This window comes from Nocardia alni (assembly GCF_019038435.1).
GTDB classification, from domain to species: Bacteria; Actinomycetota; Actinomycetes; order Mycobacteriales; family Mycobacteriaceae; genus Nocardia; species Nocardia alni.
In genome coordinates this window covers 1-57,543 of the sequence record NZ_JAGPOX010000026.1, presented here as the reverse complement: position 1 = coordinate 57,543, position 57,543 = coordinate 1, and the positions used below count along the sequence as shown (strand labels likewise).

At 67.3% G+C, this 57,543-nt stretch carries 49 protein-coding genes and 1 pseudogene; 28 read left to right on the top strand and 22 right to left on the bottom strand.

Annotated features, from left to right (window positions below):
- Window positions 1-39 precede the first annotated feature (39 nt).
- On the top strand, window positions 40-2,196 hold the full coding sequence (locus tag JZ791_RS12960) for a S9 family peptidase (RefSeq protein WP_254205646.1): 2,157 nt from the start codon (window positions 40-42) through the stop codon (window positions 2,194-2,196).
- A 109-nt stretch (window positions 2,197-2,305) separates the two neighbouring features.
- Here the strand turns inward: JZ791_RS12960 and JZ791_RS12955 are convergent, their stop codons facing one another.
- Together JZ791_RS12955 and JZ791_RS12950 are read right to left on the bottom strand one after the other, a co-directional pair.
- Window positions 2,306-2,608, bottom strand: a complete 303-nt coding sequence (locus JZ791_RS12955) for a hypothetical protein (RefSeq protein ID WP_216894500.1) — start codon at window positions 2,606-2,608, stop codon at window positions 2,306-2,308.
- A gap of 193 nt (window positions 2,609-2,801) precedes the next feature.
- Window positions 2,802-3,104, bottom strand: a complete 303-nt coding sequence (locus JZ791_RS12950) for a hypothetical protein (protein ID WP_216894499.1) — start codon at window positions 3,102-3,104, stop codon at window positions 2,802-2,804.
- Window positions 3,105-3,260: 156 nt separating this feature from the next.
- Between JZ791_RS12950 and JZ791_RS12945 the strand changes: the two genes are divergently transcribed.
- Entirely contained in the window at window positions 3,261-3,974 is a 714-nt protein-coding gene (locus tag JZ791_RS12945) for a DUF2334 domain-containing protein (protein ID WP_216894498.1), read from the top strand.
- Window positions 3,975-4,046: 72 nt separating this feature from the next.
- Here the strand turns inward: JZ791_RS12945 and gad are convergent, their stop codons facing one another.
- Entirely contained in the window at window positions 4,047-5,489 is a 1,443-nt protein-coding gene (gene gad, locus JZ791_RS12940; RefSeq protein ID WP_216894497.1) for a glutamate decarboxylase, read from the bottom strand.
- 198 nt (window positions 5,490-5,687) lie between these two features.
- Between gad and JZ791_RS12935 the strand changes: the two genes are divergently transcribed.
- Window positions 5,688-7,052 carry a dipeptidase gene (locus tag JZ791_RS12935; protein ID WP_216894496.1) on the top strand — a complete coding sequence of 455 codons (1,365 nt, stop codon included), beginning with the start codon at window positions 5,688-5,690 and terminating at the stop codon, window positions 7,050-7,052.
- A gap of 226 nt (window positions 7,053-7,278) precedes the next feature.
- Here the strand turns inward: JZ791_RS12935 and JZ791_RS12930 are convergent, their stop codons facing one another.
- Entirely contained in the window at window positions 7,279-7,923 is a 645-nt protein-coding gene (locus tag JZ791_RS12930) for an MBL fold metallo-hydrolase (RefSeq protein WP_216894495.1), read from the bottom strand.
- Window positions 7,924-8,043: 120 nt separating this feature from the next.
- Here JZ791_RS12930 and purS point away from each other — a divergent pair, with 120 nt between their 5' ends.
- Entirely contained in the window at window positions 8,044-8,277 is a 234-nt protein-coding gene (gene purS, locus JZ791_RS12925; protein WP_216894494.1) for a phosphoribosylformylglycinamidine synthase subunit PurS, read from the top strand.
- On the top strand, window positions 8,274-8,951 hold the full coding sequence (purQ, locus tag JZ791_RS12920; protein ID WP_216894543.1) for a phosphoribosylformylglycinamidine synthase subunit PurQ: 678 nt from the start codon (window positions 8,274-8,276) through the stop codon (window positions 8,949-8,951). The genes purS and purQ overlap by 4 nt, the downstream gene beginning before the upstream one ends.
- A gap of 189 nt (window positions 8,952-9,140) precedes the next feature.
- On the opposite strand, the gene JZ791_RS12915 is transcribed toward purQ, so the two are convergent.
- A complete protein-coding gene (locus JZ791_RS12915; protein WP_254205637.1) occupies window positions 9,141-10,121 on the bottom strand; it encodes a substrate-binding domain-containing protein in 981 nt (326 codons plus the stop codon).
- Window positions 10,122-10,160: 39 nt separating this feature from the next.
- On the opposite strand from JZ791_RS12915, the gene JZ791_RS12910 reads away from it, so the two are divergent.
- Together JZ791_RS12910 and JZ791_RS12905 are read left to right on the top strand one after the other, a co-directional pair.
- Window positions 10,161-10,712 (top strand): MarR family winged helix-turn-helix transcriptional regulator, encoded by a 552-nt coding sequence (locus JZ791_RS12910; RefSeq protein WP_254205636.1) that lies wholly within the window; start codon window positions 10,161-10,163, stop codon window positions 10,710-10,712.
- Between the two features lie 49 nt (window positions 10,713-10,761).
- Window positions 10,762-12,114, top strand: a complete 1,353-nt coding sequence (locus tag JZ791_RS12905; protein ID WP_216894491.1) for a M18 family aminopeptidase — start codon at window positions 10,762-10,764, stop codon at window positions 12,112-12,114.
- Here JZ791_RS12905 and JZ791_RS12900 read toward each other — a convergent pair.
- Window positions 12,051-13,421 (bottom strand): glycosyltransferase 87 family protein, encoded by a 1,371-nt coding sequence (locus JZ791_RS12900; protein ID WP_308162902.1) that lies wholly within the window; start codon window positions 13,419-13,421, stop codon window positions 12,051-12,053. The two genes, JZ791_RS12905 and JZ791_RS12900, sit on opposite strands and share 64 nt — an antisense overlap.
- A gap of 179 nt (window positions 13,422-13,600) precedes the next feature.
- Between JZ791_RS12900 and purL the strand changes: the two genes are divergently transcribed.
- On the top strand, window positions 13,601-15,883 hold the full coding sequence (purL, locus tag JZ791_RS12895) for a phosphoribosylformylglycinamidine synthase subunit PurL (RefSeq protein WP_216894539.1): 2,283 nt from the start codon (window positions 13,601-13,603) through the stop codon (window positions 15,881-15,883).
- 172 nt (window positions 15,884-16,055) lie between these two features.
- Here the strand turns inward: purL and JZ791_RS12890 are convergent, their stop codons facing one another.
- A complete protein-coding gene (locus tag JZ791_RS12890) occupies window positions 16,056-16,340 on the bottom strand; it encodes a YiaA/YiaB family inner membrane protein (protein WP_216894490.1) in 285 nt (94 codons plus the stop codon).
- A gap of 148 nt (window positions 16,341-16,488) precedes the next feature.
- Here JZ791_RS12890 and JZ791_RS12885 point away from each other — a divergent pair, with 148 nt between their 5' ends.
- Both JZ791_RS12885 and JZ791_RS12880 read left to right on the top strand, forming a co-directional pair.
- Window positions 16,489-18,246, top strand: a complete 1,758-nt coding sequence (locus tag JZ791_RS12885) for an alpha/beta hydrolase (protein ID WP_308162901.1) — start codon at window positions 16,489-16,491, stop codon at window positions 18,244-18,246.
- A gap of 47 nt (window positions 18,247-18,293) precedes the next feature.
- Window positions 18,294-18,680: a sterol carrier family protein gene (locus tag JZ791_RS12880; RefSeq protein ID WP_438804515.1), complete on the top strand. Its 387-nt coding sequence runs from the start codon at window positions 18,294-18,296 to the stop codon at window positions 18,678-18,680.
- Between the two features lie 76 nt (window positions 18,681-18,756).
- Here the strand turns inward: JZ791_RS12880 and JZ791_RS12875 are convergent, their stop codons facing one another.
- Window positions 18,757-20,073: a DUF3533 domain-containing protein gene (locus tag JZ791_RS12875; RefSeq protein ID WP_308162900.1), complete on the bottom strand. Its 1,317-nt coding sequence runs from the start codon at window positions 20,071-20,073 to the stop codon at window positions 18,757-18,759.
- 76 nt (window positions 20,074-20,149) lie between these two features.
- Between JZ791_RS12875 and purF the strand changes: the two genes are divergently transcribed.
- The 6 genes from purF to JZ791_RS12845 all read left to right on the top strand — a co-directional run bounded on the left by purF (window position 20,150) and on the right by JZ791_RS12845 (window position 29,364).
- Window positions 20,150-21,805 carry an amidophosphoribosyltransferase gene (gene purF / locus JZ791_RS12870; RefSeq protein WP_438804514.1) on the top strand — a complete coding sequence of 552 codons (1,656 nt, stop codon included), beginning with the start codon at window positions 20,150-20,152 and terminating at the stop codon, window positions 21,803-21,805.
- 330 nt (window positions 21,806-22,135) lie between these two features.
- Complete coding sequence (locus JZ791_RS12865) at window positions 22,136-23,692, top strand: ABC transporter substrate-binding protein (protein ID WP_216894532.1); 1,557 nt, start codon at window positions 22,136-22,138, stop codon at window positions 23,690-23,692.
- A gap of 308 nt (window positions 23,693-24,000) precedes the next feature.
- Entirely contained in the window at window positions 24,001-25,557 is a 1,557-nt protein-coding gene (locus JZ791_RS12860) for an ABC transporter substrate-binding protein (RefSeq protein WP_216894531.1), read from the top strand.
- Entirely contained in the window at window positions 25,554-26,645 is a 1,092-nt protein-coding gene (locus JZ791_RS12855; RefSeq protein WP_216894488.1) for an ABC transporter permease, read from the top strand. Before JZ791_RS12860 ends, JZ791_RS12855 begins: the two co-directional genes overlap by 4 nt.
- The gene (locus tag JZ791_RS12850; protein ID WP_216894487.1) at window positions 26,645-27,649 is read left to right on the top strand and encodes an ABC transporter permease; all 1,005 of its coding nucleotides are present in this window, start codon (window positions 26,645-26,647) and stop codon (window positions 27,647-27,649) included. Before JZ791_RS12855 ends, JZ791_RS12850 begins: the two co-directional genes overlap by 1 nt.
- Complete coding sequence (locus JZ791_RS12845) at window positions 27,646-29,364, top strand: ABC transporter ATP-binding protein (protein WP_216894486.1); 1,719 nt, start codon at window positions 27,646-27,648, stop codon at window positions 29,362-29,364. The genes JZ791_RS12850 and JZ791_RS12845 overlap by 4 nt, the downstream gene beginning before the upstream one ends.
- A gap of 261 nt (window positions 29,365-29,625) precedes the next feature.
- Here the strand turns inward: JZ791_RS12845 and JZ791_RS12840 are convergent, their stop codons facing one another.
- Window positions 29,626-30,234 carry a TetR/AcrR family transcriptional regulator gene (locus JZ791_RS12840; protein ID WP_216894485.1) on the bottom strand — a complete coding sequence of 203 codons (609 nt, stop codon included), beginning with the start codon at window positions 30,232-30,234 and terminating at the stop codon, window positions 29,626-29,628.
- Complete coding sequence (locus tag JZ791_RS12835; protein ID WP_216894484.1) at window positions 30,221-31,087, bottom strand: alpha/beta fold hydrolase; 867 nt, start codon at window positions 31,085-31,087, stop codon at window positions 30,221-30,223. The genes JZ791_RS12840 and JZ791_RS12835 overlap by 14 nt, the downstream gene beginning before the upstream one ends.
- 276 nt (window positions 31,088-31,363) lie before the next feature.
- Between JZ791_RS12835 and purM the strand changes: the two genes are divergently transcribed.
- Window positions 31,364-32,461: a phosphoribosylformylglycinamidine cyclo-ligase gene (gene purM, locus JZ791_RS12830; protein ID WP_216894483.1), complete on the top strand. Its 1,098-nt coding sequence runs from the start codon at window positions 31,364-31,366 to the stop codon at window positions 32,459-32,461.
- Between the two features lie 315 nt (window positions 32,462-32,776).
- On the opposite strand, the gene JZ791_RS12825 is transcribed toward purM, so the two are convergent.
- From JZ791_RS12825 to ygfZ, 4 genes are all read right to left on the bottom strand, one after another.
- Complete coding sequence (locus JZ791_RS12825) at window positions 32,777-32,998, bottom strand: DUF3073 domain-containing protein (protein WP_216894482.1); 222 nt, start codon at window positions 32,996-32,998, stop codon at window positions 32,777-32,779.
- A gap of 174 nt (window positions 32,999-33,172) precedes the next feature.
- Window positions 33,173-34,168 carry an asparaginase gene (locus JZ791_RS12820; protein WP_216894481.1) on the bottom strand — a complete coding sequence of 332 codons (996 nt, stop codon included), beginning with the start codon at window positions 34,166-34,168 and terminating at the stop codon, window positions 33,173-33,175.
- A gap of 213 nt (window positions 34,169-34,381) precedes the next feature.
- A complete protein-coding gene (locus JZ791_RS12815; RefSeq protein ID WP_216894480.1) occupies window positions 34,382-35,074 on the bottom strand; it encodes an MOSC domain-containing protein in 693 nt (230 codons plus the stop codon).
- A complete protein-coding gene (gene ygfZ, locus JZ791_RS12810; RefSeq protein WP_216894530.1) occupies window positions 35,071-36,201 on the bottom strand; it encodes a CAF17-like 4Fe-4S cluster assembly/insertion protein YgfZ in 1,131 nt (376 codons plus the stop codon). The genes JZ791_RS12815 and ygfZ overlap by 4 nt, the downstream gene beginning before the upstream one ends.
- Before the next feature lie 229 nt (window positions 36,202-36,430).
- Here ygfZ and JZ791_RS12805 point away from each other — a divergent pair, with 229 nt between their 5' ends.
- The 5 genes and pseudogenes from JZ791_RS12805 to cydC all read left to right on the top strand — a co-directional run bounded on the left by JZ791_RS12805 (window position 36,431) and on the right by cydC (window position 44,294).
- Entirely contained in the window at window positions 36,431-37,342 is a 912-nt protein-coding gene (locus JZ791_RS12805; RefSeq protein ID WP_216894479.1) for an aminodeoxychorismate lyase, read from the top strand.
- A 180-nt stretch (window positions 37,343-37,522) separates the two neighbouring features.
- Window positions 37,523-38,971, top strand: coding sequence for a cytochrome ubiquinol oxidase subunit I (locus JZ791_RS12800; protein ID WP_216894478.1), 1,449 nt, complete (start codon window positions 37,523-37,525; stop codon window positions 38,969-38,971).
- A gap of 63 nt (window positions 38,972-39,034) precedes the next feature.
- Window positions 39,035-40,099 carry a cytochrome d ubiquinol oxidase subunit II gene (gene cydB / locus JZ791_RS12795; RefSeq protein WP_216894477.1) on the top strand — a complete coding sequence of 355 codons (1,065 nt, stop codon included), beginning with the start codon at window positions 39,035-39,037 and terminating at the stop codon, window positions 40,097-40,099.
- 3 nt (window positions 40,100-40,102) lie between these two features.
- A pseudogene (locus tag JZ791_RS12790) lies at window positions 40,103-42,052 on the top strand (ABC transporter ATP-binding protein/permease); the annotation flags it as partial.
- Window positions 42,053-42,407: 355 nt separating this feature from the next.
- On the top strand, window positions 42,408-44,294 hold the full coding sequence (cydC, locus tag JZ791_RS12785; protein WP_216894476.1) for a thiol reductant ABC exporter subunit CydC: 1,887 nt from the start codon (window positions 42,408-42,410) through the stop codon (window positions 44,292-44,294).
- A gap of 435 nt (window positions 44,295-44,729) precedes the next feature.
- Here cydC and JZ791_RS12780 read toward each other — a convergent pair whose 3' ends face one another.
- From JZ791_RS12780 to JZ791_RS12755, 6 genes are all read right to left on the bottom strand, one after another.
- A complete protein-coding gene (locus JZ791_RS12780) occupies window positions 44,730-45,398 on the bottom strand; it encodes a heme-binding beta-barrel domain-containing protein (RefSeq protein WP_308162905.1) in 669 nt (222 codons plus the stop codon).
- Window positions 45,399-45,623: 225 nt separating this feature from the next.
- Entirely contained in the window at window positions 45,624-45,929 is a 306-nt protein-coding gene (locus tag JZ791_RS12775; RefSeq protein ID WP_216894475.1) for a DUF1416 domain-containing protein, read from the bottom strand.
- Between the two features lie 6 nt (window positions 45,930-45,935).
- Window positions 45,936-46,769 (bottom strand): sulfurtransferase, encoded by an 834-nt coding sequence (locus JZ791_RS12770; protein ID WP_216894474.1) that lies wholly within the window; start codon window positions 46,767-46,769, stop codon window positions 45,936-45,938.
- 48 nt (window positions 46,770-46,817) lie between these two features.
- Window positions 46,818-47,285, bottom strand: coding sequence for a DUF4395 domain-containing protein (locus JZ791_RS12765; protein ID WP_216894473.1), 468 nt, complete (start codon window positions 47,283-47,285; stop codon window positions 46,818-46,820).
- A gap of 269 nt (window positions 47,286-47,554) precedes the next feature.
- Entirely contained in the window at window positions 47,555-48,013 is a 459-nt protein-coding gene (locus tag JZ791_RS12760; RefSeq protein WP_216894472.1) for a thioredoxin family protein, read from the bottom strand.
- A complete protein-coding gene (locus tag JZ791_RS12755; protein ID WP_216894471.1) occupies window positions 48,010-48,816 on the bottom strand; it encodes an LmeA family phospholipid-binding protein in 807 nt (268 codons plus the stop codon). Before JZ791_RS12755 ends, JZ791_RS12760 begins: the two co-directional genes overlap by 4 nt.
- A gap of 209 nt (window positions 48,817-49,025) precedes the next feature.
- On the opposite strand from JZ791_RS12755, the gene JZ791_RS12750 reads away from it, so the two are divergent.
- From JZ791_RS12750 to pstB, 6 genes are all read left to right on the top strand, one after another.
- Window positions 49,026-49,805, top strand: a complete 780-nt coding sequence (locus tag JZ791_RS12750; protein WP_216894470.1) for a winged helix-turn-helix transcriptional regulator — start codon at window positions 49,026-49,028, stop codon at window positions 49,803-49,805.
- 61 nt (window positions 49,806-49,866) lie between these two features.
- Window positions 49,867-50,781 carry a mycothiol synthase gene (mshD, locus tag JZ791_RS12745; protein ID WP_438804513.1) on the top strand — a complete coding sequence of 305 codons (915 nt, stop codon included), beginning with the start codon at window positions 49,867-49,869 and terminating at the stop codon, window positions 50,779-50,781.
- A 345-nt stretch (window positions 50,782-51,126) separates the two neighbouring features.
- A complete protein-coding gene (gene pstS / locus JZ791_RS12740) occupies window positions 51,127-52,248 on the top strand; it encodes a phosphate ABC transporter substrate-binding protein PstS (RefSeq protein WP_216894469.1) in 1,122 nt (373 codons plus the stop codon).
- Between the two features lie 88 nt (window positions 52,249-52,336).
- Window positions 52,337-53,320, top strand: a complete 984-nt coding sequence (gene pstC / locus JZ791_RS12735) for a phosphate ABC transporter permease subunit PstC (RefSeq protein ID WP_216894468.1) — start codon at window positions 52,337-52,339, stop codon at window positions 53,318-53,320.
- Window positions 53,320-54,222 (top strand): phosphate ABC transporter permease PstA, encoded by a 903-nt coding sequence (gene pstA / locus JZ791_RS12730; RefSeq protein ID WP_216894467.1) that lies wholly within the window; start codon window positions 53,320-53,322, stop codon window positions 54,220-54,222. Before pstC ends, pstA begins: the two co-directional genes overlap by 1 nt.
- A 19-nt stretch (window positions 54,223-54,241) precedes the next feature.
- A complete protein-coding gene (pstB, locus tag JZ791_RS12725; RefSeq protein ID WP_216894466.1) occupies window positions 54,242-55,018 on the top strand; it encodes a phosphate ABC transporter ATP-binding protein PstB in 777 nt (258 codons plus the stop codon).
- An 85-nt stretch (window positions 55,019-55,103) separates the two neighbouring features.
- Here pstB and phoU read toward each other — a convergent pair whose 3' ends face one another.
- Both phoU and JZ791_RS12715 read right to left on the bottom strand, forming a co-directional pair.
- Window positions 55,104-55,775: a phosphate signaling complex protein PhoU gene (phoU, locus tag JZ791_RS12720; RefSeq protein WP_216894465.1), complete on the bottom strand. Its 672-nt coding sequence runs from the start codon at window positions 55,773-55,775 to the stop codon at window positions 55,104-55,106.
- A gap of 135 nt (window positions 55,776-55,910) precedes the next feature.
- A partial coding sequence (locus JZ791_RS12715; protein WP_216894464.1) for an LCP family protein occupies window positions 55,911-57,543 on the bottom strand: 1,633 nt, incomplete at its 5' end.

Below are 57,543 nucleotides of genomic sequence, written 5' to 3'. Positions count from 1 at the left end.
ATCGGTTCGAACGCAGGTGACACGGCGGCATCCACCGCGATGTCCGCGGTGACGCCGCCCATCGCGAAGCGCGCGCCGGTTCGGCGTGCGCACCACGGCGACACCTTCGTCGACGATTACGAATGGCTGCGCGAGAAGGACGACCCCGAAGTGGTCGCCTACCTGGAGGCGGAGAACGCCTACACCGAGGCGCAGACCGCGCACCTGCAGCCGCTGCGGGACAAGATCTTCGACGAGATCAAGTCCCGCACCCAGGAGACAGATCTGTCGGTGCCCACCCGCATGGGCGAGTACTGGTACTACTCACGCAGCTACGAGGGTAAGCAGTACGGCGTGCACTGCCGCCGCCGGATCGACAACCCGGACGACTGGACGCCGCCGCAACTCGACGTCGTCCAGTCCGGGGCCCTCGACGCCATCCCGGGCGAGCAGATACTCCTGGACAGCAACCTGCTGGCGCAAGGCCACGACTTCTTCGCCCTGGGCGCGTTCTCCATCAGCCACGACGGCACGATGCTGGCGTATTCGGTGGACAACGCCGGCGACGAGCGGTACGTGCTGCGCTTCAAGGATCTGCGGACCGACGAGGATCTGGCCGACGAGATTCCGGGCACCGCGCCGGGCGCCACCTGGTCGCTGGACGGCACCCATATCTTCTATCAGACCGTCGACGAGTCCTGGCGTCCCGACACCGTGTGGCGGCACCGGCTGGGCACGCCGAACGACGAGGACGTGCAGGTCTTCCACGAACCCGATGAGCGCTACTGGGTGAGCATCGGCGCCACCCGCTCGGAGCGGTACCTGATGATCTGGGTGGGTTCGAAGATCACCTCCGAGGGCTGGGTCCTCGAGTCCGACGATCCCGAGGGCGAGTTCCGGGTGCTGCTGCCGCGCCGCGAGGGCGTGGAGTACTCGGCCGAACACGCGATCATCGGCGGGCAGGACCGATTCCTGATCCTGCACAACGACACCGTGCCCGGACCGCGCGGCACGACGGTCAAGGCCGAGAATTTCGTGCTCGCCGAGGCGCCCGTGGACGACCCGGCCGCGATGACGACGCTGATCGAGCATCGCGACGACGTGCGGCTCGAGGACATCGACTGCTTCGCCGACCATCTGGTGCTGTCGTATCGGCGCGCGGCGCTGCCGCGAGTCGCGGTGTGGCCGTTGACCGTCGACGGGTACGGCGAGCTGAAGGAACTGGAATTCGGGCTCGAGTTGTTCACCGCCGGTGTCGGCGGCAATCCGGAGTGGGCGCAGCCGACGCTGCGGCTCGGGCTCACCTCGTTCATCACGCCCATGCAGGTGTTCGACTACGTGCCCGCCACCGGTGAGCTGCTGCTGCGCAAGGAGCAGGCGGTGCTCGGCGGCTACAACCCGAACGACTATGAGCAGCACCGTGATTGGGCTGTTGCGGCGGACGGCACCCGGATCCCGATCTCGCTGGTGTGGCGTAGGGGCGCGATCATCGACGAGCCGAAATCGTTGCTGCTCTACGGATATGGGTCCTACGAGGCCAGCATCGACCCGAGCTTCTCGGTCGCCCGGCTGTCACTGCTGGATCGCGGCATGGTGTTCGCGGTCGCGCACGTGCGCGGCGGCGGCGAGATGGGGCGGCTGTGGTACGAGCACGGCAAGACGCTGACCAAGAAGAACACCTTCACCGACTTCGTCTCCTGCGCAAGGCATCTCATTGATACCGGAGTGACGGCGCCGGATCGGATGATCGCCGACGGCGGCAGCGCGGGCGGGCTGCTGGTGGGTGCGGTCGCCAACCTCGCGCCGGAGCTGTTCGCCGGGATCCTGGCCAATGTGCCGTTCGTGGATCCGCTGACCTCGATCCTGGACCCGTCGTTGCCGCTGACGGTGATCGAATGGGACGAGTGGGGCAATCCGCTGGAGGATCCCGCGGTGTACGAGTACATGAAGTCGTACTCGCCGTACGAGAACGTCCGCGCCGCAGACTATCCCGCGATCCTGGCGATCACCAGCATCAACGACACCCGCGTGCTGTACGTCGAACCGGCCAAATGGGTCGCCAAGCTGCGCGCCACCAAGACCGGTCACGCCCAGCTGCTGTTGAAGACCGAGATGAGCGCCGGCCACGGCGGCGTGAGCGGGCGCTACGAGAAATGGAAGGAAGTCGCGTTCGAATACGCCTGGGTGCTGGACACACTCGGGCTCGGGGGCCGCTGACGCGAGCATTCCGCTGATCTCGTCGTTCCTGCTTACCGGAACGACGAGATCAGCACATCTGAGATGGATACGCCGCCAGAGTGGAGAGCGGCGGGCCGCGGGCGTGGGATTACTTGATGCCGCAGGCGTGGATGAGCTCGAGCAGCTGCTGGTGCTGCTGGCCCTGGAAGGCGCCGTAGATGACCGGCAGGCGCTGGCCCATCATCTGGTCGTAGGTGGTGGCGATCTGATCCGGAGTCGCGTTCGGCTGCTTGGCGCGCACCGTGTTCACGATCTGCTGGGTGTTGTCACACATCTGATCGGGGGTGGGGTTGATATTCGGGATGGGCGACGAGGGCGCCTGGGCCTGCGCGAAGGCGGGGGCGAACAAAACGATACCTGCCGTCAGGACAGTGAGGGCTGCTGCTTTCACGCGCCGCAATGTATCGCGGTAACGGTGTGCGTGTGAAGCGAATGTAATGAATGAAACACGTACACCGTCACCCCCCGAGATAATTTACTCAGTTGTTTACTGGATGTGGCAGTTGTTCATGTGATCGATCAATATCTGCCGTTGTTGATCGTGGTACTCGGCTGGTAGGTCATCGTCGGCGTCCGTCGAGGCGCTATGCGATGTGACACCGGTGCACGCGTTCCAAGAACGCCGTACGGTCGTTGGCCGCCGTCCCCGGTCGGAGCCCGTTGTAGGCGCCCTCGTCGGTCAGCAGTTTCACCTGGGCGTCGACTATCTGTTCCGGCGTGGCGCCCGGCGGCAGCTGCTTGCGAATGGCGTTATATGCGCCACGTTCGGTGTCACACTCCTGCTTCGGGGTGAAGATAGCGGGCGGCCCGCCCGGATCGGCGTGGGCGACAACGGGTATGGCGGTTATCAGTGGGACGGCGAGCGCCGTCAGCAGTACTGTTTTCACCCGGTCGATCCTATGATGCGCGACCGTTTCGGAGTAGCGGAGCCGCTGCCGTTTCGGTAGCGCGAATTCGTCGGCACGTCACTCGCGCTGCACGGGGCAGACATCTGCGTCGGCCACCGTGGAGATCATCGGCAGTAGTGACAGGGGAGTCGGGTCATGCTAGGAAGCTCGCGGCAATTGATCGTCTCGATCTCGGGTATCCGGGATACCACACGGGAGCGTGCGGAGGTCTTCGCCGCCGAGATGGACAAGCGCTCTGTCCCGCTGTCGCTGCTGGTGGCCCCGCGGCTCAAGGGCCATTACCGGCTCGTCGACGACGCGCCCACCCAGAACTGGCTGCGCGCGCGCCGCGAGGCGGGCGACGCGATCGTGCTGCACGGCTACGACCAGGCCGCGACCAAGCGCCGCCGGGCCGAATTCGCCGCGCTGCCCCGGCATGAGGCACGCCTGCGGCTGATGGCCGCGGACCGGGTGATGGAGCAGGTGGGCCTGCGTACCCGGCTGTTCGCCGCGCCGCGCTGGAACGCCTCCGAGGGCGCGATCGCCGCGCTGCCGGAGGTCGGCTTCCGGCTGGCGCTGAGCCTGACCACGATCCACGATCTGGAGCGCGACACGGCGCAGCGGGCCTGGGTGCACGGCATCGGCGACGGCTTCCGCGCCGAGCCGTGGTGGTGTCACGCACTGGTGATGAGCGCCGCGCGCACGGCCCGGCGCGGCGGCGTTCTGCGCCTGGCGATCTCGGCCGTGCAACTCGACCGTCCCGGGCCGCGCCAGGCCATGCTGGACGCCGTCGACCTGGCGCTGTTCCACAGCGCGGCGCCCGAGGTCTACCGCTGGGAGCCCCTCGTCCCGGTCACCCGCGCGGCCTGATCTTCCCGGCGCGCTTTCGGCGGGGATCCACGGTGACCCTGCGCGCCCATGGATCCCGCCGAAAGCCTCTCGCTATCCGTCCTGGGTGCCCGGTTTTCCGGTGTGCATCCGTTCTGCCCGGCGGCGCTGTATCTCGGGGGTGGACACCCGGGGAGTCGCGCTGTGCGTGAATCCGCCCGATTCCTCGCGGGACAGTGAACTGCTGGGCGGGTGTTTGTCCAGCTGGGCCAGGGCTCGGCCCATATCCGCCAGCAGCAGATCGGCCATGTCGTAGCTGAATCCGTGCCGGACCAGCACCCGCATGATCGTCTCGTCCTGGCGGTCGGCCGGGAGCGGATAGGCGGCCACGAGCCAGCCGCGGGTGCGCAACCGGTCGGACAGGTCGTAGAGGTTGTAGGTCTGGTCGCCGCCGAGGCGCCACGACACGGCCGCGATGCCGCGCAGCGGTTCGCCGTCGTGGACGAGTTCGAACGGCCCGAGTTTCTCGATTCCGGCCGCCAGACGCTGGGCCACCGAGTACGTCGCGGACTGTGTCCGGGTATATCCGACCCGGCCCAGCCGGATGAATTCGTAGTAGGAGGTGACGACCTGCCCGCCCGGGCGGGAGAAATTCAGGTTGAACGTGGCCATATTGCCGCCGAGATAATCGACGTTGAATATCAGCTCGTCCGGCAGGTCCGCCGCCTCGCGCCAGATCGCCCAGCCAACGCCCAGCGGCGCCAGGCCCGTCTTGTGTCCCGAGGCGTTGATCGACTTGACCCGCGCCAGCCGGAAATCCCAGACCAGATCCGGCGCGGTGAACGGCGCGAGGAATCCGCCGCTGGCGGCGTCGACGTGAATCGGAATGTCCAGGCCGGTGCGGGCCTGCAGGTCGTCCAGGGCGCGGCTGATCCCGGCGACGTCCTCGAACAGTCCGGTGAAGGTCTGGCCGAAGGTCGGCACCACCATGATGGTGTTCTCGTCGCAGTGCGCGGCGATGTCGTCCGGGTGCATCGTCAGCCGGTCGCCGCGCAACGGGATCTGCCGGATCTCGACGTCGAAGTAGCGGGCGAATTTCTCCCAGCACACCTGTACCGGGCCGCAGACGAAATTCGGTAGCCCACGCCCGCCGCGCTTACGCCAGCGGAATTTCGCGGCCAGCCCGCCGAGCATGGCGGCCTCGCTGGAACCGGTGGTCGAGGTGCCGCGCGTCGCGGTCGGGTCGGGGGAGTTCCACAGATCGGCGAGCATTCGCACGCAGCGCGATTCCAGCTCGGCGGTCTGCGGATATTCGTCCTTGTCGACGATGTTCTTATCGATCGATTCGTCCATCAGCCGACGGGCGTGATTCTCGACCCAGGTGGTGCAGAAGGTCGCCAGATTCATCCGGGAGACGCCGTCGAGCAGCAGTTCGTCATGCACGATCTGATAGGCGGCCTGGGGAAGGATCTCGGTCTCCGGGAATCCGGATTTGGGGGCGCCACATTCGAGCGCGGGCAATGTGAAAATATCGTCGGACTCTGGTGTGTCGGGCATCGTCATCTCCTGGTGAGCGCAGCTGCCGCGGGTACTCCACGTCGTGGACTATCAGAGCATCATCGATCAGGTGATGTCCATCGTGAAGCCGCATGTCGGCGCCGGGAAAGTGACCCGCCATTTCCTGTGCGGGGCGTCGCGATGAATACGCTGGGTATGAGACACGCTGGGCCGGACGACAGAAATGAGACATGCGATATGACGGACGATTCCCGGACCGCGGCGCTGCGCGCGCGGGTGCGGTCGCTGATGCCGCGGGCGAAAGCCGACCTGGCCGAACTGGTTTCGTACCGGTCGGTGCACGACCCACGGCAGTTCCCGCCCGAGGAATGCCACAGGGCCGCGCAGTGGGTCGCCGATGCGTTCGCCGAGGTGGGCCTGACCGATGCGGGACTGCACGAAACCCCGGACGGCAGTATGGCCGTCGTCGCGCGGCACCCCGCGCCCCCCGGGGCGCCGACGGTCCTGCTGTACTGCCACTACGACGTGCAGCCGCCGCTGGACGAGGCCGCCTGGGATACGCCGGTGTGGCAGCTCACCGAGCGGGACGGCCGCTGGTACGGACGCGGTGCGGCCGACTGCAAGGGGAACGTCGTCGCACATCTGACGGCATTGCGTGCGCTTCGGGACAGCCTGGACGGCAAGGACTTTCCGGTAGGGATCACACTCGTGTCCGAGGGGTCCGAGGAGCAGGGCACCGGCGGGATGGAGGCATTCGTCCCGAAGAACGCCGAACTGCTGCGCGCGGACGCGCTGGTGATCGGCGACTGCGGCAATTTCGCGGTCGGGGTGCCCACTTTTACGCAGACCCTGCGCGGCACGGTGAACGTTATCGTCACCGTGGAAACCCTTGCCGGACCTATGCATTCGGGAATGTTCGGCGGCGCCGCGCCCGATGCGCTCGCCGCGCTGGTGCATCTGCTGGCCACGCTGCGCGACGAGCAGGGCAACACCACGGTGGCCGGGCTCGCCGGTGATCAGGTCTGGGACGGCGTGCAATATCCGGTCGAGCAGTTCCGCGCCGACGCGGGCGTCCTGGACGGCGTCGAACTGCTCGGCGACGGGACGGTCTCCGACATGCTGTGGGCGCGACCGGCTCTGACGATCCTGGGCATCGATGCGCCGAAGGTGGTCGGCTCGTCGGCGGCCGTGCAGGGGTCGGCGGCCGCGCGCCTGAACCTGCGTATCCCGCCCGGCATCGAGCCGGCGCAGGCGCTGAAAGCCCTTACCGCACACCTGGAATCGAATGTCCCCTGGCACGCGAAGGTCACGGTGCAGGCCGAGGCCAGCGGAGCGCCGTTCCGCTCGGGCAGCAGCGGCCCGGCGCGTCACGCGCTGGAGCGGGCCTTCGCCGCGGCCTACGGCACACCGGCCACGACCCAGGGCCAGGGCGGCTCGATCCCGCTGTGCACCGTCTTCGCCGAGACCTATCCGGGCGCGGAGATCATGCTGATCGGCGTCGAGGAGCCCAGCTGCCTGATCCACGCCCCGAACGAGAGCGTGCACCCCACCGAGATCGAGAACATCGCCCTCACCGAGGCGCTGTTCCTGGCGACGTACTGAGTCTTCGGCCTCCGCTTCGCTCCGGCGGGTTTTCGGCGCCCGAAGGCGTGTCGGTCGGGCACCGCTGCTTGCTCCTTCGTCGCCTACGCAGCGGCACCCGACCGACACGCCGCGCCGAAAACTCCACTGTTATTGCCTCCGCCTGAGACTTCCGGCGCACAGAGACGCTTCGCCGCTGGGCACGTCGGTGGTTGCGTTCGTATGGAGGTGCTTTGTCGCTTGACGCTCAGAACTCGAGATCGCCCTCGGTCGGCAGCAGCTTGAATTCCGTTGTCTTCGGGCGCATTTCCTCGAAGCGGCCGAAATAGATGCCCAGGGCGGCGGATTCGATGATGCCGTGGTGGATCGGCACTGCCGTGCGCGGGGATACCGCGCGCAGGTAGTCCACGGCCTCGCTCATGCGCATCCACGGCGCGGCGGCGGGCAGGGCCAGCACGCCGACCGGACTCGGCGGAACCCAGAGGGAGTCCCCGGGGTGCACGAACTGCGCCGGATCCTGCGGGGTGCCCAGCTGGTACACGGTGTTGTCGATGACCGGGATCTCCGGGTGGATCACCGCGTGCCGTCCGCCGCCGCCGGTGATCTGCATGCCGCCGAGCGTCAGCACGTTGCCCGCGTGCACCGCCTCCCACGGTTCGTCGCGCAGCTGAGCGGTCTGCGGATCGCTGAGCAGCCGGGCCTGCGGATTCTGCTCGATGAGCTGCCCGATCCGGTTCGGGTCGATGTGGTCGGGATGCTGATGGGTGATCGCGATGGCGTCGAGGCCGGTGACGCCCTCGAATCCGTGGGAGAAATTGCCCGGGTCGAACAGGATCTTCACGCCGTCGAATTCCACGAGAACACAGGAGTGACCGAAGTGGGCTATGCGCATGTGGTTACTTTAATCGCGCCGGCGGACGCCTCGCTCGTGATCAGTACCCGGCGCTGAGTGCGAGAGCTGCGCCGATTACGCTGTGCGGGTAACCCCCCACCAGCGTGAGGAGCTAGTCGCGTGGCACGAGTCGTGGTCGAGGTGATGCCGAAGGCCGAGATCCTGGATCCGCAGGGTCAGGCCATCGTCGGTGCGCTCGGACGTCTGGGTTTCCCGGGTGTGGCGGATGTGCGGCAGGGCAAGCGATTCGAACTCGACATCGATGAGAGCGTCAGCGACGCGGAGCTCGAGCAGATCGCCGAGGGCCTGCTGGCCAATACGGTGATCGAGGAGTGGAAAGTGGTCCGGCTCTGATGGCACGCATCGGTGTCATCACCTTCCCGGGCACCCTCGACGATGTCGACGCCGCCCGCGCGGTACGCCTGGCCGGAGCCGAGGCGGTCAGCCTGTGGCATGCCGACGCCGACCTGAAAAACGTCGACGCGGTGATCGTGCCCGGCGGCTTCTCCTACGGCGACTATCTGCGCGCCGGCGCCATCGCCCGGTTCGCACCGGTCATGGGCAAGGTCGTCGAGGCCGCCGGGCGGGGCATGCCCACGCTGGGCATCTGCAACGGCTTCCAGGTGCTGTGCGAGGCCGGGCTGCTGCCCGGCGCGCTGACCCGCAACGAGGGCCTGCACTTCGTCTGCCGCGACCAGTGGCTGCGCGTCGAGCGCACCGATACGGCCTGGACCTCCCGCTACGAGCCGGGCGCGCAGATCCTGATCCCGGTCAAGAACGCCGAGGGCCGCTATCAGGCCACCGAGTCGGTGCTCGACGAGCTCGAGGGCGAGGGCCGCGTGGTGTTCCGCTACTCCGGTGAGAACCCGAACGGCTCGCAGCGCGATATCGCCGGAATCTCCTCGGCGAACGGCCGCATCGTCGGCCTCATGCCGCACCCCGAACACGCCACCGAACCCCTGACCGGTCCCAGCGACGACGGTCTGGGGATGTTCCTGTCGGTGGTCGACACTCTCGTATCGGCCTAGAGAACCCGAATATCCGTTACACCCCGTCATTTTCGGCAGGCTTGCGCCGGAATGGCGGGGTGTGCTGCGTGGATCCCGGCCACAAGCATGCCGGGACGACTGTCCGCGAAAATGACCATGATGTGCGCGAAATAGTAATGGTGGGCGTGTCGGAACGACAATGTGACTCGTGTTGATTTCAGCTTTGGCTCAGCGCATGCGTAAGTGCTCCAAGGTATCCAGGATGCGCAGGTTCACTCCCTCGGCGCGGGCGATCAGGCCGCGTGCCGGTACCGCGTGGTTGTCCTGGAAGATCATTCCGCCGGAGGGGGAATCGAGCAGGAGGCCCTCGGCCAAGGCCGTGTGCATGCGGCGCACATCGAACGAGCCGAGCGTATGGGCCATCGACCGCAGCATGTGCATCGCCTCGTAGACGGTGTTGCCGAAGTAGGTGAGCTGGGGTGCGAACGGGCCGTGCAGGCGGTGGTAGCGCTCCAGCCGGTCCGGGTCCTCGGAGGTGTCCGGGAAGAAGCTCGAGATCGCGTAGAGGTTCTCGTTGGCCGCGGCCCCGGAGGCGAGCAGGACGGTCTCATCGATGGCCGGGCTGATCCGCACCTGGTGAGCGGACCGGCCGGTTCGCGCGTACTGCTGGTTGAAACGCACCGCGTCGTTGCCCACCAGCAGCAGCACGATGCCGTCGGCGCGGTCCAGCCGCGGATCGCGCAGGAGTTCGGTGAAATCCGTTGTGCCCAGGGGAACGTAGTGTTCCAGCGTGATCGTGCCCCGATGGGCGGCGCGCACGGCCCGCGCGGTGGCCAGGGGCCAGATGTAGTCGTTGCCGACGATCGCCCAGCGCGTGGCCCCGAACTGATCGTGCAGCCAGCGCATCGCGGGCAGGATGTGCCCGGCGCTGCTGTCGCCGACCAGAAGCACACCCGGGCCCTCGTCGGGCAGGTCCTCGTGGATGGTCGCGAACAGATATGGCACCCGCCCGTCGGCGGCGCGAGCCACCGCGCGGCGCACCGCCGAGGTGTGCCAGCCGGTGATCGCGTCGATCATGCCGGTGGCCAGCAGGGCCGAGACCTCCCGCGCGACCTCGCACGGCGCACGGCCGCCATCGATGGTGGTGACCCGCACGGGGCGCCCCAGAATCCCATCGCTCCCGTTGATCTCCTCCACCGCGAGGGCCATTGCCGCCTCGCACGAAGGCGCGACAATTCCGGCAGTCCCTTGAAGGGGCATAATATTGAGGACTTCCGTCACATCATCCGGACGGTCAAAGTACGGCAACATTCGGTACCCTTCTTCTCGTCCGAGTTGAAAATTGAATGGGCGGAAGAAAATATGTCGACCATTGTAAGCGGGTTTTCTACGCTGCATGGAGCGCTGCGCGCGGCGGAACGCCGTTGGCTGCGTCACCTCGACACAGCCCTGTGCGCTAGGCAACTTACACCCGATCACTGGGCGATGCTGTCCAATCTGTCCGATCAGGTCGGAATCACGATGACCGAGCTGGCGTCGAGGTCGCAACTGCCGCCCTCGTCGGCCACCCGGCATGCCGATGCGCTGGCCGAACGCGGCCTGATCTTCCGCATCGCCGCCGAGGACGATCGTCGTCGCATTCTGATCGGGTTGAGCAGGCGCGGGGTCGAGTTGGTGGAATCGGTGCGTGCCGAGGAGGCACGGGCCGAGGAACAGTTGCGCAAGCGCATAGGCGGCCGAAACCATACCGAGCTGCTTCGCCTGCTCGAGCTGGTGGCGGAGGTCCCTGTCGGAGATTGACGCTGAGCTCACCCACCCCGCCGGCTGATCGTCCCCATAAGATCCGGGTATGACAGCATCGCGTAGCGATTCAGTGGGAGGTGGCGGTCGGGCGACGGGTGGGCCCGTCTCGACTACTGCGACGGCGTCCGGACTGTGTACTTTCATCGACGCCTCGCCCTCGCCCTTCCATGTCGTGCACACCGTCGCCACCGAATTGACGGCGCGGGGATTCCGCGAATTGCCCGAGGCGATGCCGTGGACGCAGGGCGCGACCGGCGATTTCTTCGTGGTGCGCGGCGGATCCCTGGTGGCCTGGTCGGGCACGGCGGAGCAGTGGCCGTTCCGGGTGGTGGGCGCGCATACCGACAGCCCGAATCTGCGGGTCAAGCAGCATCCGGATCTGGCCTCGGCGGGCTGGCAGCTCGTCGGCCTGGAGCCCTACGGCGGCGCCTGGCTCAACTCGTGGCTGGACCGGGAACTGGGCGTCTCCGGGCGGCTGTCGGTTCGCGACGGAAATGCGGTGTCCCAGCGGCTGATTCGCATCGACGAGCCGATTCTGCGAGTGCCGCAGCTGGCGATCCACCTGTCCGAGGATCGCAAGGGGGTGAGCCTGGATCCACAGCGGCACGTCAACGCGGTCTGGGGCGTGGGCGGCGAACCGCGATCATTCCTGGGATATCTGGCCGAGCGGGCCGAGATCGACCCCGCCGCGATCCTGGGCTGGGAGCTGATGACCCACGACCTGACACCCAGCCGGCTGGTCGGCCGCGACCTGGACCTGGTCAGCGCGCCGCGCCTGGACAACCAGGGCACCTGCTACGCCGGACTGCACGCCTTCCTGGCCGCCGCGGCCGAACCGCGCGGTGCGACACCCGTATTGGCGATGTTCGACCACGAGGAGGTCGGCAGCCAATCCGATCGCGGTGCGCAGTCCGATCTGCTGTCCTCGATCCTGGAGCGCATCGTGCTCGCCCGCGGCGGCGGACGCTCGGAATACCTGGCCGCACTCGCGGGTTCGGTCCTGGCCTCGGGCGATATGGCGCACGCCACGCACCCCAACTATCCCGAGCGGCACGAGCCCGCACACCGGATCCAGGTCAACGGCGGCCCGGTGCTGAAGGTGAACCAGAACCTGCGCTACGCGACCGACGCGTTCGGGGCCGGCGCGTTCGCCCTGGCCTGCGCGCAGGCGCAGGTCCCGCTGCAACGGTATGTGCACCGTGCCGACCTGCCGTGCGGGTCCACGATCGGCCCGATGAGCGCCGCGCGCACCGGTATACCGACCGTCGACGTCGGTGCGCCTCAGCTGGCCATGCACTCGGCGCGCGAACTTATGGGCGCGGCCGACGTGCCCGCCTACTCGGCGGCGCTGGCCGCGTTCCTGACCCCGGAGAGCGGTTTGGCCGGCGAGGGGCGGTAGATCGGCCGGTAGGCCACGGTGGCGGCCACCAGTACCGCGAACGTCACCAGCACCGAACTCGAGCCGATGACCTGCTCCCACAGGGACCAGCCGCGCTCGCGCCCGTCGAGGTGCGGGAGCAGCCACTGCGGTCCCACCATGAACATCACCGCGATCGCGGCGGTGGAAAGCTGGAAGAATATCCGGCTGTGTCGTTCGTGCCGTCCGCGGTCGATGGCGTCGGCGGCCACGATCGCGGCCAAGCTCACCCAGACCCAGTGGTGTGACCAGGAGATCGGCGAAACCAGCAGGACCGCTGCGGCGTTGACGATCAGCGCGGCGAGCTGCGCGGCGGGCGCCGCGGGCGCGGCCGATCGCGCGTCGGCGGGATCGGCCCGCGCCCGTTTCTCCTCGGCGAACAGCCGCGCCATCAGTACGGCCGCGAGCGCGATCGTGATCACCGACAACACGATCCAGACGGTATCGGCGGTGTGCTCGGACACACCTAGCCGGAACGCCATTCCCTTGAGCGACTGATTCCCCGGAAACGACGGCTGCCCTATGCGGCCGGTGTCGAGCACCGTGTGGAACCAGTACTGGGACGACTCGTGCGGGAACAGCGCGAAGCCCACCGCGACCGCGCCCAGCGCGGACAGCACCAGGGTGGTCGCCGCGCGCCAATCCCGCCGCATCAGGAAGTACAGCAGGAACCCGCCGGGTGTCAGTTTGATCGATACCGCGATGCCGATCAGCATGCCGCGCGGCCAGAAGGGCTTGCGCATCAGCACATCCAGGGTGATGGCAGCCATCAGCAGCAGGTTGATCTGCCCGAAGTTGTACGTCTGACGGACCGGCTCGGACAATCCGAACAGCGCGACCGCGCCGATCACCAGGGCCAGGCGCGTCGGCGAGTCCATGCGCGGGCGCAGCCGCACGGACACCAGCCACACGGTCAGGGCCAGGCACGCGATCGACAGCGCCAGCATCACCCACTCCGCGACGTACAGGTGCATCACGGCCAGCGGTGCGAACAGCAGCGCGGCCAGCGGGGGATAGGTGAACGGCAGCCCGAGCCCGAACACCTTCGGAATCGGGCCGTAGAGATTGCCGCCGTCGAGCCAGACCCGGGCGCCGTTGCGATAGACCTGTAGGTCGATATAGCCCTTCCAGAGTCCGGCCGCCATGCAGACGATCGCGGAGACGACGAACAGCGCGACCGCGATCGTCAGCAGCCGTACCTGCCGAGCCGTTAGGCCGGTGGTGGACGGTCCTGCTGATGTCGTCGCGGGCAATTCGTCCGGATCCACCACCCTGGAACGCTCGTTCACGGGGCCAGAGTAGCCCGTTCGGCCAACAGCCCTGGGTAACGCGGGTGTCCGGGCGGTGTCAACAACACTCCGTCTGCGGGCGCGCGTTTGCCACGCATTAGACTGCGGGCAGTATCCGCCGCTCCCAGCCTCTGGCTCACGGCCTTCGCATGCCCGCCGAAAGGACCCTGGTACTCACCGTGACTGTCCACGTCGACACCGTCAGCGCCGCCGAGGCCACCCCGGATACCGCGCAGCCCTACAAGGAGTTGGGACTCAAGGACGACGAGTACGCCCGCATCCGGGAGATCCTGGGTCGCCGCCCCACCGACGCCGAGCTGGCGATGTATTCGGTGATGTGGAGCGAGCACTGCTCCTACAAGTCCTCGAAGGTGCACCTGCGCTACTTCGGGCAGACCACCACCGACGAGATGCGCAAGTCCATGCTGGCCGGGATCGGCGAGAACGCCGGTGTGGTCGACATCGGCGACGGCTGGGCGGTCACCTTCAAGGTGGAGAGCCACAACCATCCCTCGTACGTGGAGCCCTATCAGGGCGCGGCCACAGGTGTCGGCGGCATCGTGCGCGACATCATGGCCATGGGCGCGCGCCCGATCGCGGTGATGGATCAGCTGCGGTTCGGCGCGGCCGATCATCCCGACACCCGGCGTGTGGTCGACGGCGTGGTGCGCGGCGTCGGCGGGTACGGCAACTCGCTCGGCCTGCCGAATGTGGGCGGCGAGACCGTCTTCGACTCGTCGTACCAAGGTAATCCGCTGGTGAACGCGCTGTGCGCGGGCGTGATGCGAGTGGAGGATCTGCATCTCGCGTTCGCCTCGGGCGCGGGCAACAAGATCATTCTGTTCGGCGCGCGGACCGGCCTCGACGGCATCGGCGGCGTGTCGGTGCTAGCCTCGGATACCTTCTCCGGCGACGAATCCGGCACCGGCCGAAAGAAACTCCCGAGCGTGCAGGTCGGCGACCCGTTCACCGAGAAGGTGCTCATCGAGTGCTGCCTCGAGCTGTACGCGGCCGGTCTGGTGGTCGGCATCCAGGATCTCGGCGGCGCGGGATTGTCCTGTGCCACATCGGAGCTGGCGGCCGCCGGGGATGGGGGCATGCGTATCGCCCTGGACAGCGTGCCGCTGCGTGCGGCCAATATGACTCCCGCGGAAGTCCTGTCGAGCGAATCGCAGGAGCGCATGTGCGCGGTGGTGACGCCGGAGAACGTCGACGCGTTCATGGCGGTCTGTCACAGGTGGGACACCCTGGCGACGGTGATCGGCGAGGTCACCGACGGCGAGCATCTGGTCATCACCTGGCACGGCGAGACCGTGGTGGATGTTCCGCCGCGCACCGTCGCGCACGAGGGCCCGGTCTACGAGCGCCCGGTGCGGCGTCCCGACACCCAGGACGCGCTGATCGCCGACACCTCCGCGTCGCTGCCCCGCCCGGCGTCCGGTGCGCAACTGCGCGCCACGCTGCTGAAGCTCCTGGCCAGCCCGCAGCTGTGCAGCCGCCGCTGGATCACCGAGCAGTACGACCGGTACGTGCGTGGCAACACGGTCCTGGCCGAACACGCCGACGCCGGCGTGATCCGCATCGATGAGACCTCCGGCCGCGGGATCGCGCTGGCCACCGACGCCTCCGGCCGCTACACCAAGCTCGACCCGTACACTGGTGCGCAGCTGGCGCTGGCCGAGGCGTTCCGCAACGTCGCCACCACCGGCGCGACCCCGAAGGCCGTCACCAACTGCCTGAACTTCGGCTCGCCGGAGGATCCGGGCGTGATGTGGCAGTTCCAGCAGGCCGTGCGCGGCCTGGCGGACGGTTGTGCGGCCCTGGGCATCCCGGTCACCGGCGGCAATGTGAGCTTCTACAACCAGACCGGGCAGACGGCCATCCTGCCCACGCCCGTGGTCGGCGTGCTCGGCGTCATCGACGATGTGCACCGCCGCATCCCGACCGGCCTGGGCACCGAACCGGGCGAGACGCTGATCCTGCTGGGCGACACCCGCGACGAGCTCGACGGATCCATCTGGGCGCAGGTCGAGCACGACCACCTCGGCGGCGTGCCCCCGCGGGTCGATCTGGCCCGCGAACAGCTGCTCGCCGAGGTGCTCACCTCCGGGTCCCGGGACGGATTGATCAGCGCCGCACACGATGTCAGCGAGGGCGGTCTGGTGCAGACCGTGGTCGAGGCGGCGCTGGCCGGTGAGACGGGCTGCCGGATCCTGCTGCCGGAGAATGCCGATCCGTTCGTGACGCTGTTCTCCGAATCGGCCGGGCGGGTGCTCGTCGCCGTGCCGCGTTCGGAGGAGGCCCGCTTCACCAAGATGTGCACCGCGCGCGAATTGCCCTGGGTACGCATCGGTGTGGTCGACCAGGGCTCGGATTCGGTCGAGGTACAGGGCCAGTTCTCGGTCACGCTGGACGAGTTGCGCGCCGCGCACGAAGGCACTTTGCATCGGCTGTTCGGCTGAGCGGAACAGCGGCGGTGAGCCCGATCCCCTCCACAGTCCGGGCTCACCGCACGATTGCGGTGGGATGGCGGTGAGCCCGGACCCCTCGTGCCGAGCTCACCGCCGCGCCGCGATCCCGATGCCCCTCGGGGTCGCGCGCCGCGCGCCGCATCAGTTCGGCGCGCGGCACGATTCAGGCCTTGAACGGGTCGTGTTCGGCCAGTAGTTTTTCGAGCCGCGCCTCGTCGACGCGGTGGTTCACACGAGTCGCCTCGTGCTGGTCGCGTACCACCTTGGCAAGGGTGAAAGCGCTGCTCACCAGGAACAACTCGGAGATCAGCAGAAAACCGCGCTGCCACATATCCAGCGGCAGGTAGACGACCCCGGCGGTGGTCGCGATGAAGCTGACACCGAAGGAGATCGCGGCCTGCACCAGAAATGCCGCACTGCTTTTCTGCCGTGTATCGGGTGTTCCCATGGCAATGAGTCTGCTGTGTGCGGGCTGTGCGGGCCTGCGTACAACTACTCGAGCACGACAGGTACTTATCGCGCGTAGTCACCGTAGTCACCGCTGGCACACCAGTGACATCCCCGAGTTTCGGGGGCATGACGGCCATACTTGGTGGGTGCCCGACACCGCCGAGGCTCCGACCACGCCGCGCTCGCGCGGTATCGTCGCCGTCCGGCGCGGGTCGGAGATACTGCGCCGCATCGAAAAGGACATCATAGGCCTGAACTATGTCGGGCTCGTCGTGGCGACGGTGTTCTTCGCCTGGTCGGTGACGCCCTCGCTGTTACCGCGCGACTGGCTGTTCCAGGGTCTGATCAGCGGTGTGAATGCCGCGATCGGATATGGCGTCGGCTGTGTCTTCGCATGGGCGTTCCGCCGCTGGGTCCGGCCGAAACTGCCGTGGGGCGCGCCGGCGGTGCGGGTGCGGTACGCGGTGAAATTCGCCGTGCTGGCGGTGTGCGTTCTGGTGACCGGATACATGCTGGTGCTCTCGGCCGATTGGCAGCGGCAGATTTACGCGTTGATGGATATGGCGGGCACCACGACCTCCGGATATCTGCGTACCGGCGGGTTGAGTCTGCTGGTGGGCATATTGGCGGTCGGGGTTTACCGGATGCTGCGCTACGTGGTGCGCCTGCTGGCCCGGCTGCTGAGCCGCTGGGTGCGGGTGCCCTCGCAGCTCGCGCCGACCGTGGGCGCGGGAGTGCTGGTGATCCTGGTCGTGACGCTGTTCAACGGCGTGGCCACGCGGGCCTTCTTCGCGGTGGCGAACTCCGCGTTCAGCGTGCGCAACGACAAGGTGACCCGGTACGCGGTGCAGCCGCAGGACCCCGGACGCTCGGGAAGCCCCGCGTCGCTGGCGAAGTGGGACACCCTCGGCTCGGAGGGCCGGTGGTTCGTCTCGCACGGTCCCGACGCCTTCCGGATCAGCGCCGTCACGGGAAAGCCCGCGCTCGAGCCGATCCGGGCATACGTCGGACTCGATTCGACGAAAAGCGGTGAGAGCCAAGAGGATCTTGCGGTCGCCGAACTCGACCGCACGCATGCCTTCGATCGCAAGGTGCTGGTGATCGTCACCACCACCGGCACCGGCTGGGTGAATTCCATGGCCGCCAATGCGATCGAGTACATGTACGGCGGCGACACCGCGATCATCGCCTCGCAGTACTCCTATCTGCCCAGCGTGCTGTCGTTCCTGGCGGACCGGCAGAAGGTGGCGCAGTCGGGGCGCGCGATGTTCGACGCGATCTACCGAACCTGGTCACAGCGCCCGGCGGACGCGCGGCCGAAGCTTCTGGTGTACGGGGAGTCGCTGGGGTCGCAGGGATCCGAGGCGGCCTTCGGCGGAATGGCCGATCTGCGGGACCGGGTGGACGGTGCGCTGTGGGTCGGCCCGCCGAATTCGAACCGCCTGTGGAGTCAGTTCGTCGCCCGCCGTGATCCCGGCTCCCGGCAGGTGGAACCGGTCTACGCCGACGGCTTGGTGGTCCGCTTCGCCGCCGACGCCGCGGATCTGACCAAACCCTCGACGGATTGGCGTCAGCCCCGCATCGCCTACCTCCAGTACGCCTCCGACCCGATCGTGTGGTGGTCCCCGGATCTGATCTTCTCCCAACCGGACTGGCTGTCCGAGCGGCGCGGGCCGGATGTGTCCACGCAGATGCGGTGGTGGCCGTTCGTCACCTTCTGGCAGGTGGCGGCCGATCTCACCAACGCCCAGGGCGTCAGCGACGGCCACGGCCACAACTACGGCAGCCTGGTCCTGGACGGCTGGGCCGCGGTTCTGCCGCCGCCGGACTGGAATCCGGATGTGGAACAACGGATCCGCACGCAGATCGAGCTGGCCGAGGACTTCGAGCGCGCGGTCAAGTGATCCGCGCGCACGCGGCCCTGTCGGTGTCTCCGGTTACCCTCGGCGGTGTGGTGCGACGAGGAGAGGTGGACCCCGCCCGGGTGCGGGTCGCGGTGCTGGCGGTGAGCGAATGGCTGCGCGACGAGTCCGCCCCACCCCCCGCCCGAACCGAATTGGCCGAGGCGGTGCGGGGGACGGCGCGCACGCTGGCGGCCGCGGCTCCGGGCGGCTCGGTGGAGGTCCGGGTGCCGCCGTTCGTGGCGGTGCAGTGCATCGAGGGTCCCCGCCACACGCGAGGCACTCCGCCGAACGTGGTCGAGACAGATCCGCGCACCTGGCTGCTGCTGGCGACGGGCCTGCTGGACTACGCGACGGCCGTCGAGTCCGCCGCGCTCACCATATCGGGTATTCGCGCAGGTGAACTGGCACATTGGCTGCCGCTGATTCCGCTCTGACGCGGACATCGTCGACTGGGTATACGATTTCGGTCGGCAGATCGTTTCTCGGGGGAATCGTTCCGCCGCGCGATGGTTACACAGCCGGCTCGGCGCGGTTCAGCGGTTTGCGCTCGAGTCCCTTGCGGTCATAGAAGCGTGTGATCACCAGGCCCAGAACCACGCCGATGGCCAGCCCCAGCGCGGTCATCCAGAACCCGCGCGACAGGCCCGCCGCGGCGTTGGCGTCGAAGTAGACGATCGAGCGGACCGCCAGGAACACCTGGTGCATCGGCTCGAAGGCGGACAGCCAGCCGAAGTACTTCGGCGTGGCCTCGATCGGGACGGTGCCGCCCGAGGACGGCAGCCCGAGCACGATGAACAGGATCGTGTTCAGGATCAGCCCCGCCGAACCGATCGCGGCGAGGATCGAGATCGCGGTGAATCCGACGGCGATGATCGCGAACGCGCCGTACAGATACAGCGCCAGCGGCCGGGTGATCGTCATGCCCAGTGCCGAGCCGACGCCAAGCAGTACCCCGGAACCGACCAGCGCGGTCACCGCCATGAGCCCCCATTTGAGCAGCAGGGTGCGGACGCGGGTGATCGGAGTGCGCGGGAAGTGCACGAACCACGGCCCGTATTCGGTGGGGATGAAGCCCAGCGAGGAGTCGATCAGGGTGTGGATGATCATCCCCCCGAGCATGCCGACCATCAGCAGCAGCAGTGCGTAGAAGAAGGCGATCAGGCCTTGGCCCGAGCCGCTGGGCAGCGGCCGGAACTGTTCGACCACGATCTGCAGCGGCTGGTTCAGCGTCAGCAGTGCCGCGCCGCTGAGTTGCGAGGTCTGCCCCTTCAGCTGCGTGGTGACCTGCTGCACCAGCTGCTTGCCGACCGTACCGTTCACCTGCGACAGCGCTTGGGCGCCGAATTGCTGGACGACCGAACTCGCGAACGTCCCGGAGCGTGGGTTGGTCTGCAGGGTGATCGTCGGGCGCGAGATGTCGCCGGACACCACGCTGCCTATGCCCAGGATGCCCAGGCGCTTGGTGAAATCGCTCGGGATGATGATCGTGCCGTAGACCTGCCCGGACTCCATCTCCAGCTGCGCCTGGGTGATGCCCAGCTGTCGCAGGTCGAACTGATTGGCGGGCACGGCCTTCATCAAGCCGTCGGTGACCTGGTCGCCGAAGTTGGACCGCTGGTTCTGACCGGGCAGGGTGTCGCCGACATCCTGGTTCACCAGGGCGATCGGGAAGTGGTGCAGATTCTTCTGCGGATCCACGACGTAGTCGAGGTACATCACGCCGAGCAATGCGGCAACAAGTGTTGCCACGACGATCGGCAACACCAGCCGGATCGGGCTCAGGCGCTTGGCATCAACACTGACGTCCGGGGTGTCGGTACTCGCCACGGAGGCACCGTAGCAGCAAACGGCCTGCCATCGGGGTGATCCCGAAGCGGGTTTCGTCCAGGCGACCCGTAGACTGATGGGAGCTACCAGCCCGCCGAACAGGGAGCAAACGGTGACCAACACCGACGTGCCGGTCGAAGACCTCGAGCCACACACGCGCACCCCGGATCAGCCCGAGAACGAGCCCCGCGAGGAGTGCGGCGTCTTCGGTGTCTGGGCTCCGGGCGAGGATGTGGCCAAACTCACCTACTACGGCCTCTATGCCCTGCAGCACCGCGGGCAGGAGGCGGCGGGCATCGCGGTCGCCGACGGTTCGCAGGTGCTGGTGTTCAAGGATCTGGGCCTGGTGAGCCAGGTGTTCGACGAACAGACACTGGCGGCCATGCCGGGTCACGTCGCCATCGGGCACTGCCGCTACTCCACCACCGGCGCGGTGACCTGGGAGAACGCGCAGCCGATCTTCCGTACCACCGCCGTCGGCAGCGGACTGGCACTGGGCCACAACGGAAATCTGGTCAACACCGCCGAATTGGCTTCGCGCGCCCGGGAATTCGGTCTGATCAACCGCGGCCCCGGCTCGGTCGCGGCCACCTCGGACTCGGACGTGATGACGGCGCTGCTGGCGCACGCCGCCGCCGACAAGAGCATCGAGCAGGCCGCGATGGAGCTACTACCCACCCTGCGCGGCGCGTTCTGCCTGACCTTCATGGACGAGCACACCCTCTACGCCGCCCGCGATCCGCATGGGGTGCGCCCGCTGTGCCTGGGCCGGCTGGACCGTGGCTGGGTGGTAGCCAGCGAGACCGCCGCGCTCGATATCGTCGGCGCCTCCTTCGTGCGGGAAATCGAGCCGGGCGAACTGCTGGCCATCGACGCCGACGGGGTGCGTTCGCTGCGCTTCGCCAACCCGGAGCCCAAGGGCTGCATCTTCGAATACGTCTACCTGGCCCGGCCCGACAGCGCGATCTCCGGCCGCTCGGTGCACGCCACCCGCGTCGACATCGGCCGCCGGCTGGCCACCGAACATCCGATCGAGGCCGATCTGGTCATCCCGGTGCCCGAATCGGGCACCCCCGCCGCGGTCGGTTACGCGCAGGGCTCGGGCATCCCGTACGGCCAGGGCCTGATGAAGAACGCCTATGTCGGGCGCACCTTCATCCAGCCCAGTCAAACGATTCGGCAACTGGGTATTCGACTCAAGCTCAATCCGCTGCGCGAGGTCATCCGCGGCAAGCGCCTGGTCGTCGTCGACGACTCGATCGTGCGCGGCAATACGCAGCGCGCGCTGATCCGGATGCTGCGTGAGGCCGGCGCGCTGGAGATCCACGTCCGGATCGCCTCGCCGCCGGTCAAGTGGCCGTGCTTCTACGGCATCGACTTCGCCTCGCGTGCGGAGCTGATCGCCAACGGCGCGGAGGCGGAACCCGCCAAGCTGCCGGGTAATGCGCCCGCGAATCCGTTGGCGCGCAGCGCCTTCGACGAGATGATCGAGAACGTGCGCCGTTCCATCGGCGCCGACAGCCTGGGCTATATCTCCCTCGAGGGCATGGTCGCGGCCACCGAGCAGCCGCGCTCGCGGCTGTGCTGTGCCTGCTTCGACGGCAACTACCCGATTCCGCTGCCCACCGAGGCGGCGATCGGGAAGAATATGCTCGAAGGCATCCTCGGCGGTAAGTCGGAGGCGGAGCTGTTGGGCAATAACGCGAATGCGAGCGCGCTGAGCCGTCCCTGAGCGGCGTCCAACCCTCACTCGTCCGACCATGTGAGCGGTCACCTGTTACTGTGGCACGCCTTCGACCAGGATCTTGTCATGGATTTCGGCTGAACACTGGCTGGAATGACTACCAATTCGTCGGCTTGGCGACCAATTGTTGCGAAACGCAACATATCCGCAACGCACTGGCGGTACTGTCCCGCCAGAGTGAAGTACACCGGCTGCACCCATGTCCGCGATCCGGGCCGGGCGCGCCGCGTTGCGAGATGAGGGATTGTCATGCGGTTAGCGACGACATGGATGTCGGCGGCCCCAGCGGGCCGAATCAAAACTATTGCGGCAGTAGGGATGGCGGGCCTCGCGCTCGTCGCCGTCGCGGGGTGCGGTGCCGGCCGCACCACCGGGGGTGGTGGCGGAACCGGGCTGGTCATCGGCACCACCGACAAGATCTTTTCGCTGGATCCGGCGGCGGCCTACGACCAGGGTTCCTACGTTCCCGAGACGCAGATCTATCAGCACCTGATGAATTTCGCGCCCGGTGCGACCACGCCGACACCGGATGCGGCGCAGCAGTGCAGCTTCACCACACCCACCACCTACAGCTGCACCCTGAAGCCGGGTCTGAAGTTCGCCAACGGCGACCCGCTGACCGCGACCAGTGTCAAGTTCACCTTCGACCGCATGGTGAAGATCAATGATCCGAACGGTCCGGCCTCGCTGCTGGGCAACCTGGATCACACCGACGCCACCAACGACTCCACGGTCGTATTCACCCTCAAGAACCCCAACGACCAGACCTTCCCCCAGGTCCTGGCGACCGAGGCCGGGCCGATCGTCGACGATAAGGTGTTCCCGGCCGACAAACTGCTGGACGACGACGCGGTGGCCAAGAGCAAGGGATACTCGGGCCCTTATACGATCACCAGCTACGACAAGAACAAACTCGTTGAGTACCAGGCGAATCCGGGTTACAACGGCATTCTGGGCAAGCCCAAGACGGCGACGGTGTCGGAGAAGTACTACGCCTCGAGCGACAACCTCAAGCTGGATATCCAGAACGGTAATATCGACGTCGCCTACCGCAGCCTGAGCCCCACCGACCTGGACTCGCTCAGCAAGGACGGCAAGGTGGCCGTGCACTCGGGTGCGGGCGGCGAACTGCGCTACATCGTGTTCAACATGAACACCATGCCGGGCAACAACCCGGACCAGAAGCTGGCGATCCGTAAGGCCGTGGCCTCCAGCATCGACCGGGACGCGTTGGCCGCCCAGGTGTACAAGGGCACGTATCAGCCCGCGTATTCTCCTGTGCCGCAGGGGTACCCGGGTGCGATCGAGCCGTTCAAGACCGTCTACGGGGATAAGCCGAACAAGGACGCCGCGGTCAAATTCCTCTCGGATGCCGGCGTGCAGACACCGGTGACGCTGAACCTGCAATACAACCCGGACCATTACGGCTCGTCCAGCTCCGAGGAGTACGCGGCGATCAAGAACCAGCTCGAATCCACCGGGCTGTTCAAGGTCAACCTGCAGTCCACCGAATGGGTGACCTACAACAAGCAGCGCGTGCAGGACGCCTACCCGGTCTACCAACTGGGCTGGTTCCCGGACTTCCCGGACGCGGACGACTATCTGACCCCGTTCTACGCGCCGAACAACTTCGTGGGCAACCACTTCCAGGATCCGACCATCACCGCGCAGCTGACCGCCGAGGCGACCGAGCCGGACAAGGACAAGCGCCTGGCCATCATCGAGCAGATCCAGACCGAGATGGCGCAGAACTTCATCTCGACCCTGCCGCTGCTGTCGGGTAAGGCGATCGCGGTCTCGACCAAGTCCGTGCAGGGTGTGGACAGCACCCTGGATCCGTCCACCAAGTTTCGCTTCAGCGTGCTGAGCAAGTGACGGTGGCGGCGAAACCTGCCGATCCGCTCAGCCTGATGAAAATAGATTTCCTCGGCTTCCTGCTATGGATTCCGGAGGAGAACTGGCCGGAATGGCTATCGGATAAGCAGATCGACGAACAATTGTTGCTAGCCGCAACATATCCGAAACGGCCTGACAGTAACGTTCCGCCCTATCGAAGTTCACCGTGGCCTACACCGCTCCCCGACCGGGAGCGGTGTGCGCCGCGTTGCGAGATGAGGGTGGTCATGCGGTTTACGGCGACGGGGACTCGTTCGGGTCGGGTCACAACTATTGCGGCGGTGGGAATGGCGGGCTTGGCGCTGTTCGCGGTCGCGGGGTGCGGTGCCGGCCGCACCAACGCGGGCGGCGCGGGCACCGGGCTGGTCCTGGGCACCACGGACAAGATCTTCTCGATCGACCCGGCCGGCTCCTACGACGCGGGCTCGTCCATGGTCGAGGCCCAGATCTATCAGCAGGTGCTGAACTACGCACCGGGCGAGGCCACGCCGAAACCGGATGCCGCACAGCAGTGCTCGTTCACCGGCCCGACGGTCTACACGTGCACGCTGAGGCCCGGGCTGAAGTTCACCAACGGTGATCCGCTGACCGCCGCGAGCGTCAAGTTCTCCTTCGACCGGGTGCAGAAGATCGCCGATCCGAACGGTCCGGTCTCGCTGCTGGGCAACCTGGACCACACCGACGCGCCCAATCCGACGACGGTGGCGTTCATCCTGAAACACCCCGACGACCAGACCTTTTCGGAAATCCTCGCAACTCCGGCGGGGCATATCGTGGACGAGAAGGTGTTCCCGGCCGACAAGGTGCTGGACGACGACGCGGTGGTCAAGGGCAAGGGCTTCTCCGGTCCTTACGGCATCACCAGTTATGACAAGAACAAACTCGTTGAGTACCAGGCGAATCCGGCCTACAACGGCATTCTCGGCACGCCGAAGACCGCGACGGTGTCGGAGAAGTACTACGCCTCGAGCGACAATCTGAAGCTGGACATCCAGAACGGCAATATCGACGTCGCCTACCGCACTCTGAGCCCCACCGATCTGGACTCATTGCGCAAGGACGACAAGGTGACCGTGCACGAGGGGCCCGGTGGCGAGCTGCGCTACATCGTGTTCAACATGAACACGATGCCCGGCGGTACCCCCGAGCAGAAGCTGGCGGTCCGCAAGGCGGTGGCCTCCAGTATCGATCGAGACGCACTGTCCCGCGAGGTCTACAAGGGCCTCTATACGTCCGCGTATTCCTTTGTGCCGCAGGGGTATGCGGGTGCGATCAAACCGTATGCGGATATCTACGGCGCCGGGCCGAACAAGGCCGAGGCGGCCAGATACCTCTCGGATGCCGGCGTGCAGACCCCGGTGCAGATCGACCTGCAGTACAACCCGGACCACTACGGTGCGTCCGGTTCCGAGGAATACGCGGCGATCAAGAATCAGTTGGAGTCGACCGGGATGTTCAGAGTGAATCTGCAATCCACCGAATGGGTGACATACAACAAGGAGCGGGCGAAGGACGCCTACCCGGTGTATCAGCTGGGCTGGTACCCGGACTATCCGGACGCCGACGACTACCTGCTCCCGCTGGTCGGCCCGGACAACTTCCTGCAGAGCCACTTCCAGGATCCGGGCATCGACGCGCAGTTGGTCGCCGAGGAGACCGAGCCGGACAAGGCGAAGCGAATCGCCCTGCTCGAACAGCTCCAGCGGGATCTGGCCGACAAGTTCGTGCCGATCGTGCCGCTGCTGTCGGGCAGATCGGTCGCGGTCGCGGCCAAGGGTGTGCACGGTGTCGACTCCACGCTGGACCTGGCGGACGAGTTCCGCTTCAGCGTGCTGAGCAAATGACGGCGGCGAGCACCGAGCAGGAGCAGGCTCCTGTCACCCCGGCAGTGCCGCGCCGCGGCGGATCTCGCTACGGCGCGCTGCTGCGCTATCTGGGTGTGCGCCTGCTGCTGATCATCCCGACGGCCTGGATCCTGGTCACCGTCGTCTTCTTCCTGATGCGGGTCGTGGGCGACCCGATCAGCGCCGCGCTGGGCGGGCGGCTGCCACCGGATCAGATCGCCGCGCGCAAACACGCGGCCGGGTTCGATCGGCCCATCCTGACCCAGTACTGGGAGTACATCTCCGGGCTGGCACGCGGGGATTTCGGTCGCTCCCAGGACAATGTGGCGATCAGCCACGTCATCGCCAGCTATGGCGCGGCCACGCTGGAGCTGGTGGTCTGGGCGCTGATCGTGGCCTTCGCGGTCGGGATCCCGCTGGGCCGGGTGGCCGCCAAGCGCCGGGACAAGGCCTCGGACGTGGGGTTGCGGCTGTTCGCGATCCTGGCCTACGCCGCGCCGGTGTTCTTCGTGGGCCTGCTGCTCAAGCTGGTGTTCGCGGTGAAACTGGGCTGGCTGCCGGTGGCGGGCCGGGCCAGTACCAATGTCGAGCTCGCGCTGCAGAACGTCTCGCCGAAGACCAATATCCTGATCATCGACGCGATCCTGTACGGCGACGACGGATACATCCTCGATGTGCTGAAACACGCTGTGCTGCCCGCGATCACGCTGGGACTGCTGACAGCGGGCATCTTCCTGCGGCTGGTGCGGATAAACCTGATCCAGACCCTTCGCAGCGATTTCGTCGACGCCGCGCGGGCGCGCGGGCTGTCGGATCGGGTGGTGACCGGGCGACATGCGTTCCGCAACGCCATGATTCCGATCGTCACCGTGGTCGGCATGCAGATCGCGATGATGCTCGGCGGCGCGATACTCACCGAGATCACCTTCGAGTGGAAGGGGCTGGGGTACCAGTTGGCACAGTATCTGCAGGCCCGTGATTTCGTCGCGGTGCAGGGGATCGTGGCCTTCCTGGCGCTGATCGTCGCCGTGGTGAGCTTTCTGGTGGATGTCGTTGTCGCCCTGATCGATCCGAGGGTGAGGTTCTGATGACCACGGAATTGCTGGCCGAACCCGCCGTCGTCCCGGCGATACCGCGCCGGGGCATACCCGGGTTGCGGCTGTTCTCGCTGACCTCGGGGTTGCAGCGGGCGACGCTGATCTTCGGCCTCGCGCTGATCGGGCTGTTCATCCTCGTCGCGGTGTTCGCACCGCTCATCGCGCCGTACGGATTCGCCCAGATCTCCTCGCACGGCGTGGATTTCGTGCGGCAGCAGGCGCCCTCGGCGCAGCACCTGTTCGGCACCTCGGTGCGCGGGGAGGACGTGTTCTCCCGGGTGGTGTACGGGGCGCGCACGGCGTTGCTGGTCATCGTGATCTCGCTGGTGCTGTCGCTGTTCGTCGGTGTGCCACTGGGTTTGGTGTCCGGCTACGTCGGCGGCTGGCTGGATCGGGTGCTGGTGCTGTTCATGGACGCCATCTACGCCTTCCCGACGCTGCTGCTGGCGATCGTGGTCTCGATCGTGGTGGCGGGCGGCAACTCGTCGAGTCTGGGCGGCATGCTGTCGGCGGCCGTGGCGATCACGGTTATTTATGTGCCGCAATACTTTCGCGTTGTCCGCAACGCGACGGTGGCGGTGAAGACCGAACCCTACGTCGACGCCGCCCGCGTGACGGGCGCGTCGATCGGGCGAATCCTGTTCCGGCACATATTCCCCAACGTCACGCAGTCGTTGCCGGTGATTCTCACCCTCAACGGCTCGGATGCGATCCTGACGCTGGCCGCGCTCGGATTCCTCGGCTACGGCATCGAGCCCACCCAGGCCGCCGAATGGGGATACGACCTGAACAAGGCCCTCGCCGACGTCTCCGACGGCATCTGGTGGACCGGTGTATTCCCCGGCGTCGCAATCGTTCTCGTGGTACTCGGGATGACGCTGGTGGGCGAGAGCCTGAACGAGGTGCTCAACCCGTTGCTGCGCACCCGCCGGGCCGCTACGGGCGGTCCGAGTACCGACGGGGATAACGCCGAGGCGGCGGGAGAGCAAGGATGAGCGAAGCAGTGAAGGGCGCCACCGCGCTGTCGATCGAATCCCTGTCGGTGACCTTCGCGACCGACGCGGGTACGGTGAACGCCGTCGACGACGTCTCGTACGAGGTGTATCCGGGCGAGGTCCTGGCCATCGTGGGCGAGTCGGGTTCGGGGAAGTCGGTGAGTTCGCGGACCGCGATAGGTCTGCTGCCCAAGACCGCACGGGTGCGCGGCCTGGTCACCGTCGGCTCCCACACGATCACCTCGATGTCGGAGAAGCAGCTGACCGCGCTGCGCGGCGGCGAGATCTCGATGGTGTTCCAGGAGCCGGGCTCGGCGCTCGATCCGCTGTTCACCGTGGGCTTCCAAATCTGCGAGGCCCTGCGCGCACATACGAAATTGAGCCGTAAGTCCGCGAAAACCCGTGCGGTGGAACTACTTCGGATGGTCGGCCTGCCCGATCCGGAACACCGGGTGAACTTCTATCCGCATCAGCTCTCCGGCGGGCAGAAGCAGCGCGTGATGATCGCGATCGCCATCGCGTGCGAGCCCAAGGTGATCATCGCCGACGAGCCCACCACGGCCCTGGACGTCACCGTGCAGGCCGAGATCCTGGAGCTGCTGCGGGATCTGCGCGATCGGATCGGCAGCGCCATCGTGCTGATCACGCACAATATGGGCGTGGTGGCCGATCTCGCCGACCGCGTGGTGGTGATGCGCGACGGGCATGTCGTGGAAACGGCCCCGGTACACGATCTGTTCGCCGCACCGCGCGAGCAGTACACCCGCGACCTGCTCGCAGCGGTGCCGCATCTGGGCGCGGGGCTGGATACCGCGTCGTCGGATGCTCCACAGGAAGATTCGCTGCCGACCGCGGCAACGGCAGGTGAGCCCGCAACCGCGGAGACGGTTCTCGAGGTCGTGGATCTGGTCGTGGAATTCGCCGGGGCGCTGGGGCGTTCGTCGTTCCGCGCGGTCGATTCGGTGAGTCTGACGATCGCGCGGGGCGAAACCCTGGGACTGGTCGGGGAATCCGGCTCGGGCAAGACGACGATAGGCCGGTGCGTCGCCGGGTTGCAGCGGGCGTCCTCGGGCATCGTGCGGATCGAGGGGCAGGATCTGACCGGCCTGTCCGAGCGCAAACTGCGTCCGGTGCGCAAGCGTCTGGGCTTCGTATTCCAGGATCCGGCAACGTCGTTGAATCCGCGCCTGACCGTCGGCCAGTGCGTCGCCGAGCCCCTGGTGGTCCATCGAGCGGCCAACGGCGAGGCCCTGCGCTCGCGAGTACGCAGCCTGCTGGACGCGGTGCAACTGCCCGCGGGCGCCGAGGATCGCTATCCGCACGAGCTGTCCGGCGGCCAGCGCCAACGGGCCAGCCTCGCACGGGCACTGGTCCTCAACCCGGACCTGCTGATCGCGGACGAGCCCACCAGCGCCCTGGACGTCTCGGTACAGGCCACCGTGCTCGAGCTGTTCGCCGACCTGCAGCGAGAATTCGGCTGGGCGTGCCTGTTCATCAGCCACGACCTGGCCGTGGTGGATCAGCTGGCCGGACGAATCATGGTGCTGCGCAATGGTTCCGTGGTCGAGCAGGGGACCCGCGACGAGATCCTGCGCCACCCGGAGCAGGAGTACACCCAGCGCCTGGTCGCGGCCGTCCCGGTCCCCGATCCTGTCGAACAACGTCGCCGCCGCGAGGCGTCGGCCGCGCTGTTCGCCGCCGACCACAGCGGATAGCCGAATACGGAACGACGCGGAGTCGGTCCGAGCGCTCGGTCTCGCCGAACCGATGGTCCAGTGCTACCTGGATGCATATTGCCCGCCGCGACTACACCGTAATGCTCGAATGCGGGGACCGTGGTCTCACGCCCGAGAGTTCGAGAACTTCGACCACTCCGGTCCAGGACCGAGACCGGCAGCAGGACGATGCTGGGTGCGCGCCGTGAGGTAACTGATCTCTGGGCCCGTGGCCGAGGGGCCGGACCCCGGCGACTCCCCTCAGGCGGGCGGGCGCAACAGGCCGCCGACCATCAGCAGCAGGCACTGCTCGGCCTCGGCGCGCATGGCGTCCGGATCCTCGGCGTGCGCGACGAGCATGCCCGCCTCGGTCACCGCGGACAGGATCAGGTGTGACAGCACGCGCACGGGAGCCTCGACGGTCACCCCGGCCGCGGCGGCGCTCTCGAAGACGGTGGTGATCAGCCCGAGGCCGTGACGGCCCTCCATCTCGCGCCAGCCCTCCCAGCCCAGTACGGCGGGTGCATCGGCCATCACGATCCGCACCGTTTCGGGGCGAGCGCTGATGTCCAGGAAGGTGCGCAGCCCAGCCGCCATCGCGGCCAGGATGTCCGTCGGATCCGGCAGGGCCGCCACGGCCTGGGTGATCTCGGCGGTGTTGTCGGCCTCCAGCTGTTCGACCACGGCCACGAACAGCCCTCTCTTATCGCCGTAGTGGTGGTGCAGAGCCCCCCGGGTGACCCCCGCTTCGGCCACGATCTCCTCGGCCGACACACCCGCGTAACCGCGCTCGGCGAACAATCGGCGACCGACCTGCTCGAGCGCCGTTCGGGTGGCGCGGGACCTGTCCTCCTGACTACGGCGTGGCATGCAGCCGAGTGAACTCCACGATCATCTCGGTGAGCAACTCGGGCTGATCCTCGGGAATGAAGGCGAACGAGTCGTCGATCGTCCGCAGGGTCGCGTTGGGCAGATCGGCCACCAGGCGCTGGGCGAACGAGAGCGGGAAGGCTTTGTCCTCGCTCGCCCAGACCAGCAGCACGGGCAGATCCAGCGTCGGGAACTGTTCCGCGGCCGCGAGGGTATGCCGCTTGTGCACACCGCGCAGGAACCGGCGCAGGTCGGCGCGAATGCCCGCGGATTTGCGACTGGGCAGCAGATACGAGTCCACGATCTCGGCCGGCGGGTGGCGCTTGGCCACCAGGCCGAAGGCGATCGGCAGCCGCTGGGCGGGCCGAATGACCATCGAGGCGACCATCAGGCGCAGGAATCCCGGAATCGCGACGAGCCGGGGCAGCGGCGTGAACGGCTGCGGGAAGAACTCGTCGTAGGCGTCGCAGTCCGTGAGCACCACGCGCTCGATCCGGGACCGGTTGCGCGTCAACAGGATCTGCGTGATCGCCCCACCGGTGTCGTTGGCCACCAGGGTCACGTCGTGTAGATCCAGCCGGTCCAGGAAGGCCGCGATCAGATCGGCCGCGCCGGTCGGGGACAGGTCCGCGCCCGGCACCGGAATCGAATGCGCGCCGAAGGGCCAGTCCGGCGCGATACAGCGATGCCCAGCGGCCGCCACGCCGGGCGCCACCTTGCGCCACAGATCGGCGTTCACGAGCAGCCCGTGCACGAAGACCACCGGGCTCCCGGATCCGGTCTCGTGGTAGCGAATTCGCCCGCCGGGCAGCTCGACTTCGTTGATCGGGCCGAGTGCGCTGCTCGTTGCCATGGTGTGCTCCCTGCGATCGATGTCCGAGTGTGTGCGTTGTGCGTCCAGACTTACAAACATACGGTATGTATGTCAATAGCTCCGGCGCTGCGCAGGGCGTACGGGCGGCGAAGTCGGGACACGCCGGGCCTGCGGTAAGGGTCCTGGACAGCGGCGTCACCGGAATGAGGAAGATTTGTAGAAGCACCAAGCCAATACCGGTGCAGTGTCGTAACCGGACTCCGGTAGCGTGATCAGGCATCTATCCGCCTGATCGGTTTGGAGCTTTCCCCGAAAATGACTGAGCAGACCCCGAGTGGTGCCGGTGTGGACGGCCTGGGCGGCGCCTCGTACGCCGCCGCGGGCGTGGATATCGAGGCGGGTGACCGCGCGGTCGAGTTGTTCGCACCCCTGGCCCGCAAGGCCACTCGGCCCGAGGTGCAGGGCGGGCTCGGCGGTTTCGCCGGGCTGTTCGCGCTCAAGGGCGGTTACACCGAACCGGTTCTGGCCTCCTCCACCGACGGCGTCGGCACCAAGCTCGCGGTCGCGCAGGCCCTGGACAAACACGACACCGTCGGCCTGGATCTGGTCGCGATGGTCGTGGACGATCTGGTGGTCTGCGGCGCCGAGCCGCTGTTCCTGCAGGATTACATCGCCGTCGGCAAGGTCGTGCCCGAACGGGTCGCCCAGATCGTGTCCGGCATCGCCGAGGGGTGCATCCAGGCGGGCTGCGCGCTGCTGGGTGGCGAGACGGCCGAACACCCCGGCCTGATGGGGGACGACCACTACGACATCTCCGCCACCGGCGTCGGTGTCGTCGAGGCCGATCAGGTGCTCGGACCCGAGCGGGTCCGGCCGGGCGACGTGGTGATCGCCATGGGCTCCACGGGTCTGCACTCCAACGGCTACAGCCTCGCTCGCAAGGTGCTGCTGGATATCGACCGGATGTCGCTGACCGGGCATGTCGAGGAGTTCGGCCGCACCCTGGGCGAGGAACTGCTCGAGCCGACCCGGATCTACGCGAAGGACTGCCTGGCCCTGGTCGCCGAGACCGAGGTGCGCACCTTCGCACACGTGACCGGCGGCGGTCTGGCCGGGAACCTGTCCCGGGTGATACCCGCCGGCCTTCTCGCCGAACTCGATCGAGGCACCTGGAATCCGGACCCGATCTTCAAGCTGATCGCCCAGCGCGGCCGGGTCGAGCGCGTCGAGATGGAGAAGACCTTCAACATGGGCGTCGGCATGGTCGCCGTGGTCGCTCCTGAGGATGCCGACCGCGCCCAGGCCGTCCTCACGGCCCGCCACATCACCTGCTGGACCCTGGGCACGGTCAAGAAGGCCAAGGACGCCGACGCCGATCGTGTCGTCCTGCTCGGTGAGCACCAGCGCTTCTGAGAGTTCGTTTCGCACAACGGGTCCCCGCGGTGTCATTCCGCGGGGACCCATTGTGCGTTTCGGCGCACCGTTATCGAAAATTGACCGGATGTCCTACTCGTCCAATTGATTTGGAGGAATAGGACATCCGGTCTATTCGATAGTGGGTGGCGCCCACTGTGCACACAGCAAAAATGCACCGAGGTCCCGTTGGCACGGGACGCCGATGCGGTGAGTCTTCAGCGTGTGATTCGGACCCTCGACCTGGATCGGACCTCATATCGACGTGTGAAGGGGGAGGCCACCACGGCCTCCCCCTTCACACGTCGATCAGGGTCAGCGACGCCAGCTGTCGTGGTCGTCTTCTGTGTCGTCTTTGTTCCAACGGGACGACACATCGTCGTCGTGCTCGTCGGATATGACGTCACGGTGCGGGCTGCGGGAATGTTCCTGCCCCGACAACTCGCGCTGAAGGCTCGTGAAGTCGGTCGATGGCGAGCTGTACTTGAGCTCACGTGCGACCTTGGTCTGCTTTGCCTTAGCCCGGCCACGGCCCATGGCTCTGACCCCCTCACGTCACTGCGGAGCGGCCTGGGGTTTTTGGCGGCCCCGTTCGAATTAATACTCTTCCTGACAGACACTCTAGCGTGTGTCCGGCGCTTGCGCTTCCAGGAGTGGGTGATGACTCCGGAAGTAGCCGTGTTTGCCGGGTTGTCGCCCTCGGAACGGGGGTTATCCGAGCAATCCCGGGATCGCGCGGATGATGCCGACCCGTGCTCCGCCGCCGAGTACCGCGGGGGTGCCCAGGTCGGCGTGTGCTTCGGTCCATTCGACACCCATCCGACGAAGTATTGCCTGCGTCAGGGGCATGCGGGCGCGGTCGTGGCCATCGTCGATCTTGTACGCGAAGGCACGGCCGTCGGGCAGCGCACCGGCGTGCACGCCGTCGGCGCCGATCTTGCAGACCAGTCCGGGGGTTGCCGTCATGGTCAGCAGGTCCGGGCCGTCCGTGCCGGAAATCACTCGCGGATTGGCTCGAATCGCATCGGCGACACGGCGTTGCGGCGTCCCGGGCGTGCCGGTCGCCATCGCCGCGTAGGCGCGGGCGAGATTCACCAGCGACACCGGAACGATGGGCAGGCCGCAGCCGTCGATGCCCAGATCGGTCTCCGGCTCCCCGGTGATGTCGGCGATCGTCGCGCATACCGCCTGCTGCAGCGGATGTGCGGAGTCCAGGTAGCCGGTCGTGGGCCAGTCGTTGATCAGGCAGGTGGCGAGCATGGCGGCGTGTTTGCCCGAGCAGTTCATGTAGATCCGGCGTGCGGCCTCGGCGCGGCTGTATCCACTGTTCGCTCGCTGCGCTCGCTCGTGCCCGGCCAGCGCCTGAGCGCGGGCCTGCTCCTCGGACGGCAGGTCCGGCGGGCATTCGAGCTGCTTCTCGGTCAGGCCGAACCGGTCCAGCAGCCGCTGCACCAGCGCGATGTGATCCGGCTCGCCGAAGTGTGAGGCCGTGGCGATGGCCAGCTCGGCGTCGTCGATCGGTTCGAAACCGTTGCGCAGCATGGTGATCGCCTGCATCGGCTTATTGGTCGAGCGCGGGAAGATCGGCAGGTGCACCTCGCCGAGCGTGACATCGGGCTCGCCGTCGCGGTCCAGGATCACCAGTGAGCCGCGGTGTACGCACTCCCGAAAACCGGACCGCACAACCTCCACCAACTCGGCACTCACGACTGCGCCTCGCTGGCGCTCGGCTCCATCGTGAGCGAAGCACGCTGTGCCCACGGTTCGTTCCGCTGCGCTCCACTCACGACTGCGCCTCGCTGGCGCTCGGCTCCATCGTGAGCGAAGCACGCTGTGCCCACGGTTCGTTCCGCTGCGCTCCACTCACGACATCCACCGTAACGGGTTACCGCATTCGCCGCCCGGCGTGCGCCGCCGAACCTACGATCCGACTCGCTCGGCCCGGCGCGCATGTCGCGCGATCTGTATCCGGACATCGTCGGAGATCGTCGGCTCCGCCGCGAGCAGCAGTTGCAGGCGTGCCGGATCGTGGCCGGTGAACAAGTCGCGCACGGTGACGCCGTGCTCGGGCACGTATTCGATGCGCACCTCGTCGCCCGCGCCGATCGTGCCCTCCGACAGAACCCGCAGGTAAGCGCCGGTATCGCCCTGCTGGGTGAACCGCTTGACCCAGTGCGCCTCGCCGGTCCAATGCTGGAAGGTGGCACAGGGCACGCGCGGCGCGGACACCTCCAGTACCACCTCGCCGATCCGCCAGTGCTCGCCGAGGACCGCGTCGCTGACCGGCAGCCCCTCGATCCGTAGATTCTCGCCGAACCAGCCCGGGCGGAGCCCGTCCGCCCCAGCCGGCCCACCGTCCCCCTGGGGAACTCGGCCCAGCCGCTCAGCCCAGCGCCGCGCGTCCTGTTCGGCATACGCGTAGACGGCCTGGTGGACGCCGCCGTGATTGACCGGATCGCAGACGTGGTCACCCTCGACGCCGAGGTACCGCACCGCGACCCGCCCGGACACCGGGCGCTTGTCGATCGCCGTGCGGCCGACCTTGCTGACCTTCGGCGGATATTCGAGTTCGGCGTGCACGACGCAGACCGCGAGCACCCGGCCGGTGTTCATCGCCCGCGCAGCCGTTCCACCGCGAGGCGCCCGGCCTGCGGTCCGTCATCCCCGGGGACGGAGTCCGGGTCGATGGCCGCGGCCATCGGGCCCGCCTCGAGTTTCGCGTCCACCGGCACGGTGCGCTTGATCAGCGCCAGGGCGATCGGACCCAGCTCGTAGTGGTCCACCAGCGTGCCGAGCCGACCCACCGCCCGCCCGTCCGCGGTCACCGGATCGCCCGTGGCCGGGCGGGCGTCGGCGGAGCCGTCCAGATGCAGCAGCACCAGGCGCCGGGGCGGCTTGCCGAGGTTGTGCACGCGCGCGACGGTCTCCTGACCGCGGTAGCAGCCCTTGTTCAAATGCACCGCACCGTATTCGGTGATGTCGCCGATCCAGTGGGCCTCGTGCGGAATCGTGCGGTCGTCGGTATCGGCGCCGATACGCGGGCGCAGCGCCGCCACCCGCAGCGCCTCGTACGCCCACAGGCCGGCCGGCGCCGCACCGGCGGCGGTCAACCGCGACCACAGCTCGCCCAGAGCGGCGCGCGGGACGAGCAGATCGAAGCTGTCGCCGGTCGGCCAGGGCATCCGGCGCAGGAATCCGCCGCCGGACAGCGGCGCCGCGGCATAGACCCGCTGCGGCAACTGCTCGACGCCCAAGGCCTCGGTCAGCTCGGCGGCGCGCGGGCCGAGTAGGCTCAGCACCGCGTGATCGGGGGCGGCCTGCGGGTGCGCGTCGGCCCAGAACACCATCTTGCGCAGATAGTCCAGCAGTGCCGGGCCGCGTTCGCCCTCGGTGTCGATCCACAGCGTGCCGTCCAGATCGGTGAGCACGAAATGGTGTTGCACCCGGCCGTTGAGGTCCAGGTCCAGATTCTCCGCGGACTCGCCGTCGCGTAGCTCGGAGATGTGCTGGCTGGAGATGGTGTGCAACCAGCTCAGGCGTTCGGCGCCGGTGAGGGAGATGACGAAGCGATGGGAGCGGTCGACCACGGCCGCGCGCTCGACAGCGGCGCGCTGCTCACCGAACGGATCCCCGTAATGCCAGGCGACGGCGGCATCGGGAGTTTCGGATGGTCCCGCGACGGCCCCTTCGATGCTCAGTAGCGGACTGGGCGGCAGATCCACAGACACATGATCCACAATAGGCGAGTAATTCGCTCAGGCTCCGTTCGGTACGCCGCCGGCCCGGTCGGGCCGCGGCGGGCACATTCGAGACACAGCGCGCATGTGCGCCAGTTTCGCGCCCGCATTCCGGCACTTGACCTGGTATTTGTCGGTGCTGGCTATTTGCTCGACAGGATTCGCGGCGCAGTTGAGAACTGCGAGTTCGGTAGCCTCTCCTAGAACCGTCCTGTCGCCTAGGCTTCTGCGCATGGTGGATCGAGTTCTGGTGACACTCGACGGCACTGTCCAGGACCCGGACGCGCCGTTGCTCTCTGCGGACGATATCGGCGCGCTGCGTGGCGACGGCGTCTTCGAAACAATCTTGGTGCGCGAGGGCAAACCCTGCGCGTTCGAACTGCACCTGGCCCGCCTGCGGCGTTCGGCGCAGGCACTGGATCTACCCGACCCCGATCTGGGGCAGTGGCGCAGCGCGGTGGAGATCGCGGCCAAGGAGTGGGGGATCGAGCGCGAGGGGCAGCTGCGCCTGGTGCTGACCCGCGGCCGGGAGAGCGCCGCCGCGGCGTCGCCGGTCACCTCGGGCGCGCTGTCGGGCCCGGACGATTCCACCGCCTACGTCCTCGTGTCGCCCGTCGCCGAGCGGGTGGGCAAGGCTCGCGCCGAAGGTGTTTCGGTGATCACCCTGCCGCGCGGGATCTCGGTCGAGCTGGCGCAGAACGCGCCGTGGCTGCTGATGGGCGCCAAGACGCTGTCGTACGCGGTGAATATGTCCGCGCTGCGCTTCGCGGCCCGGCAGAACGCCGACGACGTGATCTTCACCAGCACCGAACACCGGGTGCTGGAGGGGCCGCGCTCGACGGTGGTCATTCAGCGCGACAAGCAACTGCTGACCGCGCCCGCCCGCAGTGGGGTGCTGCCGGGCATCACCCAGCGTGCGCTGTTCGCCGAGGCCGAGCGGGCGGGCTGGGATTGCAAGTACCGGTCGTTCTTCACCGCGGATCTGATCACCGCCGAGAGTGTCTGGTTGCTGTCGAGTATGACCCTCGCCGCACGGGTCAATTCGCTGGACGGGTTGCGAATGTCGGCGCCGGACTGTGCGCCCGAGATCGTCGAGCTGGTGAACCGGGGCATCGCGCGGACGTGGAGCACGGCTGACTGGTAACAATCCGGATCCGTCGGAGGGATCCGGAACCCGCATGACAGAGCAGGTCCTGTCGGACCTGTGTATGACCGCGCTAATTTACCGCAACTTCGTTGGAGTGTCGTGATCTAAGACTCGTTGTCTGGCACCGCATCCGGCGTAGCCTTTACTACGACATGTTGTAGTAGGTCTGGAGGGCGGATGAGCGTTGTCGATGTTTCGCGATGGCAGTTCGGTATCACCACCGTCTATCACTTCATGTTCGTGCCGCTCACCATCGGCTTGGCGCCCCTGGTGGCGATCATGCAGAGCGCGTGGGTGGTGACCGGCAAGGACTCCTGGTATCGGCTGACGAAGTTCTTCGGCAAGCTGTTCATGATCAACTTCGCACTCGGTGTCGCGACCGGCATCGTGCAGGAGTTCCAGTTCGGCATGAACTGGAGCGAATACTCTCGATTCGTCGGTGACGTGTTCGGTGCGCCGCTGGCGATGGAGGGGCTCGTCGCCTTCTTCCTGGAGTCGACCTTCCTGGGGCTGTGGATCTTCGGCTGGACGCGGCTGCCCAAACTCGTGCATCTGGCCACCATCTGGCTGGTCGCGATCGGGGTGAACGCCTCGGCGTACTTCATCATCGCGGCCAACTCGTTCATGCAGCATCCAGTCGGCGCCGAATACAACCCGGTCACCAAACGCGCCGAGTTGCACAGCATTTCGCAGCTGCTCACCAATAACACCGCGCTGGCGGCCTTTCCGCACGTGGTCGCCGGATCCTTCCTCACCGCGGCGACTTTCGTGGCCGGAGTCGGCGGCTGGTGGATGGTGCGCGAATCCCGCAGGGGCAACGTCGATGTGGCGCGCGAAGTGTGGCGTCCGGCGGCCCGGCTGGGCATGTGGGTGATCATCATCTCGGGTGTCGTGCTGGTGATCACCGGTGACACGCAGGGCAAGCTCATGTTCAAACAGCAGCCGATGAAGATGGCCTCGGCCGAATCGCTGTGTCACACCGCGACAGATCCGGACTTCTCGGTGCTCACCGTCGGCACGCACAACAACTGCGACAGCGTCACGCACGTCATCGAGGTGCCGTACGTGCTGCCGTTCCTGGCCGAGGGCAAGTTCTCCGGCGTGACCCTGCAGGGTGTGCAGGACCTGCAGATCAGCGACAATCAGAAGTACGGGATCGGCGACTACCGGCCGAACCTGTTCGTCACGTACTGGACCTTCCGGGCGATGATCACCTGGGCGGCCGGGTCGGCGGTCATCGCGCTGGTCGGGCTGTGGATGACCCGGCGTCGTCGGGCGCCCGGGCAGAAGTGGTTCGGATGGCTGAGCCTGATCGTCATCCCGACGCCCTTCCTGGGTAACAGCGCGGGCTGGGTGTTCACCGAGATGGGCAGGCAGCCCTGGGTGGTGGCGCCCAATCCCACCGGAGATCCGCATATCCGAATTACCGTGCAGCAGGCGGTATCCGACCATACCGCGGGCACGGTACTGGCCTCGCTGATCGTTTTCGGCCTGCTCTACGGCGTGCTCGCGGTCGTGTGGTTCTACCTGCAGCGGCGTTACGTGATCGAGGGTCTCGAGCAGCCCGCCGCGGTCGCCGGCGACGCGAACGGTGTTGCCGTCGAAAAACTTTCGTTCGCCTACTGAGTTCATCCACCCCGCCGGCTGCGCAAGCTCCGCCGGCCTACCTTCCCCGAGAGGAGGAATGCGATGAGTCTGCCGGAATTCTGGTTCCTGTTGATCGGAGTGTTGTTCACCGGCTATTTCGTGCTGGAGGGCTTCGACTTCGGTGTCGGCATGCTGATGCCTATCATCGGTCGCGGGTCCGAGACCCGTAAACGGGTGGTGCTCAACACGATCGGTCCCGTATGGGACGGCAACGAGGTGTGGTTGATCACGGCGGGCGGCGCGCTGTTCGCGGCCTTCCCGGAGTGGTACGCCAGCCTGTTCTCCGGGTTCTATCTGGCGCTGCTGCTGATCCTGGTCGCCCTGATCGTGCGGATCTGCTCCATCGAATACCGTGGCAAGATCGACGATCCGCGCTGGCGGGCGGTCTGTAACACGGGCATCGTGTTCGGATCCTGGGTTCCCGCCCTGGCCTGGGGGCTGGCCTTCGCCAATATGGTGCACGGAGTGAAACTGGACGCGCACAAGCAGATCGGCGGAACCCTGCTGGATCTGCTCGGCCCGTACGCGCTGCTGGGCGCGCTGACCACCGCGCTGCTGTTCATCCTGCACGGCGCGCTGTTCATCGGGCTCAAGACAGGGGGAGAGGTCCGGGACGCCGCGCATCGGATCGCCCGGGTGATCCTGGTTCCCGTCGCGGTCGTGGTGGCCGCCTTCGGGATCTGGACGCAGCTGGCGCACGGTAAGGGCTGGACGTGGATTCCGTTGGCGCTGGCCGTGATCGGCCTGGCGCTCGCGGGCGCGGCGCTGCTGCGCGGTCGCGACGGGTGGGCCTTCGCCGGGACCGCGCTCACCGTCATCGCGGCGGTCGTCCTGCTTTTCGGCGCGCTGTTCCCCTACGTGCTGCCCTCGAGCATCGACCCGGCATTCGGGCTGAGCGTGGACGGGCGCGTCGTCGGCGGCCATGCCACCGTGAGTGCGTCCTCGACGCACTACACCCTGATGGTGATGAGCTGGTGCGCGGTCGTCATGACCCCGGTCGTGCTGCTGTACCAGGGCTGGACCTACTGGGTGTTCCGCAAGCGCCTCACCGTCGAGCAGATCCCGCCGTCGATCGGTCTGTCGCTGCGACAGGGTGCGGCGGGCTGAGTCATGGCAGGACCCGTCGACCCGCGCCTGTGGCGGTATGCCCGCTCCGCTCGCCGTTATCTCGGTGCCAGCGTGGGACTTTCGCTGGTGATCACGGTATGCGTCGTGGTGGCGGCGCTGGCGCTGGCGCGGGTTCTGGCGGGCGTGATCACCGATCCGGGGCAGCGCACCCCCGGGTCCTGGACCGCCGAACTGGTGGTTTTCGCGGTGGCGGTGGGCTGCCGCGCTGTGGCGACCTGGTGGCAGTCGCGGCTGTCGCATCGAGCCGGTGCACAGGTCACGGCCGAGCTCGAGCAGGCTGTCCTGGCTCGCGGGGCGGGCTTCGCGCCGCGCGAGCTGGATTCGCGCCGAACCGAACTGGCCGTCGTGGTGGGCAGCGCGCTGAGCGGACTGCGGGCCTACCTGACCGGATACCTTCCGGCGCTGCTGCTCGCCGCGCTGACGCCGCCGATCGTGCTGGCGGTCATCGCGATCCACGACGTGACCGTCGGAGTGATCATCCTGGTGACCCTGCCGCTGATCCCGGTGTTCATGATCCTGATCGGGCTGATGACCCAGGGACGGGCGGCCGCGACGCTGATCGCCACCACGCGGCTGTCGGATCAGCTGCTTGACCTGTTCGCGGGGATGCCGACCCTGCGCGCCCTGGGGCGCGAATCGGCCGGGGCGACACACGGTTCGGCCCAGAGCTCGAACGACTCTCCCGTGATCGCACCCGGCCCGGTCGTGGTCGCCGCCGATCCGCCCCTGGGGCGCGAATCGGCTGGGGCGACACACGGTTCGGCCCAGAGCTCGAAGAACTCTCCCGTGATCACACCCGGCCCGGTCGTGGTCGCCGATGATCCGGTCAACGGCGTGAACCCAGCAGGGGCGGGCGCCGCCGGTGGGCCGGGTGGCAGGCCGAATTCGATGGGCGTCGGCGCGTGCCCGGCCGATGACCGTGACAATTCGGGCCCGACGATGTCGCACCGGGTGCGCGCGTTGAGTGAATCCCTGCATGTGCGCACGATGTCGGCGCTGCGGGTGGCATTCCTTTCCTCGATGGTGCTGGAATTGCTGGCCACCCTGTGCGTCGCGCTGGTCGCGGTGTCGATCGGGATGCGATTGGTGTACGGCCATATGGGTTTGTACGCGGGCCTGCTGGGGCTGATTCTGGCGCCGGAGGTATATCTGCCGCTGCGGACCGTGGGCGAGCGGTTCCACGCCGCCCAGGATGGTATGGCTGCCGCCGAGCGCGCCTTCGCGGTATTGGAGACACCGGAATTCGGGGTCCGATCGAAGCGCACCACGGTGGGTGAGGTTCCGAATCCGCACGGCGTCATCGAGATTAGCGATCTGACCGTCCGGGCGCGTGAAGGCAGCGCACCCGCGGGACTGAGCGCTGTGCTGCGGCCCGGCGCCGTGACCGTGCTGGCGGGTCCGAACGGATGCGGCAAAACGACTGCCTTGCAGGCGATTCTCGGCCTTCTCACCTCTGACGAGGGTGCCGTCACCGTGGACGGAATCCGGGTACCCGACCTCGATCCCGAACTCTGGTGGGCACAGATCGCCTGGCTGCCACAGCGCCCGGTGCTACTGCCCGGCACACTGCGTGAGAACCTCGAACTGCTCGGGGCGCGATCCGAATCCGGCCGCGCCGATCAACTGGAATCAGCCTGCCGCGCAACAGGCTTCGACGCCGTGCTGGCGGAACTGCCGGACCGCTGGGAGACGGTGGTCGGCACGGACGGTCTGGGCCTCTCCCTGGGCCAGCGCCAGCGCTTGGCCCTGACCCGAGTGCTCGCATCCGCCCGCCCGATCCTGCTACTGGACGAGCCCACCGCCCACCTGGACGACGCGAGCGCGGCCACCGTCCTGTCCGCCCTCACCGATCGCGCCCGCGCGGGCGCCACGGTCATCGTCGTCGCCCACCGCCCCGACCTCCTGGCGATCGCCGACCATATCGTCGAGGTCCGTGCTACCCGAGACGATTCGCCAGTCACTACCGTCGTGAGCGCCGTCGACACTATCGGGAACCGCGATTCGGATTCGTTCACCGAACCCGAAAACGGCTTGCTCCCAGGTGATTCCGATACACTCTCCAATCCACGCCGTCGACATCGGGCCGACGCGCCCCGGGCGGTGGCCCGATGAGCGGGGTGCGGGGCGATGTTCGGCAGATGCGGGAGGCGCTCGGGCTGTCGCGGCGGGTCGCGGTTCAAGACTCCGGTGCCGGTGCGTCGCCGCGGATCGTGATCAAGTCGGCAGAACCCGATGGACCAGCGTCCGTGGGCGATGCTGCCGGGCTCGACGCCTCCGGAGCGGTCCGATGAGCGGGGGTTGGCACGATATCCGGCGGATGTGGGAGTTACTGGGGCTGTCACGTTGGCGGGTGGCGGTCTCGATCGGGTGGGGTGCGCTGGCGCTGGGGAGCGGGCTTGCGTTGGCGGGCCTGGCGGCTTGGCTGATCGCGCGGGCCTGGCAGATGCCGCCGGTGCTGGATCTGAGTGTGGCCGTGGTCGCCGTTCGGGCGCTGGGGATTTCGCGGGGGCTGTTCCGGTATCTGGAGCGCCTGGCCACCCACGATGTGGCGCTGCGGGCGATGAGCACCGCGCGTACCTCCGTGTACTCGGCTCTGGCGGGGGCCGATATCTGGACTCCGCGGCGCACCGTGCGCACCGGAGAGGATGATCCGACCCGGCTGCGGCGGGGTGAGTTGCTCACCCGCGTCGGCATGGATATCGACGATCTCGGTGCGGTGGTGGTGCGGGCGCTGGTGCCGATCGCGGTCGCGGTGATCTTGTCCGTCGCGGCGACCGCTGTGCTGGCGATCGTATCCATCCCCGCCGCAGTGGTTCTCGCGGTTGCGCTGGCGGTCGCGGGCATCCTGGCCCCGTGGTTGTCCGCGCGGGCGGCCCGCGAGGCCGAACTGGCCGTGCGCGCCGATCGCACCGAATTCACCGCGGTCGCCATGACCGTGCTCGACCACGCGCCCGAACTCCGTGTGGCTGGGCGCCTCAACGACGCGCTGGCGGCCGCGAACGCGGCGGGGCGACGCGCCGTCGCCGCCGAGGATCGCGCCGCCGCGCACGGCGCCTGGGCTGCCGCGGCAACGCCGGTATCGATCGGCGCCAGCGTATTCGGCGCGCTGCTCATCGGAATCCTGTTGTACGGCGGGCATCCGGTCGTGCCCACCCCCGCCTACTCCGTGCAGACCGTGTCACCGGGCGGCATCAGCCCGATGGCGCTCGCGGTCCTCGTTCTGCTGCCGCTGTCCGCCTTCGAGGCCGTGGGCGTCCTCCCCGCCGCCGCGCAGGCGCTCACCAAAGGCCGTGCCGCATTGCACCGGATCGATGCCGTGCAAGGCACCCAAGGGTCTGCTGCACGCACGAACAAGGGTGAACGGTCGCTGCGGATCGCGGCCGCACCATCCGGCGGGTATGCGGCACAGCGGAACAGACCGGGACGGGAGTCGGAGCGCCACCGCCGCGACGATGATCTGCGCGGCATTGCCTCGGTTGGCCCAGCCTGGAAGGGCAAGGTGCAGCAGCCCGCGGTAGAGCCGGGCCGGTATCCGCGTGAGCTGCCGGAATTGCCGCCGGGCCGCCGCATCGCGGTCGTCGGACCGAGCGGCGCGGGCAAGACCACACTGCTCATGGCGTGGGCAGGCCTGCTCGACACGCCACGCCCGGGCGTCACCTTCTTCGCCGAGGACGCCCACCTGTTCGGCACGACGGTGCTGGAGAATCTGCGGGTGGCGCGGGGAGACCTGACCGAGGCCGAGTCCGAGTCCGCCCTGCGCGCGGTCGGCGCCGGTGAATGGCTCGACGGGCTCCCCGAGGGCCTGCACACCGATCTGGTCGGCGGCGCGGCGGCGGTATCCGGCGGCCAACGCCGCCGACTACTCCTGGCCCGCGCCCTGATCTCCCCGGCCCGGGTCCTGCTGCTGGACGAGCCCACCGAACATATGGAGGCTGCAGCGGGCGCCGGCCTGCTGCGCGCCCTCCTCGACGACACGAGCGGCCTGGTCGCCGCCGACCGCACCGTCGTGGTGGTCACCCACCAACTGCCCCCGGACCATCACGCCGACACCGTCGTGCGAGTGGACACGACAGGCGCGCTATCGATCGATCCCCGAACTTCGCGCGGCAACCGGCTGACCTGCGATTACGCCGCCCGCGAAAATACGTTGCCGACCGGGCGATCCGCCCGATAAGTTGGTCGTACACGGGAAGGAGGTGGTTCAAAGAATGAGTATTCAAAGGACACGTGAGGTGGCTGTCAGCTAGCGCCATCGCTGTGGCGGATCCACCTGTGCGGACGAGTTCGCAACTTTCCTTATTCGTAAGGGTATGCGGTCGGCATGTATCCGATGCCTGAGAGGCGAACGGAAAGCATGCCAAAGCGACAACCCGCTCGAGTGAGGCGGGATGTGAAGGCGTCGACAGGTTGAGTCTGCCGCCACGGCTGCGACGGAGTCCGTCTGCGCCAGCGCGCGGCGAATCCAAGGCAGTCACCCGGCCCCCGAGTTCCCGGTTTGTCCGACCGGGACCGCGAGAGAAGCATCTCCGCGGTACGGCTCGGGGGTCGTACCTTTTTAAAGAGATGTAGTCGGCGCTCAGCCCCGATGGAGTGCTCCCGACGGAGCGTTTCAGCCGATGTAGCGCTGGAGGCGAGCCGACAGGCGCGGTTCCAGGGCCCCGTCGGGAACCACGCGCTCCTCGACGTAACCCAGATCTCCGCCCTCGACGATCCCGTACAGGCGCTTGGCGCCGCCGACGACCGCGCCGGACTGACTGCGGATCACCACATCGGTGGCCAGCTCCCAGGAGGACTGAGTCAGGGCCTGACCGTAGAACAGCTCCACGATTCCCGAGCTGTGCGTGAGCAGCAGCTCGATGACCTCGTCGTCGCCGTCGATGCCGACCCGCCAGAAGCCGCTCTCGCGCAGATCGGGGCCCTGGTACGTGCCGTCGGCGTCGATCACCCAGGAGCGCGACTCCCAGGTCAGATAGTCGCCGCCGTCGTGCGCGACGATGATCTGCTGGCCGAAGTGGTAGTCGCCGCGAGTCGGGTCGTTGCCTTCGCCCTCGCCGCGCCACACACCGACCAGCGGCAGCAGTGCGAGCATCGAGGAACTCAGGTCGGGGCCAAGCCGCAGATTCGCGGTGTCCTCGGGGAGCGGCAGGTCCGGGAGCTGCGGAACATTGCGAGCCCCGGTGGATCTCGCGCGCTCGGCCGCGTCGTTCACGGCCGCGTCGCCGCTGCGGCGCGGCGCGGCGGTGTCACCGCGACGGGCCGAACCGTTTCCGGACGCCACCTCGGGCGCGGAACCGTTCAGTGTTGAGTTTTCGACGTTCTCGGATTCACTCACGACTCGGTGAAGAGGCGGTAGAGGACGTACAGACCGAACCAAGCGATCAGCACGGCGACGAGAACCAGCAGTACCTCGAATGCAACGACCACGTCCGTGAGTCTATCGACCTCGCCCACGGACGCGAAAACGGCCCCGGAAATCCGGGGCCGTTTCGGTTGCTGCTACAGGCTACTTCGCGACGGTGACGTCCACGGTGTGCACGCCTGCGCCCTCCGGGCTCACCTGCGCCGAGCCGTTGCCCGTCGAGGACAGCGCCCGGATGGTCCAGGAGCCGGGAGCGGCGAAGAAACGGAAATCACCGGTGCCCGAGGCGACGACCTCGGCGGTGAACTCGTCACTGGAGTCCAGCAGACGCACGAACGCGCCGCCTACCGGCTGGCCCGAGGCGTCCAGGACACGGCCGGTGAGAACCGTCTCCTTTTCGGTGTCGACATTGGCGGGCAGGGTCTGGCCCTGCGTAGGTGCTGCGCACATGGGTTTTCAGGCTCCCAACTCGATCGGTGCTCCCACGAGGGAGCCGTACTCGGTCCAGCTTCCGTCGTAGTTCTTGACATTCTTGTGGCCGAGCAGCTCCTGCAGCACGAACCAGGTGTGCGAGGAACGCTCGCCGATGCGGCAGTAGGCGATGGTCTCCTTCTCGCCGTCCAGACCCGCGTCCTTGTACAGCTCGGCCAGTTCCTCGTCCGAGCGGAAGGTGCCGTCCTCGTTCGCGGCCTTGCTCCACGGCACGTTGAGGGCGCCCGGGATGTGGCCGGGACGCTGGCTCTGCTCCTGCGGCAGGTGCGCGGGGGCGAGGATCTTGCCGGAGAACTCGTCGGGCGAACGCACGTCGACCAGGTTCTTCACGCCGATCGCGTTGATGGCGTCGTCGCGGAAGGCGCGGATGGACAGGTCCTGCTCGCCGGCCTTGTAGCCGGTGGCCGGGCGGGTCACGGCGGCGGTGGACAACGGGCGGCCGTCCAGCTCCCACTTCTTGCGACCGCCGTCGAGCAGCTTCACGTCGCGGTGGCCGTACAGCTTGAAGTACCAGTACGCGTACGCGGCGAACCAGTTGTTGTTGCCACCGTAGAGGACCACGGTGTCGTCGTTGGAAATACCGCGTGCCGACAACAGGTCGGAGAACTGCTCACGGTTGACGAAGTCACGCCGAACCGGATCCTGCAGGTCCTGCTTCCAGTCGATCTTCACGGCGTTCTCGATGTGGCCGGTGTCGTAGGCGGAGGTGTCCTCGTCGACCTCGACGATGACGACGCCGGGGGTATTGAGGTTCTCTTCGACCCAGTCCGCGGAGACCAGGACATCGGAGCGAGCCATGTTATTTCCCTTTCGATATGACTTGCCGGGTTGGGCGGGTGGTGCGGATCAGGAGGAGGTTGTCGCGGGCCGCAGTCGCAGCGCGAGCGGGTAGAGCTTGCAGCCAAGGCAGATACCGAAGGCCGCGTTGAGGAACGCCGCGAACAGTGCGAAAGCCGCGAATACGACGCCGACCGCGGTGCTACCCGCGGCGAAGCCGATGAAACCGATGACGGCGAAGGCCAGCCCGACGAGTTGAGCGAACCGCAACGGCGGTACGGGCTCGAATTCGGTTGCCGGGCCGATGCGCGGCGCGACGAGCCGGGCGTAGACCCAGCCGTACGGACTGCGGCGCGGACCGTTCAGCGCGCCGAGCGCGAAGACCACCGCCTGCACTGCGATCAGAATGGTCGCCAGGGCGGGGGAGACGGCGGCGGCGATCAAGACCAGGATCAAGACCGCCGTGGTGATCCAGGCCGCGACGCGTGGACCGCGAACGTCAACCTGGACGGGGCCGGAGGGGATGTTGTCGGACATTGGGGGAACTCCTGTGCTGCATACGTCTTATCTGTCGGAGAACGCCGGATCACGGGGGGATCGACGAGATCACTCACGAGGTAGGACAACCGGTCGGCAGCGGGATGGGTAAAGGCCGACCGGCTACATGCACAGGCAGCAACAACCGCCGACGCGGCACAGGTCGACTGTGCGGCGACGGGTGAGCATAAGCTCGCGGCGGGTTTGCACGATAAGCACTTTACCCGGTTCGGCGCGGAAATTGGACCCGGGTCCGCAAAACCGCAGGATCAGGCGGCATCCACCAGGGTCAGCGGCACAAGGGCGCTGCGCAGATCGCCGACCTTGGGCACCCCGGAGATCCGGAATCGCTCCCGGCCGAGGGCGTCGAAGACGAACGTCGTCGGCAAAGACAGCACGTTCAGCTCCTTGGCGAGCGCGGGATCGGCGTCGATATCGACCTCGATGTCCAGCGGCGGCGCCGCGGCGGTGGACAGATCGGCGACCACGCCCGTCACCACACGGCGCACCGCGGCGCACGGCCCGCACCAGTCGGCCGAGAAGTGCAGGACCGCGGGCTTGTTCGCGCCGACACCGATCCGGGACAGCAGCGCGGTCCGCGCCGCATCCTGGGCGGAGGCCGACCGCCCGGACGCCGAATCGCGCACGCGTCCCTCATGACGGCGCAGCAATATTCCGACGACCGCGCCGACCAGCAGCACCGCCGCAAGAATCGTGATCTCCATCATGGCTGGGCAAACCTGTCCATATCAATCGTCATATCCTGGCCCTCCCCCTCCACGATGATATTGCCGCCCAGCGCCTTGACGCTGGTCGGGTGCACCCCGAACGGCAGATCCCGGGTGTCGATGGTGCGGGTGAACCGGGCCAGCACCGCGTTCTTGTCCAGGTCGGGGCTCGGCGGCGTCGTGTTCGAGGCCGAGGCCGGCGAGGTCGAATCCCCCTGGTACAGATCGGTCGCGACGATACGGACCTGATCGCCGTCCAGCGTCAGATCCGCGCGCACACTGACCCGCTCGGTACTGCGCAGCTCCGGTCCCAGCGGAATGGTCCCGGACAGGATGAGCGCGCCCTGGGTGGTGATGCCCGAACCGCCCGAACCGCCGGTGCCGTCCGATTTATCGGCGGGCGGCCCGCGCATGTCCAGGTCCGGGATGTTGAACAACCGGCCGAGTTCGACCGGCTCGATCCGCATCCGCCCGAAGACCTTGTCCACCGGGACCACGTGCGTATCGGCGTCGACCAGCGCGTGCGCGGGCAGATGCACGCCGTTGAGTGTGGCCTCGACCAGGATCTCGCCCGGAATGTCCGGGCGGTTGGCGCGCGCGCGAATATCGACGTTGCGGAAATCACCTCGCCAGGCCTGTGCCACGAAGGGAAAGCCGTGAATGGTCACGTCCGGGTCGGCGGACAGTTCGCCACCGGCCCGCAACGACCGCGACACCCGGTACTCCGAATAGGCGGCCGCGGTGAAGTCGGCGACCACTGCGAACGCCACCAGCAGTAGCAGTCCGACTACGACCTTGCGCATGGACGAAACGATATCTGTTGTCGTGTCGCCGAGGCTCGCGGAGTCGGATCCTCGGCGGGATTTGCGCGACAGCGAGCCGACGAGTGTCTGGAATGCGTGGTCAACCCGTCCGACGCGCTAATGTAGGCACGAAATACCAGTGCGAACGAGCATGGATTCGCGAAGGACACCGAGGTTGCCGCGGACATGCCAGATTGGGAGGAGGGCCGGTGGAGCTACTCCTGCTGACGTCTGACTCGAATCCGGAGTCGGTTCTGCCCTCGCTGGCGTTGTTACCCCACAATGTCAGGCCTGCCCCGACCGAGGTGGCATCGCTGCTCGAGGCCGGTTCGGCCGATGTGGCGCTGGTGGACGCGCGCACCGATCTGGCCGCCGCTCGCGGACTGTGCCGGCTGCTCGGCAGCACCGGGTCCTCGGTGCCGGTGGTCGCGGTGCTCACAGAGGGCGGCCTGGTCGCGGTCAACGCCGACTGGGGTTTGGACGACATCCTGCTGCCCGGCACCGGCCCGGCCGAGCTCGACGCCCGGCTGCGCCTGCTCGTGGCCCGCAACGGCGGTGCGGCCAGCCCGGAGAACACCGGCAAGATCACCCTGGGTGAGTTGGTGATCGATGAGGGCACTTATACCGCTCGCCTGCGCGGGCGTCCGCTCGATCTCACCTACAAGGAGTTCGAGCTGCTCAAATACCTCGCGCAGCACGCGGGACGGGTGTTCACCCGGGCGCAGTTGCTGCAGGAGGTGTGGGGCTACGACTTCTTCGGCGGCACCCGTACGGTCGACGTGCACGTGCGGCGGCTGCGGGCCAAGCTGGGCAGCGAGTACGAATCGCTCATCGGCACGGTCCGCAACGTCGGCTACAAGGCGGTGCGCCCGGCCCGGTCCAGCGGGTCGAACAAGAACGAACCGGCCCCACCCGTCCCGGACGAGGACGGCGCGGGCGGCGGCGCCGAGGATTCGCACCTGGCACCGGTCAACGGTTCGCTGTCGTGAGCGGAGTGCCGATACAGTCCGTCTCCGGTACGACGGAGCCGAGTGCCGGCGAGGTGGAGTCGTGACTCTGGAGGCCGCGGACCTGTCCGGTTGGGCCCGTGAACTGTCCCCCGATGCCGCCGATGAAGTGCGCGAGTTGCTTGCTCGCGCGACCGCAACCGACGGTGTCGCGCCGGTTTCCGAGCAGGCCGTGCTGTCGCTGAGCACCGCCGACGCCGCAGGGCACAGGCTGGCGATGCGCGAGGGCACGGTGGCGGGCTATGCGAATCTCGTCGCCGCGCGCGACGAACATCCGGCGATGGCGGAGGTCGCGGTGGATCCGCGGCACCGCGGTCGCGGCATCGGCGCGGCGCTGGTGGCCGCCGCGCTGTCCGAGGGCGGTTCGGCCGCCCGGGTGTGGGCGCACGGCAATCTGCCGCCGGCCCGCGCGGTGGCCGGGCGGCTGGGATTGGCCGTGGCCCGTGAGCTCTGGCAGATGCGCCGCCCATTGGCAACGCCGGAGTTACCGGAGTTGGCAGTACCCGAGGGCATCTCGCTGCGCACCTATGCCGGGCCCGCCGACGACGCGGAGGTGCTGCGGGTGAACAACGCCGCCTTCGACTGGCATCCCGAACAGGGCGGCTGGGAGGACGGCGATATCGCGGCGCGCCGCGAATCGGCGTGGTTCGATCCGAAGGGTCTGTTCATCGCGGTCGATTCGGCGGCCCCCGAGCGTATTCTCGGATTCCACTGGACCAAGGTGCACGACAATGAGGAACCGCCGGTTGGCGAGGTGTACGTGGTCGCCATCGATCCTGCCGCCCAGGGGCGTGGGCTCGGCCGCCTGCTGACCCTCGCGGGCCTGCATTACCTGCGCGATCGTGGTCTGGGTGAGGTGCTGCTGTATACCGAGGCGGACAACACCGCCGCGGTGCACACCTACACCCGGCTGGGATTCGGCACCGCGCACGTCGACGCCGCCTACTCCGCCCCCTGAGATAGTGGGTTTACGCCACGCGGGGTTGGGGATTCTCTAGCCGGATCCCGACAGCGTGTGCGTTCGAGGGCAGTTGCGCAGCTATCGGCCTCCGGCTGACCGCCGGGCCGATATTCCATCGATCTGGTAACTCTGCGGCAAATGTCACACCGGAAACGTGCAATTCGCGCCGGGTTGTTCACTCTGCGTTCACTTACCCAGGTCCAGCTGTCAACCGGCTGAATCTAGGTTACTTGAGGGCGGCATGACGTTGCCTGGTGCGCAGGTTCGCCAAATCAGCCACCACGGAAACCCGTTCGATCGTTGAGGGATTGGACGTGTATCGAGCTTTTACCGGAGGTATAGGTGAATCTCAAGCGCAGCAGCGCTCTCGTTGGTGTGCTGGCCGCGGCCGGCGCCCTGACCCTGACGGCGTGTGGCAGTGACAACAACACGGCCAGCACCGGCGCCACGTCGGTCGCCAAGGTCAGCGTCAACTGCGGCGGCAAGAAGTCGCTCAAGTCCAGCGGCTCGACCGCGCAGTTGAACGCGATGACCAGGTTCGTGGCCGCCTACCAGACCAACTGCCCCGGCTACAACCTGGACTACACAGGTAGTGGTTCGGGCGCGGGCGTCAACGACTTCACCGGCGGCCAGACCGATTTCGCCGGTTCGGACTCCCCGCTGAGCCAGTCCAAGGGCGAGTACGACAAGGCCCAGGCCGCGTGCGGCTCCCCGGCGTGGAACCTGCCGACGGTGTTCGGTCCGATCGCGATCACCTTCAACGTCCCCGGCGTGGACAGCCTGACCCTGGACGGCCCCACCGCCGCCAAGGTCTTCTCCGGCCAGATCACCAAGTGGAACGACCCGGCGCTGGCCGCGCTGAACTCCTCGGCCAAGCTCCCGGATCTCGCGATCCACGTGGTCTTCCGTAGCGACCAGTCGGGCACCACCGACAACTTCCAGCAGTACTTGGCCGCCGCCAGCAAGGGCGCCTGGACCAAGGGCGCGGGCAAGACCTTCAACGGCGGCGTCGGCGAGGGCGCCAAGGGCAACGACGGCACCTCCGCCGCCGTCAACGGCACCCCCGGCTCGGTCACCTACAACGAGTGGTCCTTCGCCGAGGCACAGCACCTGAAGACCGCGGCTGTCGCCACCGATGCCTCGGGCAGCACCCCGGTCCAGCTGACCACCGCGTCGGCGCAGAAGACCGTGGCGGGCGTGAAGGTCAAGGGCCAGGGCAACGACCTGGTGCTGGACACCTCCTCGTTCTACAACCCGACCGATCCGGGCGCGTACCCGATCGTGCTGGGCACCTACGAGATCGTCTGCTCCAAGTACAAGGACGCCGACACCGCCACCGCGGTCAAGGCATTCCTGACCTCCGCGGTCACCAACGGGCAGGATGGTCTGGACGGCGTCGGCTACATCCCGATCCCCGACTCGTTCAAGTCCAAGCTGACCGCGGCGATCAACGCGATTTCCTGATAGCCGCCCCATGACCCTGCACGACGAAGTCGCCGCCACCGGCCGGTCGAACCCGGCCGGTGGTGGGCCAGACGGAGATTCCGGCCTCATGTCCAGTGAAACCGACACCGCACCGCCCGATAACGGTGAGCCCATCGGGGCCCGCGGCCACAACCCGCGTGCCGAGGTGGCCTTCCGCTCGATGGCCACCGCCGCCGGTCTGACCATCGTCGCGGCCATCGCGCTGATCGCGGTGTTCCTGCTGGTCCGCGCGGTGCCATCGATACGGGCGAACGAGGCCAACTTCTTCACCAGCACTCAATTCAACACCGATGACGCTAATCATCTGCGTTTCGGCATCCGTGATCTGTTCATGACCACGGTGATGAGCGCGCTGTTCGCGTTGGTGATCGCGGTGCCCATCGGGGTCGGGATCGCGTTGTTCCTGACCCAGTACGCGCCGAAGGTGCTCGCGCGCCCGTTCTCGGTCCTGGTGGATCTCCTGGCGGCGGTGCCTTCGATCGTGTTCGGTCTCTGGGGCTATCTGGTGCTCGCGCACTACCTCTCGCCGATCGAGCAGTTCTTCAACGACAACCTCGGTTGGTTCTTCCTGTTCAAACAGGGCAACGTGTCGATCCAGGGCGGTGGCACCATCTTCACCGCCGGTATCGTGCTGGCCGCGATGATCCTGCCGATCATCACCTCGGTCAGCCGTGAGGTGTTCAACCTCACCCCGCGCTCGCATGTCGAGGCCGCGCAGGCCCTCGGCGCCACCAAGTGGGAGGTCGTCCGGATGACGGTGCTGCCCTACGGGCGCAGCGGCGTGATCGCCGGATCCATGCTCGGCCTGGGCCGCGCCCTCGGTGAGACCATCGCGGTGCTGATGGTGTTGCGCACCGCGTCGACCGCCGGGCACTGGTCGCTGTTCGACGGCGGCTACACGTTCGCCTCCAAGATCGCCTCGGCGGCCTCGGAATTCAGCCAGGCGCTGCCCACCGGCGCCTACATCGCCGCGGGCTTCGTGCTGTTCGTCCTGACCTTCGTGGTCAACGCGCTGGCCCGGTTCGCCGCGGGCGGGAAGGTGAACGGCTGATGACCACCTCCACGCTGGATCGTCCGCTCAAGGCTCCCCCCTTCCGTCACATCAGCATGGCCCGGCGGATTCGCAACAACGTCGCGACCGTGGTCATGTGGCTCAGTTTCGCCATCGCCCTGGTGCCCCTGGGCTGGGTGCTGATCACCGTGGTGCAGCGCGGCCTGCACGCGGCCACCCGCAACGGCTGGTGGACCAAGTCCCAGAACGGCGTCCTGCCCGAACAGTACGGCGGCGGCGCGTATCACGCGATCTACGGCACGATCGTCCAGTCGGGCGTCGCGGCGATCATCTCGATTCCGCTGGGCATCATGGCCGCGATCTATCTGGTCGAATACGGTCGTGGGCGGCTGGCTCGGGTCACCACCTTCATGGTCGACATCCTCGCCGGTGTGCCCTCGATCGTGGCCGCGCTGTTCGTTTTCGCGCTGTGGATCGCGACGTTCAAGTTCGAGCAGAGCGCGCTGGCCGTGTCGTTCGCCCTGGTGCTGCTGATGCTGCCGGTAGTGGTGCGCAGTTCCGAGGAGATGCTCAAGCTCGTTCCCGACGAACTGCGCGAGGCCTCCTATGCGCTCGGCGTGCCCAAGTGGAAGACGATCGTGCGCATCGTCGTGCCGACCGCCGCGCCCGGCATGATCAGCGGCATGCTGCTGGCCGTCGCCCGCGTGATGGGCGAGACCGCACCGGTTCTGGTGCTGGTCGGATATTCACGGGCGATCAACTTCAACATCTTCTCCGGCAATATGGCCTCCCTGCCGCTGATGATCTACCAGGAGCTGTCCAACCCCGAGCCGGCCGGTCGCGCCCGGATCTGGGGTGCGGCAATGACCCTGATCCTGATCATCGCGTTGCTGTACCTCGGGGCGGCGGTCATCAACAAGCTGCTCACGCGGAAACGATAGAAGCGGACGGAATCACTCCATGGCCAAGCGGATCGATGTCAAAGATCTCAACATCTACTACGGCAAGTTCCACGCCGTCTCCGATGTGTCGCTGACCGTGCTGCCGCGCAGCGTCACCGCCTTCATCGGACCCTCGGGCTGCGGTAAGTCCACGGTGCTGCGCTCGCTCAACCGCATGCACGAGGTCACTCCCGGCGCGCGCGTCGAGGGCGGCGTACTGCTGGACGGCGAGGACATCTACGGCGCGCAGATCGACCCGGTCGGCGTGCGGCGCACCATCGGCATGGTGTTCCAGCGCCCGAACCCGTTCCCCACCATGTCGATTCGTGACAACGTGGTGGCCGGGCTGAGGCTGCAGGGCGTGCGGAACAAGAAGGAACTGACCGAGGTGGCCGAGCGCTCACTGCGCGGGGCCAACCTGTGGAACGAGGTGAAGGACCGCCTCGACAAGCCGGGTGGCGGCCTGTCGGGCGGTCAGCAGCAGCGTCTGTGCATCGCCCGCGCGATCGCCGTCTCCCCGGACGTGCTGCTGATGGACGAGCCGTGTTCGGCGCTGGACCCGATCTCCACCCTGGCGATCGAGGATCTGATCTCCGAGCTGAAGAAGCAGTACACGATCGTCATCGTGACCCACAACATGCAGCAGGCCGCGCGGGTCAGCGATCAGACCGCCTTCTTCAACCTCAAGGAGCAGGGCAAGCCGGGCAACCTGGTGGAGATCGACGAGACCGAGAAGATCTTCTCCAACCCGTCGCAGAAGGCCACCGAGGACTACATCTCCGGCCGGTTCGGGTAAAGGATCGCCCCGCCCTCGTCATTCCCGTCGCAGCATGCGGGAATGACGAGGGGTGTCTCGGGTGCGCGCCGAAATGACCGGCCGCTCAGATCGTTTCGGACTCGGCGTCCGGATCCGGGGGCAGCGTGCCGGTCACCAGGAACACCACACGGCGGCCGATCTCGACGGCGTGATCGGCGAAGCGCTCGTAGTAGCGGCCCAGCAGCGTGACATCGACCGCGGCGGCGACACCGAACTTCCACTCGCGGTCCATCAGCAGCGTGAACAGGTGGCGATGCAGATCGTCCATCGCCTCGTCGTCCTGGTTCAGCTGTGCGGCGCGCTCGGGATCACGGGTCTCCAGCACCTCCTTGGCTGCCGCGCCCATATTCACCGCGATCCGGCCCATTTCGGCGAAGTAGCCGTTGACCGACTCGGGCAGCGCGTGGTTGGGGTGGCGACGGCGGGCGACTTTGGCCACATGCAGGGCCAGCGCGCCCATCCGGTTCACATCGGCGACGATCTGAATGGCGCTGACCACCTGACGCAGATCACCGGCGACCGGGGCCTGCAGGGCCAGCAACGCGAAGGCCTTTTCCTCGGCGTTCGTGTTCATCTCGGCGATGCGGTCGGACTCCGTGATCACCTGTTCGGCGAGGGCCAGATCGGCCTGCAACAGCGACTGCGTCGCCTGATCCATGGCGGAACCCGCCATACCGGCCATTTCACCCAGAATGTGGGCGAGCTCAGCCATTTGCTCGTTGTAGATGACACGCATGGAACGAAACATTAGTTCGCGGCCCTGACTGTGTCACCAACGGTGGGTGAACCGCGGGTGTTGCCCGTTGCTAACCGTATCCCCGCAGGTGAGAAGGGTAAGCCGGAGCCGGTGTGTAGGCGGGCACAGCGCCCGTCATTCGCAGCTGTCGTCGGCGGCGTTGACGTGCTCGAGATCGGCGGGAAGTGTGACCGGATCGTCGTGATCCCCCTGCATCGCGGGCATAGACGCGATATCGGGCAGCGCGGTGCCGAACGACGGCGGCGCGGTCACCACACCGGAGAAATCGGTGCCGAGCGCCACCTGCACGACACTGCCCAGACCCGAGGCAACCTGCAGTTTCGCGCCCGGCAGTGCGGCGGCGACCGTCGCGGCGTCGCGTTGATGTCCGGACGAGTACCGCACCACGGTGGTCGACAGCGTGCCGTATGTGTAGGTGTCGACGCTGTAGATCTGGAATCCGGGCTTCGCCAGCTTGGCGGCGGTGGCGCCGGCCAGGCCCGTGGTGGTCGAGGCATTGGTGACCTGCACGGACACCGTGGCCGGGTCGGTGGCCGTCAGCTGATGCGGCGGCTCGGCCGGCGATGTTGGGGGTGGTCCGGGCGGACGCTGTTCCCCGGGTAGCGGCTGGTCGTCGATGATGGCCCGGAAGATCGCCTTGATGTCGGTCTCGCGGGGAATCTCGTTGCCGTAGGACGTGGTCCCGGCCGTCGGCACGGTCAGGAAGGTGATTTCCCCGGCGGGCATCTTCTGCAGCGACCGGCCCAGCATCAGCAGGTCCCGGGTATCGGTGTTGTCCATGAAGGCGTGGCCGGTGAAGGCGTTCACGAATCCGGTGAACTTGCCCGGATCGAACAGCACGCGATTGGACAGCGCACTGCGCAGCAGGGAGGACAGGAACAGCTGCTGGCGGTGGATGCGGTCGTAGTCGCTGCGTTCCTCGCCGATGACGTGCCGGGCGCGCACATAGTTCAACGCGGTCGCGCCACTGATGGTCTGGTGGCCGGTATCGGACAGGATGGTGCCGAGCTGGCCGTCCACGATCGGTTTGGCGGTGCACACCTCGACCCCGCCGACGGTGTCGACCATCGACTCGAATCCGGTGAAGTCGAGCCCGATGAAATGGTTGATCTTCAATCCGGACAGTTTCTGTATCACCCTGGTCAGGCATTTCGGACCGCCGAGCGCATAGGTGGCATTGAGCTTGCTGCCCGCCGCCGAGGCCCATTTCACGTCGGTGTACTCGGCCTTCTCGTTGTCCCAGGCCGCGCAGGAGGGCCGGGTGACATCCAGATCGCGCGGGAACGACACCACGACGATGCGCTGACGACTCGCGGGAATGTTCACCAGCATGACGGTGTCCGAGCGGGCGCCCTCGGCGTCGGCCGTCGTGCCCGCCCCGACCTCGCCGTTGGCTCCCGCGCGCGAATCGGTTCCGGCGATCAGAAAGTTCTCGTCACCCAGCTGATCGACCGGATCAACGATGTCGTGCGATCCGGTATCCAGCGCCTGCACCTTGGTGAAGCCCTTGTCGGTGGCCCGCAGATAGTTCCAGCCCACCCCGGTCATCACCAGCGCGACGACCGCGACCAGCGTCGTCAGCGAGCGTCCCGCGATCCGCCACCCTCGCCCCCGCCGGCACCGCATGGTCGGGGTCCAGGAACGCGGCGGCGCGCCAACGGGTTTCGGCGTGTCCACGGGATCGGGGCGGATGGTCGGGGGCGCGGGGGAAATGTCCGCAGGGATGGTCGGCTCGGTGTCGCCGTCG

What these genes read in the sequence shown, in the direction of transcription:
- JZ791_RS12815 (WP_216894480.1), bottom strand. Translation starts at nt 35,074, where the DNA reads ATGAACACCGGCCGGGTGCTCGCGGTCTGCGTCGTGCACGCCGAACTC.
- JZ791_RS12890 (WP_216894490.1), bottom strand. Translation starts at nt 16,340, where the DNA reads ATGGGAACACCCGATACACGGCAGAAAAGCAGTGCGGCATTTCTGGTG.
- cydB (WP_216894477.1), top strand. Translation starts at nt 39,035, where the DNA reads ATGAGTCTGCCGGAATTCTGGTTCCTGTTGATCGGAGTGTTGTTCACC.
- pstA (WP_216894467.1), top strand. Translation starts at nt 53,320, where the DNA reads ATGACCACCTCCACGCTGGATCGTCCGCTCAAGGCTCCCCCCTTCCGT.
- JZ791_RS12755 (WP_216894471.1), bottom strand. Translation starts at nt 48,816, where the DNA reads ATGCGCAAGGTCGTAGTCGGACTGCTACTGCTGGTGGCGTTCGCAGTG.
- purF (WP_438804514.1), top strand. Translation starts at nt 20,150, where the DNA reads ATGGGAGCTACCAGCCCGCCGAACAGGGAGCAAACGGTGACCAACACC.
- JZ791_RS12850 (WP_216894487.1), top strand. Translation starts at nt 26,645, where the DNA reads ATGACCACGGAATTGCTGGCCGAACCCGCCGTCGTCCCGGCGATACCG.
- JZ791_RS12835 (WP_216894484.1), bottom strand. Translation starts at nt 31,087, where the DNA reads ATGGCAACGAGCAGCGCACTCGGCCCGATCAACGAAGTCGAGCTGCCC.
- JZ791_RS12760 (WP_216894472.1), bottom strand. Translation starts at nt 48,013, where the DNA reads ATGATGGAGATCACGATTCTTGCGGCGGTGCTGCTGGTCGGCGCGGTC.
- gad (WP_216894497.1), bottom strand. Translation starts at nt 5,489, where the DNA reads ATGCCCGACACACCAGAGTCCGACGATATTTTCACATTGCCCGCGCTC.
- JZ791_RS12805 (WP_216894479.1), top strand. Translation starts at nt 36,431, where the DNA reads ATGGTGGATCGAGTTCTGGTGACACTCGACGGCACTGTCCAGGACCCG.
- JZ791_RS12960 (WP_254205646.1), top strand. Translation starts at nt 40, where the DNA reads ATGTCCGCGGTGACGCCGCCCATCGCGAAGCGCGCGCCGGTTCGGCGT.
- pstB (WP_216894466.1), top strand. Translation starts at nt 54,242, where the DNA reads ATGGCCAAGCGGATCGATGTCAAAGATCTCAACATCTACTACGGCAAG.
- cydC (WP_216894476.1), top strand. Translation starts at nt 42,408, where the DNA reads ATGAGCGGGGGTTGGCACGATATCCGGCGGATGTGGGAGTTACTGGGG.
- JZ791_RS12770 (WP_216894474.1), bottom strand. Translation starts at nt 46,769, where the DNA reads ATGGCTCGCTCCGATGTCCTGGTCTCCGCGGACTGGGTCGAAGAGAAC.
- JZ791_RS12855 (WP_216894488.1), top strand. Translation starts at nt 25,554, where the DNA reads ATGACGGCGGCGAGCACCGAGCAGGAGCAGGCTCCTGTCACCCCGGCA.
- JZ791_RS12860 (WP_216894531.1), top strand. Translation starts at nt 24,001, where the DNA reads ATGGCGGGCTTGGCGCTGTTCGCGGTCGCGGGGTGCGGTGCCGGCCGC.
- JZ791_RS12800 (WP_216894478.1), top strand. Translation starts at nt 37,523, where the DNA reads ATGAGCGTTGTCGATGTTTCGCGATGGCAGTTCGGTATCACCACCGTC.
- JZ791_RS12840 (WP_216894485.1), bottom strand. Translation starts at nt 30,234, where the DNA reads ATGCCACGCCGTAGTCAGGAGGACAGGTCCCGCGCCACCCGAACGGCG.
- JZ791_RS12845 (WP_216894486.1), top strand. Translation starts at nt 27,646, where the DNA reads ATGAGCGAAGCAGTGAAGGGCGCCACCGCGCTGTCGATCGAATCCCTG.
- JZ791_RS12935 (WP_216894496.1), top strand. Translation starts at nt 5,688, where the DNA reads ATGACGGACGATTCCCGGACCGCGGCGCTGCGCGCGCGGGTGCGGTCG.
- JZ791_RS12865 (WP_216894532.1), top strand. Translation starts at nt 22,136, where the DNA reads ATGGCGGGCCTCGCGCTCGTCGCCGTCGCGGGGTGCGGTGCCGGCCGC.
- phoU (WP_216894465.1), bottom strand. Translation starts at nt 55,775, where the DNA reads ATGCGTGTCATCTACAACGAGCAAATGGCTGAGCTCGCCCACATTCTG.
- JZ791_RS12945 (WP_216894498.1), top strand. Translation starts at nt 3,261, where the DNA reads ATGCTAGGAAGCTCGCGGCAATTGATCGTCTCGATCTCGGGTATCCGG.
- JZ791_RS12930 (WP_216894495.1), bottom strand. Translation starts at nt 7,923, where the DNA reads ATGCGCATAGCCCACTTCGGTCACTCCTGTGTTCTCGTGGAATTCGAC.
- pstC (WP_216894468.1), top strand. Translation starts at nt 52,337, where the DNA reads ATGTCCAGTGAAACCGACACCGCACCGCCCGATAACGGTGAGCCCATC.
- purM (WP_216894483.1), top strand. Translation starts at nt 31,364, where the DNA reads ATGACTGAGCAGACCCCGAGTGGTGCCGGTGTGGACGGCCTGGGCGGC.
- JZ791_RS12915 (WP_254205637.1), bottom strand. Translation starts at nt 10,121, where the DNA reads ATGGCCCTCGCGGTGGAGGAGATCAACGGGAGCGATGGGATTCTGGGG.
- JZ791_RS12765 (WP_216894473.1), bottom strand. Translation starts at nt 47,285, where the DNA reads ATGTCCGACAACATCCCCTCCGGCCCCGTCCAGGTTGACGTTCGCGGT.
- JZ791_RS12825 (WP_216894482.1), bottom strand. Translation starts at nt 32,998, where the DNA reads ATGGGCCGTGGCCGGGCTAAGGCAAAGCAGACCAAGGTCGCACGTGAG.
- JZ791_RS12905 (WP_216894491.1), top strand. Translation starts at nt 10,762, where the DNA reads ATGACAGCATCGCGTAGCGATTCAGTGGGAGGTGGCGGTCGGGCGACG.
- JZ791_RS12775 (WP_216894475.1), bottom strand. Translation starts at nt 45,929, where the DNA reads ATGTGCGCAGCACCTACGCAGGGCCAGACCCTGCCCGCCAATGTCGAC.